Source organism: Streptomyces sp. SLBN-118 (assembly GCF_006715635.1).
Lineage (GTDB): Bacteria > Actinomycetota > Actinomycetes > Streptomycetales > Streptomycetaceae > Streptomyces.
In genome coordinates this window covers 1,200,934-1,258,604 of the sequence record NZ_VFNP01000001.1, presented here as the reverse complement: position 1 = coordinate 1,258,604, position 57,671 = coordinate 1,200,934, and the positions used below count along the sequence as shown (strand labels likewise).

Here is a 57,671-nt window from a genome sequence, read left to right as displayed (position 1 = left end):
GGAAGCTCCGGGCCTGTCGCCATCGGGCGAGGGCCAGCGGCTCGTGCTGTTGCCGTGCCCAGCGCACCATCGATTGTTCGTACAGGTGGTAGAAGGCCGGCACGAGCCTGCCCGTGCGATCGACCTCCACCTCGATCGCGGACCGCTCGGCTCGGCGCACGGCACGTCGGACGCGCCCGTGGAAGCGCCGGTCCCAGACGGTGCCGAAGCCGCCGTCCAGGTTCAGCACCTGCGTCGTGTGTTCCTCCGTATGAAAGCTCGGCGGGGCCGCCCGTGCCCACACCGGGTCGGCGCCAGGCCCCAACCGAATGGCGACCCGGAGCGTCGGGCGCCGCGCGAGGTCGTCGAAGACGACGCGAGCCTCGCTCTCGTCGGGCGCCCCGGGGGGCACCAACGGCCCGCCGATACCCCAGTCCGACGGCCAGGAACCCTCGCCCGCCAGCCTCGCGGACCAGCCTCGCCGCCGGGCCAGCGGTACGACGAGTTGACTCCCTCCGTCGAATTCGTACAGTCGGCTGGCGTCCTCGAACGGTCCCGTCGCACAGATGCAATCGAGCCACGTCGGAGTCTGGCTGACCATGGCGTTCTCGTCGGTGTCGGCCAGCTGCCGCCAGGTCTCCCGGGGGGCGGGGCTGGTCACCCGCACGGGGCCCGAGGCTGTGGTCGCCTGGAGTACGACGGCTGAGTTCATGGCCTCCTCCTGCTGACCGGGGGTAAGAGGACGGGGCGGGGGACGGGGGCCCTGCCTGCCTTTCCCGAGCCTAGGCCGAGCCCCGTCGCACGGCCTCCCGGCGGCAGTCGGCAGCCGGGCAACAGGTGCTGGGCGCTACCGCCCCGCCACCTCTTTGAGCACTGGCACCACATTGCCCGCGACCCATCGATGGCTGCGCCCGTAGCGAGCCGACTTGGCCAGGTTGCCCGCCACATGCCACAACCAGGTCAGCAGCGGCAGCACCGCCTCGTCCTCGTCCGGTGGCGGAACATCCGCTTCGGTGAGGAGGCGGCGGTCGTCGGGCAGCAGAGAGCCGCGTCGCACGACATCGGCCACGATTCGCCCGAGCTGCCGCCCACCGCGCTGATGCCGGAGCGTCAGAACGAACATGTAGGAATCGATCACGCACGGACCGTCGGGGCGGGCGCTCGACCAGTCGATCACCCCGGTGAGTGTCCCGCGCTCCTCGCTCAGCAGAATGTTTCCGGGGTGGAAGTCCCCATGGGTCCAGGCGACCGTCAGAGTACGTCCGTCCAGACCACGGACAAGGCGCTCCCGCAGTGCCTCGACGGCGGCCGCGCCGCGGCCCTTGCGGCACCAGTGGATCTCTTCGGACAGGATCGCGAGCTGGGGGTCCACCCAGCCCCCGACACGGTCCGTGACGCGCTCCGGGCGGCCGGTCGCCCGGTGCAGGTCGCCGACCGTGCGGAGCGCGGAGACAGCCACGCGCCGAGCCTGTTGTGGAGAGCGCCGCAGCAGTGTGTCGCCTTCGACGCCAGGCAGCAGGCCTTCCGCGACCAGGGGAAGCCGCTCATCGAGTCGGCATTCCTCCACACGAGGCAGCAGCAGCCTCCAGTCGTCCAGGCGGTCGTCCCGCGTCAGCTGCCGCACGGCCTCACATCCCACAGCCAGCGACACGGCAGCTCGGCTGCTGCGGGGATGCTTGACAACCAGAGGGGGCTGCATGGCCTGTCCGTCCAACTGGAACACCAGGAGATCGGAGACAGTTCGCTGCAGCCGATGCAGGTCGCGGAAGCTGACGGCTTCCCGACGCAGCCGGCTCGCCAGCCGACGGGCCATCAGCAGATCTGCGGGCCGGGTCAGCAGGCCGCGGGGCCGGATCGGGACAAGGCCGCGCACCCAGGATACCGACAGCTCGGCGCGAGGGAAGGCGACTTCCACAGACCCTCCGTCCACTGTTGCGTAAGCAGGGCTCATCACCATATATAGGCATTAGCGAGATATTGGACGACTCGCTGCGGTTGTGCCGACAGCAACGCGCGAGGCGCAGAGGTCCGGCCGCGCGCGATTCGGCATCAGGGGCAGGACGCCTTCCGGTGTCCGCCGAGCCGGAGGTTCAGGGAGCAGCCGATGCGACGCGCCACGGTGCCCGCCAGCCTGATCGCCTCGGCCGCCGCGGGCATGGGGTCGTCCCGGGCGAGCCAGGCCCGCTCCGTCCCGCGCAGCGGGGCAGGCGGCAGCCGGTGCTCCTCCCACAGCCAGGCGGCAACCGATGGCAGATCGAGCTGACCGGCGACGAACACCCGCCCTTCGACCTCCGGGCCGACCGGTACATGGCGGCCCGTCAGGTCCAGATGCATCGCCCGTACCACGTCGATTCCGTGGACATTCTCGAACAGTCGGAACTGGGCACCCGTGCGCGGGTTGAAATCCACCAGCTTGTAGCGCCCGTCGCGCCGGTCGTAACGCCAGTCGAGGTCCGCCGGTCCGCTGTAGCCGATCCGCCGGCACAGCTCCCCGGCGAGCTTCGCCAAACAGGGGTTGCGCAGGGTCACAGCCCGGGTGGTCACCCCTGCGTGCGGGGGCCACGAGCGCAGCTTCAGACCGGTGAAGACGACGCGGGGCACGCCGCCCGCCCCGCAATAGAGATGCGTGATCCAGTCCTCGGCCTGCTCCCTGGGGATGTATTCCTGCATCACGAGCGGGGGCAGCGACTCCTCCGGATACCGGGCGAGCAGAGTCTGCTCGTCGCGGACCATGGTGGTGTTGCCCACGGCCGGGGCGCGCAGTCTGGTCCATGCTTCGCGGTTCTTGAGCACCACCGGATAGCCCAGTTCACGCGCCGCGTCGACCAGTTCATCGCGGTTTGCGGGTGCCCGTGTGCGCGGGGTGGGTACGCCGAGCTCCTCGCAGAGCTTGGTTAGACTTGCCTTGCTGGCCAGCCGCCGCGGCAGGTCCGAGGGCGTCGGTGGGAGCAGGAAGCACTCCGCCAGCCGGTCCGAGTTCTCGGCCAGCAGGACGGCCGCTTCGTCGTCGGTCGGTACGGGGATGCAGGGCGAGCCGATGGCCCGGCCGATCGACAGTAGGGTTTCGACCAGCAGCCGCGGTTCCTCCAGCCCGGTAGTGGGCCAGACGAATCTCCTGGTGACATGGCGTGATACCGCCACCGGAGTGAACCGGTCCTCGACGACGGCGTGCACCGGAACACCCATGCGGCCGATCGTGCGCACCACGCCGAGGCCGCCATGGTGCTGGGGATAGCTGCCGATCTTGGTGAGCAGCGTGGGCACCTCCCGGTCCAGGGGCGATCCGGGATTCATCCGTTGTCCCGTGCACCGCGGAGATCAGTCATCGCGTCTCCAGACGTCGACCAGGAGTTGGGGGCCAGGCAGTCGGGCCGCCTCGCTCCCGGTACGCCAAGACCCGCCAACCGGGAAGGGCCTCGCGCCCTCACTCGTGGACACGCGGTTCTCCCTTCACGCGACGGGGATGCGCCTGCTGTTCTGATCGCGGCGTGACGGACCGTTACCCGGCTCCTGCTACCCATCAGCACTTATGTAGGAGGAGACAGGAATTAGTACCATATATACCCTGAATCTCATGGTTGAGTGACTTTCCTCGAGAATCGACCGCCGACAGCAGGAAGTGAACCGCTGCCCGGTTGCGCTGTCGGACCGAAGTGCCGCCGTCTGGGCCCCATCGGTTCCGCCGTTCGCGCGACGCGCATGTCGTGCCGGTGGGCACCCTGCCCCCGAAAGTTTGATCATGAATCATGCCCAGAACTTCGCGACTCCGCCCGAGACGATGACGAGGCTTCCGACCGGGCAGTGTGCGGACGCCGTGAATCCGACGGGTCACCCGAGCGGCCAGTCGCTGCGGGAGTCTGTGCTCGGGCTGCTGCCGCTCCGCTCTCCACGTGTTCTCGGAGGACTGACCGACGGCCTGAGGGCGCACTGGTTGGTGCGTGGGATGCACCCCTGCGAAGTCACCGTGGTTCGGCGAAACACCTACCCTCAGACCAACCTGCTCGTGTTCAGGCTGCAGCGAGGCACGTGGGCCGTCCTGGTCAAACACCCGAGGAACGAAAGGGCGGCCGACGGCCTCGCCCGTGAGTGGGAGGTCCTGCGGCAGCTGGCCGCGGACGACCGGCTCGAACCTTGGCGGCAGTTGCTGCCACAACCCGTCGGCTACCGGCCCGACGGGCCGGCCCGGATGCTGGCCCAGAGCTGGCTCGCGGGCGTCCCCGCCGATCACCTGGTCCCGCACCGACCGCAGGACCTGCAGCGTACGGTCACTGCCGCACTCTCCTTCCTGGCGGAACTGCGGCGTGCGAACGGACACAGGCAGCCGGCAGCCGAACGGGTCGGCGAGTGGGCCGAACCACAGCTGCAGATCCTCTCGTCGGAGATCGGATGGTGCAGGACGGCTGCCGGAGCGGAGGGACTGGAAGCGTTGCGTCGGCGCCTGGACGCGGGCCTTGCCGGAGCAGTGTTGACGCAGGCCTGGACGCATGGGGATTTTCATCCCGGCAATGTGCTGCTGAACGAGGAGCGGACCCGGGTCACTGGTGTCTACGACTGGGGGAGTGCGCGAATGGACGGTCCCTCCGAGATCGACGCCTGCACCTTCGTACTGACAGTCCGACAGGCGCTCAGCGGCCGCCCGCTGGGAAGGCTGGTCGCCGATGCTCTGCGTGGCGACGGGCTGGCGGCTGCGGACCGTGCACTGCTCTCCACTGCCGCCGTGGATCCGGACGGCGGCGACCCGGCAGTACTTCCGCTGCTGACGTGGCTGTGGCACGTGTCCAGCAATGTGCGGAAGGCGCCGCAGTTCGGGCGAAGTCGTTGGTGGGTGGCCCACACCGTCGCCCCGGTTCTCGAGGAGGTGTCCCGATGGGCGAGCGCCCGACGGTGACAGGTCGCTCGATGTCGTCTCGTACGGGGGCCGAGGCGCCGCCCGGCACGTCCACGACCGGCGAATCCAGGCCAGGGCGAGCAGCCGCGCGCCGCTGGGTGATCCGGGCAGTGCTGCCGACCGCGCTCGCCCTGTGGCTGCTGTCGCTACGCAATGTCGACCTCGACCGGATGCGCGATCTCGGTCTGCTGCAGGTGCTGCCGGTACTCTTCTGGGTCGCACTGGCCCTGCTCACCCTGGGTTTCTGCATCGCGCTGGGCGACCGGCGGACCGGCAACAGCTGGTACGCGGCCTACGTCCTGGCGCTGATCGCCGTCATCCACGCCACGCCCACGCTGCTGTATCCGACCCTGCGCTATTCCTGGGCCTGGAAGCATCTGGCGATCGTCGACGCGATGCTGCGACACGGCGGCGATGTGCCGAACTCGCAAGGGCTCTCCATCTACAACGACTGGCCGGGCTTCTTCCAGCTCAACGCGCTGTTCCTGCGGGCCACCGGTCTGGAATCCGCCGTCGGGTACGCGGCCTGGGCCCCGGCGTTCACCAACGCCCTGCTGCTCGGTCCGCTGCTGCTGCTGTACCGGGCGGTGGCCCGTGACAGAAGGCTCATCTGGGGAGCGGCATGGATCTTCTACTCCTGCTCCTGGGTGGGGCAGGACTACTTCGCGCCGCAGGCCTTCGCCTTTCTGCTGTTCGTGACCGTGATCGCCCTGATCCTGCGGCAGCTGCCATCCTCCGCGCTCCCACGGCCGGACCGTCGCAGACGAGGAGCCTGGCCGCCGGGACTGCTGCTCGTGGTGCTTGTGATCGTGGCCGCGATCGTGTCGTCACACCCACTCACCCCGCTGATGCTGATCAGCGCGCTGGTTGTGCTGTCGCTGCCGCGCCGCAACCGGCGGGTGGTGCTGCCGGTTCTGGTCGGTGCGCTCGTCCTCACGGCCGCGTGGGACGCCACCGTCGCGCGGTCGTACATCTCGCCCCACATCGGCAGCATGATTGACGCCTTGATCCAGCCCGATGCCAACATCTCCTCCGGCCTGGCCACCCTTGGCACCGCAGCGCCGGGACTGGCCCTGGTGTCCTGGATCGACCGTGGCCTGTCCGGGCTTGTGTTCCTGCTGGCCGCGATCGGCTTCGTACGCCGTCCCTGGACGCGCCGCACCGGACTGCCCCTGCTGGTGATCTCCCCCCTGCTGATCCTCGCGGCGAACGCCTACGGCGGAGAGATGATCTTCCGGGCCTACCTGTTCGCGCTGCCCGCCGCTGCCTTCCTGATCGCCGCGCTCCTCGTGCACCGCGGCACGCGGCCACGTCCGCGGATGCTCGTCATCTACCCTCTGCTGCTGGCCATGCTCGGCGGCCTCGTCTTCGGCTACTACGGCAAGGAGGCCGTGAACCACTTCACCCTCCAGGAGGTCGCAGCTGCCCGCTATGTGACATCTCACGCTCCCGAAGGCTCACGGATCGTGACACTGACGTCCGCCGTTCCCGGCCTCTTCATGCACTACGACCAGCACGAGCAAGTGCTACTGGGCCAGCAGGACATCGGGGACAGACGTCGGTTGGTACGAGATCCCGTGGAGGGCGTGAAGGGGTTCGTCTACGGGGCCACCGCGAAGGAGCCCGCGTACATCATCCTCAGCCAGGCACAGGCCAGGGACCTCTATCTGACGGGCGAGCTGCCCGCCGACACCGTGAGACGACTGGAGTCGGCGCTGTCGGGGGCAGCGGGCTTCGCTCGCGTCTATCACAACGATGACGCGGTGGTGTACCGGTACGAGGCTCCGAGGGAGACGATCCGCCGATGACGTCGCTACGTTGGGGGCTCGCAGCGTCCGGCTGGCTGGCCCTCGCGGCCACCGTGGCACCGGCGGGGTCTCCGTTGCGCGCTGTCATCACTGCCGTCTTTCTGCTCGTCTGTCCGGGACTCGCGGCCGTGGGACCCGTACGTCCCGGGGCGCGGCGAGGCGTCGGCCGAGTCGCTCTCCTGGAGACCGCTGTACTCAGCGTGGTGCTCAGCCTGTCGCTGTCGGTGCTCGTGGCGGAGGCGCTCTTCCTCAGCGGCACGTTCACCGCCAGGCGGGCTCTGCTGGCACTCGCCGTCCTCACCTCCCTCCTGGCACTCATGCCGCGACGGGGTGGCAAGCGGTTTGCGGAACGGCAGGCCACCGCACCGGCCATTGAGCCCGAGTCGAAAGCGTGACAGGAATGGCGCTGCGCGGGCAGGGTCCGCGAATGGTCGCCTTCGGGCGGCTGGTGCACCCTGGTTGAAGGACCTTTCCTCGGAGGAGGTACGGGAATGCCCCCGAATTTGCGCGTGGCTGCCCGGTACCGGGCAGCCACGAGAGCGACTGAGATCCGCCGGGAAGGCATTCCCGTCGTGGTCATCGGAGCTGGACCGTACGGGCTCGCCACCGCTGCCTGGCTGAACGCATCGGGGGTTCGTCTGAGAATTTTCGGCGAGCCGATGCAGGGCTGGGACACCCATATGCCCGAAGGCATGTTTCTCAAGTCCGTCCCGGCGGCGTCGTCCATTTCCGCCCCGGAGCCCGGGTACGGGTTCGCGGATTTCCGTGCTGCCCAGGGCAGAGAGCCGGTTGGCGACCTTTACCCGATCCCGGTCGATGAATTCATCGACTACGGGCGATGGTTCCAGGAGCGCCGGGTGCCAGAAGTGGAACGGTCGATGGTGCGCCATGTACAGGCCGTCGACGGCGGGTTCTCAATCACGCTGGACTCCGGCGAGGAGTTCCTCGCCGCGGCCGTGGTGGTGTCCACCGGCCTTGCCCCCTTTGCCCATGAGCCACCGGAGCTGCGCGGCCTCGCCGCCACGGGCCGGACCTCCCACACGTGCGAGCACCGGAACCTGACCGGCTTCGCGGGACAGCAGGTGGCCGTCCTGGGTGCGGGGCAGTCCGCGCTGGAGAGCGCAGCACTGCTGCACGAGGCGGGCGCCAGTCCCACCGTCGTCGCCCGCGCCCCGTCCGTCCTCTTCGGTGACCCTCCGCAGGCGGACCTGCCCAGCGCCCGCCCGCGGTCCACCCGACTGCACAAACCCGGCTCTCCCCTCGGCCCGGGCTGGTCACTGCTGGCTGTCAGCCGAGGCGCCGCTGCCTACCGCCATCTGCCGACTCCGGTGCGGTTCCGCCTGCTGCACACCGTGCTGGGGCCGTCCGGAGCCTGGTGGTTGCGAGAGCGCGTCGCAGGCCGTTTCCCGGTGCTGTGCGGGCGCACGGTGCGTTCCGCCGAGCCGGAGGACGGGGCGGTGCTCCTGGAGTTGACGGACCCGGGCGGCGGGAGCGAACGGTTGCGCGCCGACCATCTTCTGATGGCCACGGGGTACCGAGTGGACGTGGACCGGCTCGAGCTCCTGGAGCCCACACTCCGTCAGGCAGTACGGACCGTCGGAGGTGCACCGCGGCTTTCGGCCGGCTTCGAGTCCTCGGTGCCCGGCCTCTACTTCACTGGACTGGCCGCAGCACCCAGCTTCGGGCCGTTCCTGCGATTTGTCTGCGGCACGGATTTCGCTGCCCGGCAGCTCGCCGCCTCGGTCGCGGCCAGGAACCGGTGAGAACGGGGCCTGCCCGGCGCGCCTGGCAGGCCGTGGCCGCGGGGCTGCTTCTCCTGGCGACGGCCTGCGGCAGCGGCAGCGGCAGCGCCCCGCCGGGCCCGCCTGCCGCGGGCTCATGGCGGCTGGTATTCCACGACGACTTCAACGGTTCGCAACTCGATACCGAACGTTGGGTGACCTGCTACGACTGGAACAAGGACGGGTGCACCAACCGCGGGAACAACGAGGCGCAGTGGTACCTCCCGGGCCAGGTGTCGGTGGGCGGAGGCTCCCTGACCCTGAAGGCCGAGCGCCGAAGCACCCGGGGGAGCGACGCCAGGACCTACCCGTGGACCTCCGGCATGATCTCCACCGGGCGTGACCACTGGGACGGCCGTCCCCGGCGGACCTTCACCTACGGCTACTTCGAAGCGGCGATTCGCATTCCCCCTCAGGCCGGCATGTTCCCGGCCTTCTGGATGATGCCCGCGTCCCGCTACACCCCTCCCGAGCTGGACATTATGGAGTTCATCGGAACCACGCAGCGGGCCTTCATGTATGTGCACTGGCGTGACCGCGAGGGCGCAGAACAGCGGGCGAGAGGAACCTATGGACCGGCCGATTTCCCCGCCGGGTACCACGTGTTCGGGCTTCTCTGGGAGGCCGACGAGCTGACCTGGTACGTGGACGGCGTCAAACGGTTCCGGGTGACAGAACCCGCCAGGATCCCGCACGTCCCCATGGAAGTGCTGGTGAATCTGGCTGTCGGCGTTCCCGGCCCCCCGCCCCCCTCGGTCGATTCGGCACGTATGCGGGTGGACTGGGTGCGCGTCTGGCAGCACTGAGCCGTAACGGGCGTCAGCCTTTCCTGCCCACCGGCCCCCACCCTCGCAGGGCGTAGGGGGACCCCCAGAAGGGCACCGGTTCACCCTCGGCGCTCGGCAGCTCCAGAGGCGGCCGCAGGCGGTGGGGGGCGGAGCCGGACGACAGCGAGTGAATCCGGCCGACGACGTACCCGGCGACCGTGGCCCAGACGCCTCCGGCCAGCGCCGCAAGGGTGCGCAGGGCGCCGGGACGGCCCAGCCGCAGGGTTCGGACGAAGGCCTGGGGGATGGTCGACCGCAGATAGGTGCGCTCGCTGGCCAGCGCGGCTTTGCTGCCGCTGTGCCGGGCGACCAGCGCCTTGGAAAGCCCTTCCGCATAGCAGCGGGAACGGAAGTACGCCCAGGTGGTACGCGTCCCGGGCACATGGTGACGTACCGCGGCGGCAGGCTCGTACAGCAGCACGGCGTCGGGCCGGCGGGCCGCGATCCGCAGACACAGCTCGGTCTCCTCGCACCCCAGGGGCCTGGTTCCGACCCGTCCCAGGTCGGTGCGGAAGCCGCCGGCCGCGACCACCTCGGCCCTGCGGAAGGACATGTTGGCGCCGATGAAGTTCCGTACCGGGGTGGGCTGTTCAGGCAGTCCCCGGTACGAGCAGCCGACCACCCAGTCGAATTCCGGCGGGAACCATGCCGGCCGGTCCGTGCCCCACCATGGCCGGACGAGCCCGCCGACGCCCACGACGTGCGGGTCGTCGTAGCGTGCCAGCATGCGGTCGGTCCAGTCCGGGTCGGCCGCCGCGTCGTCGTCGAGGAAGGCCACCACCTCGCACCTGGCCGCGGCCACACCGGTGTTGCGGGCACCGGACAGACCCTTGCTCTGGTGGTTGGGAATCACCCGCACTCCGGACAGCGAGGTGGAGGCCAGTTCGTAGAGCTCCTGGCAGTGGTCGATGACCAACACGATTTCGTCCGCCGGGCGGGCTTGCGCGTGCACCGACCCGATCGCGGCGCGGAGGTCGTCCCACCGGTCGACGGTGTAGGCGCAGACGACGACCGACAGAGTCGGTGCAGCATTCATGAGGACCTCCCGGAAGCCCGGCTGCGCAGATACCCGAGCGGCCCGTAGAGCAGACCCTTCATCTCCAGGACGGCCAGTCGCCGGGACCATCCGTCGCCCGCCTCCTTCCGGCCGCGTGCCTTGGCCGCGGCGTACTGGATGCCGCCGGGGAGCCGGCGCAGCAGGGCGGGCAGCATCCGCGGTTCATTGGCGAGCGCTCCGGTCAGATAGGCCCCGAGCCCGGCGCCGTATCCGAAGGCCTGTGTCTTCAGGGCGTCCTCGGTACGGTGATGGCGATGCCAGACGATGGCGCCGGGCTGGTAGGCGAGGGTGTGGCCGCCGACCAGCACCCGGAAGAAGGCGAGCAGGTCGTCGCCGCCGCGGGCCGGGGTTCCGGTTCCGGTGGCCGGGTCGAAGCCGCCCATGGCGTGCAGCAGATCCGTACGGAAGGCCATATTGGCGCCGGAGCCGAAGCGTCCGGCGGTGAACGGGAACAGCGGGTCGGCCGGAGGGTTGTCCAGCGACCAGGTGCGGGGGGTGTATCCCTTCGCGAATCCGCCATGCCGCTCCAGGGCGGCCTGCGCTCTGGTCTGGAGTTCGGCGGGCACGATCAGGCCGGTGACACAGCCGATTCGGGGGTCGCTCGAGAAGGCCGCGGCGAGTTCGGTGAGCCACCGGGAGTCGACGAGGGTGTCGTCGTCAGTGAAGGCGGCGATCCGGCCGCGCGCTGCGGCCAGTCCCCGGTTGTGAGCGCGGGCCAGACCGGCTGCAGGCTCGCGGACGTAACGGACCCGTCGGCCGTAGACCTCGTGGACCAGTTGCTCGGTGGCCCCGTTCGCCGGGGCGTTGTCGACCACGATCACCTCGAACCGGGGGTACTCCATCTGCAGGAGCGAGTCCAGGCACTGCCGAAGCTGCTCGGGCCGGTTGTGGGTGGCGACGATCACGCTGATGTCGGTGGCCTCGCGCAGGGCGCGCAGCCGGGCGGCCTGGCAGCGTAGGCCGGCCGGTTCGTCCCACGGCAGGGAGGCATCCCGGGACGCCGTGCTCGGCCCGTCGGCTGTCAGGTGCTGGGCGACGGAGGTGGTGAGATCGCGGTGGGCCGCATTGGCCAGGGACTGCCACAGCTCGACGGGGCCGGCGCCGGTCGTGGAGACCATGCCCAGCGGGTGACCGTGGAGCCGTACCAGGGCCATCACCCGGCCCTGCGGGCGGATGAGATCGAGGCTGCCCGGCGGGCGGAAATCGCCGGGCTCGGCCAGATCGATGTCGACGATTCTTGCCGGGGTGTACGGCGGGGCGGCGGGGACGGAGACTGCCGCGTCGGGGGTCGGGATACGGGGGCCGGCGGCGTTCACCCAGTGCTCCGTCCGGTCGACGGGTGCTGTGCGCCGGGGCGCTCGGACAGCAGGGTGCGCAGCACGCGGCGGCCGTCGGATATGGCGTGCAGATTGGAGCGGCCGCTGCGGCGGGGCAGTTCGAGGCTCGGGACCTCAGCGATCCGCAGTCCGGAACGCAGCGCGTGCACGATCATCTCGGCCTCGATCTCGAAGCCGGCGGCATGCAGGTCCAGCTGGTCCAGGAAGCTGCGCCGGAAGGCGCAGAATCCGTAGCACAGGTCGGTCAGCGAGGCGTCGTAGAGCCGGTTGACGGCTGCCAGCAGTACGTGGTTGCCCATGCGCCGGAAGCGGGTGATGTCCAGGGAACCGCCGCCCGCGACGAACCGGGAGCCCTTGACGAAGTCGTAGCCGTTCTCGAGGAAGTGCAGGTAGTGCGGGATCTCGGCGGGCGACATGCTGCCGTCCGCATCCATCATCACCACGTAGTCACCGGTCGCCGCGAGGAAACCGGTGCGCAGGGCGTTTCCCTTGCCCGGGCCGTTCTGCCGGACACTTCGGACGGTGGGCAGGCAGTGGGTCGCCATGGGCACCGTGGCGTCGCTGGAGTTGCCGTCGACCAGGATGACCTCGTCGACACAGTCGGGGATCTGCTCGAAGACCCAGGGGATGTTGCGGGCCTCGTTGAGGGCAGGAACGACCAGGCTCACGGACCCGCGGGGCGGGAGGTTGTCCTCCGCGCGGCGCATCGGGTGGGCGGGAGTGTCGGTGGCCCGGCGCATGGGGTGGGCGGCGCGGGGCGACGCCTGGTCAGTGGCCGGGTACTGCGTCTGGTTCGTGGTCATGATGTCTCCGGATCGTCCGCTGTGTCCGCTGTACGTTTACAGCGTATACATACACAATACCCATATCGGACATTTGGTCAAGTCTCGGACGTGTATCCCGTCGGATTGATCTGCTGGAAGCGCCATGCGTCCCGGCACATCGCGGCAAGGTCCCTGGTCGGTTGCCAGCCCCACTCCCGTGCGGCTGCGCTCGCATCGGCGACGAGCCTGCTCGCGTCGCCCGGGCGGCGGTCCACGACCTCGTACGGGATGGACGTGCCGGTTGCCTCGCCGAACGCCGCCAGGAGTTCGAGGACCGTGGTGCCCGATCCGCCGCCGAGGTTGAAGACGCGCAGACCTCTGCGGTCGGCGAGATGCTCCAGTGCGCTGCGGTGCGCGTCGGCGAGGTCCATGACGTGGATGAAGTCCCGGATCACGGTGCCGTCGGAGGTGTCGTAGTCGCCGCCGAAGACGCTCAGGCGCACATGCCGTCCGGCAGCGACGCGGGCCATGCGGGGCATCAGGTGGTCGGGCTCGCCGCGCGAGTCCTGGCCGAGCAGACCGCTCGGATGCGCGCCGACCGGATTGAAGTGGCGCAGCGTCAGCACGGTGAACTCGGGGAGGAGCCGGCACACATCGGCGAGCATCTGCTCGCAGACCCATTTCGACGCGGCGGACGGGGTCGCCGGATCGGCCGGGGCGTTCTCGGTGAGCGGCGCGCCGTCGGCCTTGCCGTAGATGGAGCAGGACGAGGAGAAGACCAGCCGGCTGACGCCGTGCTCCTGCATCACGCTCAGTAGGGAGGTGGTGCCGCCGACGTTCACGTCGTAGTACTCGATCGGCATCTGCAGGGACTCGTCGACGGACCGCTTTCCGGCGAGGTGCACCACCGCGTCCACTCGGTGCTGGTGGAATATGGCCGAGAGCGCGCGCCGGTCGCGTATATCGACCGCGTACACGCCTGCCAGGCGTCGGCCGGCGATCCGCTGGATGCGCGTGCAGGCCAGGGGTGAGCTGTGGGAGTAGTCGTCGACCACGACGACTTCGTAGCCGTGGTCCAGGAGTTCGACACAGGTGTGGCTTCCGATGAAACCGGCGCCGCCTGTGACCAGGACAATTGACGGCTCGGGCATGGACTCTTCTCCTTCGGGCGCGATGTGCCTAGGGGGGAGGTCTCCGCCGGCCGTCCAAGGGGCGGGCCCGGGACCGGATGGGCGCCTGTTGTCTCAAACCGCGCCGACGCTATATATTTACGCCGTATACATACACTTTTGTCTCTTTTGCGTCTACGGTCAAGAGGGAAGCCACGACGACTTGCTCCGGCGACTGGAGGGAAGACATGGCGAAGAAGGGCAAGGGCGCCGAGCGCGGGGGGAAAGAGGGCGGCCGTCGCTCCGGGGATCGCGGCCACTACGGCCGGCTGAGCCGCGAACGCGTACTGGCCACCGCTCTGGAGCTCGTCGACCGCGAAGGGCTCTCGGCACTGAGCATGCGCAGGGTGGGAGCCGAGCTCGGCGTCGAGGCCATGGCCCTGTACCGGTACGCACCCAGCAAGGACGCACTCCTGGACGGACTGGTGGAGGCCCTGTTCATCGAGCTGCAGGAGTACCTGGCCGACGATGCCGCTGTCCATCAACTCGTCGGCCCGGGCGAAGCCGCGGCCGGAGGTGCGGGCGCGCCGGCCGGGGAGCCGGAATGGCGCACCGAGCTGCACCGGATCGCCGAGGCGACCTATCGGGTCGCCCTTGCCCACCCGCAGGTGGTTCCCCTCCTGGCCACCCGCATGCTGGCGGTTCCGCTGGCCCGGCGCCCGCTGGCGGTCCTCATGGACCACGAGCGGGTACTGGAGCTGCTCGAACAGGCAGGCCTGGACGAGGAAAGGGCCTCGATGGCCTTCCGGGCGTTCAACAGCTGGGTGCTCGGTTACATCTTCGTGGAACTGCGAGCCATGGTGGACAACCCCGAAGAAACCGACCCCGCCTTCCGGCTCGGGCTGCACCGCATGCCGGTCCAGGAACTTCCCCTTCTTCGCCGGACCGCGCCCGCTCTCGCCGAGCACGCCGGACCCGACGGGCTGGCCGCCGGCCTGGCGGCCCTTCTCGACCGCTTCGTACAGAACGCCGGCTGAGCGCCGACGGCCGCGGCGCGGTCGGCGGCACCACCAACTCGGCACGACGGCGGCCCCGGGGCGGCGCTCTCAAAGCGCGATCGTGCGGACCGCCTGCGATGCGCACTGGGTGCGGGCGTCGGGGGTCGATAGCAGACTCGGCACCACAGGGCAGGACAGGACAACGGGATCACCCCGAAGGAGCGCACCATGCTCAGCACCCGTTTTGTCACGGGCTCCCCGAACTGGATCGACCTGGGCACCCCCGACCTCGACGCGGCGACTGCCTTCTACGGCGGACTGTTCGGCTGGACTTTCCAGTCCGCGGGCCCAGACGCCGGCGGCTACGGCATGTACCAGGTGGACGGCAAGACCGTCGCGGGCGCCATGACAGTAACCCCCGAACAGGGCGGGCCCGGCTGGACCGTCTACTTCCAGTCGCCCGACGCCGACGGCACGGCCAAAGCGGTCCAGGCGGGCGGCGGCGCGGTCCTGTTCGAGCCGATGGACGTCTTCGAACTCGGCCGCATGGCGGTCTTCACCGACCCCGGGGGCGCGGCCTTCGCCACCTGGCAGCCGGGCCAGAACAAGGGCCTGGACGCCGTCAACGACCCCAACACGCTGTGCTGGGCAGAGCTTTACACCGAGGACCCGGGCGCGGGCCTCATCTTCTACCAGGGCGTGTTCGGCTGGGAGACCTCCATGATGCCGCTGCCCGACGGCACGGGCTCGTACACGATGATCAACCCGGCGGGCGCGGGCGCGGAAGCGATGTTCGGCGGCATCGTCCCGCTGGCCGCGGACCCGCTCGAGACGGAGGGTCCCTACTGGCTGCCCTACTTCGAGGTGACGGACTGCGACGCGGCGGTGGCCACGGCGCAGCAACTGGGCGGAAGCGTCCGGATGGCCCCGGTCGACATGGAAGGCGTCGGCCGCTTCGCGAAACTGGCGGACCCGGCGGGCGCGCGGTTCGCGCTGATGCAGGGCGTGCAGCAGGACGACTGAGCCGGCCGGATTCGTGGTGACGGGCGCCGAAACGATGGTGCACGTGGGGACGTTGATGCTTCGTTGACCCGGCGTTTATCGCGGCCGGGGAGCGTGTGCGGCATGCCGATCAACACCACCACACGCCAGGAACTCTCCTGGCAGGAGACCGCGCTGTGCGCCCAGGCGGGCCCGGAATTCTTCTTCCCGGCGCCGGGCTCGTCGACGCGGGAGGCGAAGCAGTTGTGCGGGGCGTGCGAGGGGCGAGTGCCGTGCCTGCAGTACGCGCTGGCGCACGACGAGCGATTTGGAGTGTGGGGCGGGCTGTCGGAGAAGGAGCGCTACCGCCTCAAGCGAAGCCAGGGCTGAGGCGCCCCCGCCATGCTCACCCGCACGAGCGCGGCCGGGGCTCGCCGCCCAGGGGGTCCATATGTGCAGTGTCGACACCGGCTGGATCACCGACGAGAACCCCGCGCCACGCAAGGCGCGCATCGCCGCCGGCGGGATCCGGACGCCGCTCGACATCGTGGACGGAGCGGCCCGCGTCTACGACCCGATCGTGCGCGGTGAGGCGGGCGCACCGGTCGCCGGTGTTTTTCTCAAGGACTACGAGGCGGCCGACTGGTGAGCCGGCCGCCCGTTCGACGCGGACCTCAGCCGGCCGCGCGCGCCTGCATCCGCGCCTTGCGGGCCGCGAGCTTCTCGTCGAACTTCGACGCCTCGGAGTTCAGCCCGTTCATGTAGAGGCCGAGCTCTTCCTGCGCCTTCAGGCCCTCCGGGCCCAGACCGTCCATGTCGAGCACCTTGAGGAAGCGCAGCACCGGCTGCAGTACGTCGTCGTGGTGAATGCGCATGTTGTAGATCTCGCCGATCGCCATCTGCGCGGCGGCCCGCTCGAAGCCGGGCATGCCGTGCCCGGGCATCCGGAAGTTGACGACGACGTCGCGCACAGCCTCCATGGTCAGATCCGGGGCGAGCTCGAAGGCCGCGCCCAGCAGGTTGCGGTAGAAGACCATGTGCAGGTTCTCGTCGGTCGCGATCCGCGCCAGCATCCGGTCGCAGACCGGGTCGCCGGACTGGTGGCCGGTGTTGCGGTGCGAGACGCGGGTGGCGAGCTCCTGGAAGGCGACGTACGCCACGGAGTGCAGCATCGAGTGGCGGTTGTCGGACTCGAAGCCCTCCGCCATGTGCGCCATCCGGAACTCCTCGAGCTTGTCCGGGTCGACCGCACGCGAGGTGAGCAGGTAGTCGCGCATCACGATGCCGTGCCGGCCCTCTTCCGCGGTCCAGCGGTGCACCCAGGTGCCCCAGGCGCCGTCGCGGCCGAAGAGCGAGGCGATCTCGTGGTGGTAGCTGGGGAGGTTGTCCTCGGTCAGCAGGTTCACCACCAGCGCGATCCGGCCGATGTCGGTGACCTTGGACTGCTCGGACTCCCAGGCCTGGCCGTCCTCGAAGAAGCCGGGGAAGTTGCGGCCGTCGCCGAACGGGACGTACTCGTGCGGCATCCAGTCCTTGGCGACCTTGAGATGGCGGTTGAGCTCCTTCTCCACCACCTCTTCCAGCGCGTACAGCAGTCGGGCGTCAGTCCACGCTTCCGAACTGCCGAGGTGGGGAGAGGTGATCGTCACGGGTGCTCCAGGGGGACGGGACAGTTACCTACGTATTCGTAGGTTACGAGACCGTAGGTTAAGGCCGCAGTAAGCCCCCGGCCAAGCCCGGATGACGGATGTCCGGTTACGTTCCGTTATGCGTACAGGTCGCGGACGCGTACGGAGAGGCAGGTCACGCAGCCTTCGAGCTTCTCGAACTCGCTGATGTCCACCATCACGGGCTGGTAGCCGAGATCCGTGAACAGCTCTGCCGTCTTCGGCGCGCTCGCCGCCATCAGCAGCTTCCCGCCGCCGAGGAGCACCACATGCGCCCCCGACTCCTCCGGCACGGGCAGGTGGCGCGGGAAGACAGTGGGGGTGTCCACCAGCGGCGGGTAGCCGATGACGGCCCCGTCGGGCAGCGCGGTCACCGCCGACTTCAGATGCAGCACCTTGGTCACCGGCACCGCCACGACCCGGGCGCCCAGCGGCTCGAACGTGGCGCGCAGCTGCTGCACGCCCGCCGCGTTCGTACGCCCGCCGCGCCCCACGTAGATCGTGTCGCCGACCTTGAGCACATCTCCGCCGTCGAGCGTGCCCGGCTCCCACACCCAGTTCACCGAGCAGCCCAGGCGAGCCACGGTCTCCTCGACGGCCGCCGTCTCCGGCCTGCGGGACTCGGCCCCCGGCCGGGCGATCAGCGCGACATTGCGGAACATCACCACCGTGTCCTCGATGAACACACCGTCCGGGCAGTCGTCGGCCGGTTCCGTCTCGACGGTCTCCCAACCGTGCTCACGCAAGGTCTCGGCGTACGTCTCCCACTGTTCCAGCGCCAGTTCGACGTCGACAGGGGAGCGCTCGACATGGGTGACCAGACCCTCGGCGAGACGCGGGCTGGGGCGGCGGATCAAGGCTTTCCTGCTGGGCACGAGGGGTTCTCCAGGGGGATACGGGGCTGGTGGCGCCCATCATGACCCGCCGCGCTCGGGTGATGGAATCCCTACGGACCGTGTCAGCGACCCGGCGCCCCCTCCCGTACCTCGCCCGGCGTGATGTCGCGCAGTTCGCCGTCCAGCAACAGCCGGCGCGTGATGCCGATCGAGTCCAGGAACGGCACATCGTGGCTCGCCACGATCAGCGCTCCCTCGTACGACTCCAGGGCCGCCGTCAGCTTCCGGACGCTCGCCATGTCCAGATTGTTCGTCGGCTCGTCCAGCATCACCAGCTGCGGCGCCGGTTCGGCGAGCAGCAGCGCGGCAAGTGCGGCGCGGAACCGCTCACCGCCCGACAGCGTCCCGGCAAGCTGGTCGGCCCGCGCGCCCCGGAAGAGAAAGCGGGCCAGCCGCGCCCTGATCCGGTTGTTGGTGGCGTCGGGCGCGAACCGCGCCACGTTCTCCACCACGCTCAGCTCGTCGTCCAGCACATCGAGCCGCTGCGGCAGAAAACGCACCGGGACCTGCGCCACGGCCTCACCCGCGAGCGGCTCCAGCTCGCCTGCGATGGTCCTCAGGAGCGTCGTCTTGCCCGCTCCGTTGCGCCCGAGCAGCGCGACCCTCTCGGGGCCGCGGATTTCGAACTCTCCCCTCACCTCGGCTCCGTAGCGCAGCCGCAGCTCGCTCAGGCGCAGAACGTCCCGGCCCGGATGGACCGTGGTGAACGGCAGCTCGATGCGGATCTCGTCGTCGTCGCGCACCGCGTCCACAGCCTCGTCGAGGCGTTCCCTGGCCTCGGCGAGCCTGCCTTCGTGCATGAGGCGGAGTTTGCCCGCCGAGACCTGGGCCTCGGCCTTGCGGGCATTGGCGATGATCTTGGGTACGCGCCGGTTCTCATAACTCTTCTGCCCGAACCGCTTGCGTCGCGCCAACTTCACGTGGGAATCGGCCAGTTCGCGCTTCTGCCGCTGCATGTCCGCCTCGGCGACGCGCACCATCCGCTCCGCGGCGTCCTGCTCGACGGCGAGTGCCTCCTCGTACGCGGAGAAGTTGCCGCCGTACCACCTGACCTCCCCGTCGCGCAGATCGGCGATCTGGTCGACCCGCTCCAGCAGTTCACGGTCGTGGCTGACCACGACCATCACGCCGGACCAGGAGGCGACGGCCTCGTACAGCCTTCGGCGCGCGTACAGATCGAGGTTGTTGGTCGGCTCGTCGAGCAGCAGCACGCCGGGCCGGGCCAGCAGCAGAGCAGCCAGCCGCAGCAGGACGCCCTCGCCGCCCGAGACTTCGCCGATGGTGCGCTCCAGCCCGATGCGGCCGAGCCCGAGCTGGTCGAGGGTGGCGTGAGCCCGCTCCTCGACGTCCCAATCGTCACCGACCGTCGTGAAGTGTTCCTCGCTCGGGTCGCCCGCCTCGATGGCGTGCAGGGCGGCGCGCGTGCGGGCGATGCCCAGCACTTCGTCCACCCGTAGCGCCGTGTCGAGGACGAGGTCCTGTGCCAGATAGCCGACCTCGCCCGTGGTGCGGACCGTGCCGTCCGTCGGCGTCAGTTCGGCGGCGATCAGCTTCAACAGCGTTGACTTTCCTGACCCGTTGAGACCGATCAGCCCGGTTCTGCCCGGACCGACCGCCAGCTGGAAGTCGTCGAAGACGCCGGTGCCGTCCGGCCAGGCGAAAGTGAGCGAGGAGCAGGTGATGTGGGTGGGGGCAGTAGACATACGGGTCTCCCGGTTGCGTGAAGAGGGGTGAGGGCAACGGGTGGAGACACCTGGGCGCGGGCGACGGCCGCCGGGGGACACAAAGGGGATGGAACAGGTCCCGGCAGGGGAGGACGGCTCGAATGCCGAGGTCGCACGCGGAGCGCACAGCGTGACAAGAGCAGCTGTGACGCACGGTGTCTCAAGACCTCAGACGAGCAACGTCCTTCTCCATTCGGGCGGCAACAGAACCGCTGTACACCGTAGGAGGGGGTCCGATGGCTGTCAATGAAATATCAGGGAAGGGGGAACGCCGACGTCAGCAGGCGTCGCGCAGCAGCTCGGCCAGGTTGTGGTCGAGATCGAGATAGATGTGCTCACGGCCGCGGGGGACCATGCCCTGGACGCGCTTGAGGAAACGGCGCACCTCGCTGGTGCGGATGTGCACCATCGCAACGCCTTCGGGGGCGTGGAACTCCAGGACCGTGCGGTCGAAGCCAAAGGGTCTGACGCGCACGTCGCCGACGCCGGCCGGTCCGTCGACTCCCGCCGTGAGCAGCTCGCGCGAGAAGGCCCACGACACTTCATTGCCCTCCAGGGTCGCGGGGGGCGGGAAGGCCATCCGTACGGCGAAGGGGTCCTCGCGGTCGTAACGCAGCGTGGCGGGAACAGTCTCCATCTGGGGCGCCGAGGCGACCAGGCGGGCCTGCACGGCCTGCTCGATGACGGTGGACAAGGCCTGCTCCTTCGTGCGCGGCTCGCTGACGTCTGGCTGACACCGTCAGAGACGTCGGAACGACGGAATCCGTGCATCCGAAGTAGGAGTGACCTGTGTCACCGCCGCCGTCGGACCGCACCCTGGACGGGCTCATGCCCGTGGGTTAGCTTCCAGCGCCATGACGTCCAAGGGGAAGACGCGACGAATGGTGTCGGTGGGGCTGTGCGCGGCGGCGGTCGCCGCCGCACTGGCCGCCCCGGCACAGGCGACTCAACAAGCGGAAGAGACGACGGCCGGGGAGAGGCCCGCCTGGAACCTGAAGAACACAGGCACCGACGTACGGTTCCGCGGCCTCGCGGCGGTCAGCCGGCGGACCGCCTGGGTGGCGGGATCCAAAGGCACGGTCCTGCGCACGGCGGACGGGGGGCGCAGCTGGCGAGACGTCTCTCCGCCGGGAGCGGGCGGGCTGGAGTTCCGCGACATCGAGGCCTTCGACGGCAGGCGGGCCGTGGTGCTGGCCATCGGCGAGGGCGAGGCGTCCCGGGTCTTGCGCACCGACGACGGCGGCGCGAGCTGGTCCGAGTCCTTCCGTAACACCGACCCGAAGGCCTTCTACGACTGCATCACCTTCTTCGACAACCGCCACGGCCTGGCGATGAGCGATCCGGTGGACGGCAAGTACCGCATCCTGTCGACCGGCGACGGCGGAAAGTCGTGGAAGGTGCTGCCGAGCGCCGGGATGCCCGATGCGCTGCCGGGCGAGGCGGCCTTCGCGGCCAGCGGCCAGTGCCTGGTCAGCTCAGGGCCCAAGGACGTCTGGCTGGCCACCGGCGGCGGCGCGACCGCGCGCGTGCTGCACTCCTCCGACCGCGGCCTCCACTGGAGCGCCACCCACACGACCATCCCGGCGGGGGACCCGGCCCGCGGAGTCTTCGCGCTCGCCTTCAACGACCGCGCCCACGGCATCGCCGTCGGCGGTGACTACCGCCCCGACCAGACATCCCCGAGCGCCGGAGCGGTCAGCGGCGACGGCGGCCGCAGCTGGCAGCAGGCGAAGACACCCCCGCCCGCCTACCGCTCGGGCGTGACCTGGCTGCCGCACAGCCGTTCGGCGGCGCTCGCCGTCGGCCCGACCGGGACCGACCTGACCCTGGACGGCGGCCGCAGCTGGCGCACGGTCGACACCGGTTCGTACGACACCGTCGACTGCACGGCCGACTTCGGCTGCTGGGCCTCGGGCGAGAAGGGCCGCGTGGCACGGCTGGAGTTCTGAGCCGCACGGCTGGAGTTCTGAGCCACGCCCGTCCATCGTGCTAGGAGGGCAACTGCTGGCGGTACGGGGCGAGTTCGGGCGCGGTCTTGGTCGCGATGAACTCGGTGATCCGGTACTCGCACACGCCGCCCACCGTGAAGGGGTCGGCCGCCGCGATCTTCTCGATCGTCGCGCGGTCGTCCCCCACGGCCAGGATCACCCCGCCGTCCCGGGGATTCTTGCGGCCCGACGCGATGAACACGCCCTCCTCGTACAGCGCGTCCAGCCAGGCCACATGCGCGTCGAGGAGCTCGTCGACGCGCTCGACGGGTGCGGTGTAGGTCAATTCCAGTACAAACATGATCGCCAGGCTACGCGACACGGTGCGAGGGGCACCCGCAGGCCGGGACGCCCTCGTAGGGTGCGATCCGGGTCGTAGGCTGGGCGTCACTATGAAGATCATCGAGACGCCCCCGCACTGGCCCGCCGACGAGGCCGCCGCCCTGGCCGTCCAGGACGAACTGCGCACGCGCGTCGTCTTCGACCAGCCGGGGCCGCCGCCCGCCACCGGCCTGGTGACGGGCGTCGATGTCGCCTACGACGACGACCGCGACGTCGTGGCCGCGGCGGCCGTCGTCCTGGATGCCGCGACGCTCACCGTCGTCGAAGAGGCCACGGCCCTCGGGCGGGTGGCCTTCCCGTACGTTCCCGGGCTGCTGGCCTTCCGGGAGATCCCGACCGTGCTCGCCGTCCTGGAATCCCTCACATCGGATCCCGGACTTGTCGTCTGCGACGGCTACGGCCGGGCGCATCCCCGCCGTCTCGGGCTCGCCTCACATCTGGGTGTGCTGACCGGGCTGCCCGTGATCGGCGTCGCCAAGAACCCTTTCGTCTTCAGCTACGGCGAACTGGGGCCGCGGCGCGGCGACTTCGCCGCCCTGCTGGCCGATGACGGCGAGGAGGTCGGCCGGGCGCTGCGCACCCAGGACGACGTCAAGCCGGTCTTCGTCTCGGTCGGCCACCGAACCACGCTCGACAACGCCTGCGCGCACACCCTCCACCTCGCGTCCCGATACCGGCTCCCCGAATCGACGCGCCTGGCCGACCGCCTCTGCCGGCGTGCTCTCGCGGAGAGCACCGCCCGGGTACCTCGTACTCACGTACCCGGGCGGTGATCTGAGTAGCAACGCGGATGCGGGGAGCGAGCCGTGATCGGCAAGCTCCCACGCATGACTTCACACACGACGCACAGTGCGACCGAGACCAGCCACCCCGTGGAGCGGATCGTGACGGCGGTGCTCATCCTGGGCGCGCTGGCGGGCTTCGCCTGGGTGGGATCCATGGTCTACACGGCCCTGACCGCCTGACCGCCTGACCGCCTGACCGCCCGACCGCCTGACCGCCTGACCGCCTGACCGCCCCGGCCGACGGCTCAGCGGGTGGCGGCCACCCGGAAGCGGATACCCGCCGCCTGAAGCCGCTCCAGCAGCGCATCACCCATCGCCACCGCCGTGGTCACCTGCCCGGAGGTGTCAGGCAGTTGGTCGTAGGCCAGGCACAGCATGGACTCGGCGAGCATCTTCGCCGTCTCGCCGTAGCCCGGATCGCCGCCCGACACCTCGGTGAACACCGTGCGGCCGCCGCCCTCGCCCACGAAACGCACCGAGAACCAGCTTTTCGCCCGTCGCCGCTCGTCCGGACCCTCGCCCGGCTTGATCCGCTCCGACAACCAGCGCCGTGCGGGCGGCAGTTGGGCCAGCGCGAAGAGCGTACCCACGGCCGCGGCACCGCCCGCTGCCATCGGCAGTGTGCGGACCGCCGCGTAGTGCCGGTAGCGGAAGTCCGGGCCGTACCGCTTCAGCGACCGAGCCGAGCGCGCGATGATCTGCGCGTCGACCGTCGGCAGCGGCAGCGCCCAGGCCCCGGTCTCGCGGCTGAACCGTGGCCCGCCGAGCGGCGCCCGCGCACGTCGTCCCACCAGTCGCGGCTCGTGCAGCCGCCGCTCGTGCGCGGCCCGCAGCATCTGCCGGCCCCGGCCCATGGCGTTCAGCGCGGAGGCGAGAGTCCCGCCGGAGAAGGAGGCGTTGGAGCGTACGAACCCGTCGACGCGCAGCGGCACGTCCTCGGGCAGCTGCTGGACGGTGAAGTACGCGCCCAGGTCGTGCGGTACCGAGTCGAAGCCACAGGCGTGGATCAGCCGGGCCCCGGTCTCCCTGGCCCGCGCGTCATGACGTAGGTACATCAGGTCCACGAACTCGGGCTCGCCAGTCAGGTCGACGTAGTCGGTCCCGGCCTCCGCGCACGCGGCGACCAGTGCCTCGCCGTACAGCAGGTAGGGGCCCACGGTCGTGGCCACCACACGGGCGGACTCGGCGAGTTGGCGAAGCGCCTCGGGATCGTTCACGTCCGCCTCGATCAGCGGCAGCCCGGCGCAGCCGGGGTGCTTGGCGGCAAGACGCTCACGCAGCTGCTCCAGCTTCTCCCGGCTGCGGCCCGCGACGGCCCAGCGGCAGCCGTCGGGCGCGTGTGCCGCGAGGTACTCCGCGGTGAGCACGCCGACGAAACCCGTCGCCCCAAAGAGCACGATGTCGTACGGGCGCTGTGCGCGATCGGTCCCGTTCTGCCTGTTCAATGGCTCCTCCGCCGTTGCCCCCGCGGTCATGTCGGTGGCTGAGGCTAGCGTGCGAACGGTCCTGGGAAGAAGATGCGTTTCCCATCGGTAACATGCCCGGCCCCGGGGCCGGATCTAGCGTGAAGACATGCGTACATGGCGTCCCCACCGCCTGTTGCGGTGGTTCCACACCGCGCTCGCGGTGTGCGGGCTCGTCGCGGGCGCCGCACTGCTGGCACTCGCCGCGACCGCCGACGAGGGGGTGGGCCAGCTCTACGGCATGGCGGGGGTGCTGATCGTCTTCTCCGGCTATCTGCTGCTGCTCGCCTTCAACCGCCGGGTGTCCCTGACCGACGACGAGGTCGTTGTCCGCAATCTGGTCGCCGACCGGCACATTTCCCTGACGGAGGTCGCATCCGCCGCTCCGGGCCACGGCGCGGTGGACATCCGGCTGACGGACGGTTCGCGGGCCAGGGTCATGGCCGTGGGCACCTACCACTGGCTGGCCCCCGGACTCTCGCGTGCCGACGAGGTGTCCAGAGCCGTCAAGACGGCGGCGGGCCAGGTGAGGGCGGGAGGCGCTCCGGCGCGGTGAACACCGGCTTACCTCGACGACATCCGCCGGAAAGGCATGATTTCGGTCAGAAGGCGCGTGTAGGCTACGGCCAATTCTAAGCGCTTGCTCGGCCCAGACCCTTGTGCCGGGTGGAACGTGTTCTTACCATCGCTGGTGTTACATCAGTTGTGTCACAAGCAGTGCTGGGGGCTCGATGGCAGCGATGGGGAACGGCCCGCTCGCCGGGGTGCGGGTGGTCGAACTGGCGGGCATCGGGCCCGGTCCGTTCGCCGCCATGCTCCTGGCCGATCTGGGCGCCGATGTCGTACGGGTCGACCGGCCCGGCGGTTCGGGGCTCGCGATTGATCCGGCGTACGACCTCACCAACCGCAACAAGCGCTCCGTCCTCCTCGATCTCAAGGCCGCCGACGGCCCGGCCAGGGTCCTCGACATGGTCGAGCGGGCCGACGTACTGATCGAGGGCTACCGTCCCGGCGTCGCGGAGCGGCTCGGCGTCGGGCCGCAGGAATGCCTGGAGCGCAATCCGAAGCTGGTCTACGGGCGGATGACCGGCTGGGGCCAGGGGGGACCGCTCGCCCAGCGTGCCGGCCACGACATCGCGTACATCGCCGTCAGCGGCACGCTCGGCATGATCGGCAAGCCCGACGAGCCGCCCGCCGTCCCGGCCAATCTCGTCGGCGACTACGCGGGCGGCTCGCTCTATCTCGTCGTCGGAGTCCTCGCGGCCCTGCACTACGCGCGGACCGAGGGGGGATCCGGCCAGGTCGTGGACGCGGCCATCGTCGACGGAGCCGCCCATCTCGCCACGATGATCCACGGAATGATGGCGGCCGGCGGCTGGCAGGACCGGCGCGGGGCGAACCTCCTCGACGGAGGCTGCCCCTTCTACGGGAACTACGAGACCTCGGACGGCCAGTACATGGCCGTCGGGGCGCTGGAGCAGCAGTTCTACAACGAGTTCATCGAACTGCTCGGCATCAAGGACGAGGCTCCGGCCCGTAAGGACTTCGCCCGCTGGGGCGAACTGCGTGCCGCCGTCGCCGCCCGCTTCAGAACCAGGACCCGCGAGGAATGGACGGCGGTCTTCGAGGGCTCGGACGCCTGCGTCGCACCCGTGCTCTCCCTGAGTGAAGCCCCCTCGCACCCCCATCTCGCAGCCCGCGGAACCTTCGTCGACCACGGCGGAATCACCCAGCCCGCGCCCGCACCCCGCTTCTCGGCCACGCCCGGCTCCGTGGACCGGGGGCCCGCCCAGCCGGGCGCCGACACCGCCGATGTGGCCCGCGACTGGCAACTGCCCGACCTCACCGGGACAGAGTCCGAGGAGGACTGTTGAAGCGTCAGATCTTCACCGCCGAGCACGACGCCTTTCGCGAAACCGTGCGCACCTTCCTCGCGAAGGAGGTCCTTCCGCACTACGAGCAGTGGGAGAAAAACGGCATCGTCAGCCGCGACGCCTGGCTGGCGGCAGGGAGGCAGGGCCTGCTCGGTCTGGCCGTGCCCGAAGAGTACGGAGGCGGCGGGAACGCCGACTTCCGCTACAGCGCCGTCCTGGCCGAGGAGTTCACGCGCGCAGGCGTGGCCGGACTCGCACTCGGACTGCACAACGACATCATCGGCCCGTACCTCACCGGCCTCGCCACCGAGGAGCAGAAGCGGCGCTGGCTGCCCGGCTTCTGCAGTGGCGAGATCATCACCGCCATCGCGATGACCGAGCCGGGTGCCGGTTCCGACCTCCAGGGCATCCGCACCAGCGCCGAGGACCGCGGAGACCACTGGGTCCTGGGCGGCTCCAAGACCTTCATCTCCAACGGAATCCTCGCCGACCTGGTGATCGTCGTCGCAAAGACCACCCCGGAGGGCGGGGCCAAGGGCCTCTCGCTGCTGGTCGTCGAGCGCGGAGCGGAAGGGTTCGAGCGCGGCCGCAATCTCGACAAGATCGGCCAGAAGTCCCAGGACACCGCGGAGCTGTTCTTCAACGACGTACGCGTCCCCAAAGAGAACCTGCTCGGCGAACTCAACGGCGCTTTCATCCATCTGATGACCAATCTCGCGCAGGAGCGGATGGGCATCGCGGTCGCCGGGATCGCCGGCGCCGAACATCTCCTCGAGATCACCACGCAGTACGTCAAGGAGCGGGAGGCCTTCGGGCGGTCGCTCTCCAAGCTCCAGCACATTCGCTTCGAGATCGCCGAAATGGCCACGGAATGCGCCGTGACCCGCAGCTTCCTCGACCGCTGCATCGTGGATCACTCGAACGGGGAACTCGACGCGGTCCATGCCTCGATGGCCAAGTGGTGGGCCACCGAACTCCACAAGCGGGTCGCCGACCGCTGTCTCCAACTGCACGGCGGCTACGGCTATATGACGGAATACCGCGTCGCCAGGGCATTCACGGACGGCCGTATCCAGACGATCTACGGCGGCACGACCGAGATCATGAAGGAAATCATCGGCCGTTCCCTTCTCGGCTGACACCTGCTGACACTTATTGAAAGGCTGCTGTCTTGAGTACCGAAGCGTATGTGTACGACGCGATCCGCACTCCGCGTGGGCGCGGCAAGGCCAATGGCGCCCTGCACGGCACCAAGCCGATCGATCTCGTCGTCGGCCTGATCCATGAACTTCGCAGTCGCTTCCCGGGCCTCGACCCGGCGGCCGTCGACGACATCGTGCTCGGCGTCGTCGGACCGGTCGGCGACCAGGGCTCCGACATCGCCCGTATCGCGGCCATCGCCGCCGGACTGCCCGACACCGTCGCCGGCGTACAGGAGAACCGCTTCTGTGCGTCGGGTCTCGAAGCCGTCAACATGGCCGCGATGAAGGTCCGTTCGGGCTGGGAGGACCTGGTGCTCGCCGGTGGCGTCGAGTCGATGTCGCGCGTGCCGATGGCCTCCGACGGTGGCGCCTGGTTCGCCGATCCGATGACCAACTACGAGACCGGATTCGTCCCGCAGGGCATCGGAGCCGACCTCATCGCCACCATCGAGGGCTTCTCCCGGCGCGATGTCGACGAGTACGCCGCGCTCTCCCAGGAGCGTGCCGCCGCGGCCTGGAAGGACGGCCGCTTCGACCGGTCCGTCGTTGCGGTGCGCGACCGCAACGGCCTCGTCGTCCTCGACCACGACGAGCACATGCGCCCCGGCACCACCGCCGACAGCCTCGCCGCGCTCAAGCCCTCCTTCGCGGGCATCGGCGACATGGGCGGCTTCGACGCGGTGGCGCTGCAGAAGTACCACTGGGTGGAGAAGATCGACCACGTCCACCACGCGGGCAACTCCTCCGGCATCGTCGACGGAGCGGCGCTCGTCGCGATCGGTACGAAGGAGGTCGGCGAGCGCTACGGCCTGACCCCGCGCGCCCGCATCGTCTCGGCCGCTGTCTCCGGCTCCGAGCCGACCATCATGCTCACCGGTCCCGCGCCCGCCACCCGCAAGGCGCTCGCCAAGGCCGGACTGACGATCGACGACATCGATCTCGTCGAGATCAACGAGGCGTTCGCCGGTGTCGTGCTGCGCTTCGCCCGGGATCTGAACCTCCCGCTGGACAAGATCAACGTCAACGGCGGCGCGATCGCGATGGGCCACCCGCTCGGTGCGACGGGCGCGATGATCCTCGGCACCGTCATCGACGAACTGGAACGCCAGGACAAGCGGTACGGCCTTGTCACGCTCTGCGTGGGCGGCGGCATGGGCATCGCCACGATCGTCGAGCGCCTGTAGCGCTGCGCGCACACGCCCGGGGCACGCGTACGCCCGGTGCGCGAGCCCGCCGGCCGCTACGGCGCAGCCGCGCGGACGTGTGCGTGACCGTCGCAGCGCGACGGGTCCGTGCGCGTCCTCACCACACCCTCAGGAGACTTCGCAATGACCGAGAGCACCACCATCCGCTGGGAGCAGGACGAGACGGGGATCGTCACCCTCGTCCTCGACGACCCCAACCAGTCCGCGAACACCATGAACCAGGCCTTCAGGGCCTCGATCGCGGCGATCGCCGACCGGGCCGAGGCCGAGAAGGACTCGATCCGCGGCATCATCTACACCTCCGCCAAGAAGACCTTCTTCGCCGGCGGTGACCTCAAGGACATGATCAAGGTCGGTCCCGAGCAGGCCCAGCAGGCATTCGACACCGGTACGGCCATCAAGAACTCCCTGCGCCGGATCGAGACCCTCGGCAAGCCGGTCGTCGCGGCGATCAACGGCGCGGCGCTGGGCGGCGGTTACGAGATCGCGCTCGCCAGCCACCACCGCGTCGCGCTCGACGCACCCGGCTCCAAGATCGGCCTGCCCGAGGTCACGCTCGGACTGCTCCCGGCGGGCGGCGGAGTCACCCGTACCGTGCGGCTGATGGGCATCGCCGACGCCCTGCTGAAGGTGCTCCTGCAGGGCACGCAGTACTCGCCGCAGCGCGCCCTGGAAAACGGGCTCGTCCACGAAGTCGCCGCCACGACCGAGGAGATGCTCGCCAAGGCGCGCGCCTTCATCGACGCCAACCCCGAATCCCAGCAGCCCTGGGACGTCAAGGGCTACAAGATCCCCGGCGGAACCCCCTCCAACCCCCGCTTCGCGGCGAACCTCCCGGCCTTCCCGGCCAACCTCAAGAAGCAGACGGCGGGCGCCCCGTACCCGGCGCCGCGCAACATCCTCGCCGCGGCCGTCGAGGGCTCCCAGGTCGACTTCGAGACCGCGCTGACCATCGAGGCCCGGTACTTCACCGAGCTGGTCACCGGGCAGATCTCCAAGAACATGATCCAGGCCTTCTTCTTCGACCTCCAGGCCGTCAACTCCGGCGCCAACCGCCCGGGGGGCATCGAGCCGCGGCCGGTTCGCAAGGTCGCCGTCCTCGGCGCCGGGATGATGGGCGCGGGCATCGCGTACAGCTGCGCCCGTGCGGGCATCGACGTGGTCCTCAAGGACGTGACGGGCGAGGCGGCTCAGAAGGGCAAGGCGTACTCCGAGAAGCTGCTCGACAAGGCGCTATCCCGGGGCCGTACCACGGAGGCCAAGCGGGACGCCCTGCTCGCCCGGATCACGCCGACGGCCGACCCCGCCGATCTCGCGGGCTGCGACGCCGTGATCGAGGCGGTGTTCGAGGACACCGCACTCAAGCACAAGGTGTTCCAGGAGATCCAGGACGTCATCGAGCCGGACGCGCTGCTCTGCTCCAACACCTCGACGCTGCCCATCACCGTGCTCGCCGAGGGTGTCTCGCGGCCCGCCGACTTCATCGGTCTGCACTTTTTCTCGCCCGTCGACAAGATGCCGCTGGTCGAGATCATCAAGGGCGAGCGCACCGGCGACGAGGCGCTTGCCCGCGCCTTCGACCTGGTCCGCCAGATCAACAAGACCCCGATCGTGGTCAACGACTCACGCGGCTTCTTCACCTCGCGTGTGATCGGCCAGTTCATCAACGAAGGCGTTGCGATGGTCGGCGAGGGCGTCGACCCCGTGTCGGTCGAGCAGGCCGCGGCACAGGCCGGTTACCCCGCCAAGGTGCTCTCGCTGATGGACGAGCTGACGCTGACCCTGCCACGCAAGATCCGCAACGAGACCAGGCGCGCGGTCGAGGAGACGGGCGGCACGTGGGCCGGGCACCCGGCGGACGCGGTGATCGACCGGATGGTCGACGAGTTCGGGCGTACCGGCCGCAGCGGCGGGGCGGGCTTCTACGAGTACGGGCAGGACGGCAAGCGGGCCGGACTGTGGCCGGGCCTGCGCGAGCACTTCGCGAAGCCGGACGTCGATGTCCCCTTCACCGACATGAAGGAGCGGATGCTGTTCTCCGAAGCGCTGGACTCGGTCCGCTGCCTGGAGGAGGACGTGCTGACGTCGGTCGCCGACGCCAACATCGGCTCGATCATGGGCATCGGCTTCCCGGCGTGGACGGGCGGTGTGCTGCAGTACATCAACGGCTACGAGGGCGGGCTGCCCGGCTTCGTGGCGCGCGCCCGTGAACTCGCCGAGCGCTACGGCGAGCGGTTCGAGCCGCCCGCGCTGCTCGTCGAGAAGGCGGAGCGCGGCGAGGTCTTCACCGACGCGTGACGCCTGACGCCCGACGCGTGACGCCTGGTGTCCGGGCCGCGTTCAGCCCTCCTGACGGAACGCGGCCCGCAACTCCTCCTTCAACGACCGCTGGAAGGCGGTGACCAGCGCCTGCACGACCATCGGCTGCATATGGGCGGACAGCGACTTCATCGCGGCCACATGCTCGGGGTCCGACTCCCGCTCCCGGTAAGGGTTCCACACCTCGTCGCGGAACAGCCGGGTGAGCTCGTGCGCGGCCGAGCGGGTGTGCTCCAGCAGGACGGTACGGGCGGCGAGGATCGTCTCGTGCGCGATGGGCACGTCGAGCAACTGCACCCCGAGCCGCAACAGCCCCGGGTCGAGCCGGTAGCCGCCCCCGGCGGCCTCGCGCTCCAGGACGCCCATCGCAGCGAGCCGGTCGATGTCCTCCTCGCCGAGCGACCGCCCCGCGCGGCGCTCCAGCTCGCCGCGGCTGGCCTCCTCGGCCGAGTCCGGCGCCCAGGAGGCCACCAGGGCACGGTGGATGGCGAGATCGTGCGCGCTCAGATCCGGCGGCAGCTGCTCCAGATAGCGCTCGATCGCGGCGAGCGTCATGCCCTGGTGCTGAAGCTCCTCGATCAGGGCGAGCCGGGACAGATGCCCGGGCCCGTAGTGCCCGACGCGCCGCGCCCCGATGACCGGCGGCGGCAGCAGTCCGCGCGTGCTGTAGAAGCGAATGGTCCGCACCGTCACCCCGGCCCGCGCGGCCAGCTCGTCGACGGTGAGCGTCGGCTCCTCGGTCTCGGTCGCCATGGTCTGCCTCGCCTCTCCTGGGCATCCGTCCGGTGCAACAGTATTGCTGTCTCACCATTGTTGTGAAAGGCGCCGTACAGCGAAGACCGATTGTCATTGGCCGTCAACCGGATGCCGTATCGGACGCAGGGCTCCCAGGTACACACCCGTAAGGATCAGCGGCGCGCCCAGCAGGAGTCCCGCGGTCAGGGGTTCGTCGTCGAGCCAGGCCGACAGGACGATCGTGATCAACGGGATGATCACGAACACATACGCGGCCCGCGACGCGCTCCAGCGCTGGATCACGACCAGGTAGAGGACAAAGGTCAGCACTGAGCCACCGATCACCAGATAGCCCAGCGCCCACCAGGTAGTGGCGCGCTCCGGCAGGGTCCAGTGGTCGCGGGCGACGAGAGATCCGGCGAAGAGCACCACCGCGGCCGCCGTCATGCCCAAGGCGTTCATGGTCACCGGGTGGACCGCCGGGAGGCGGCGCACCAGGACCGCCGCCTGGGCGAGGCAGAGAACACTGCCGAGCAGCGCCAGCAGATAGCCCGGCGGTACCGAGTTCTGCAGGGGCGCGCGGGAGGCCAGTGCGACTCCCGCGACCGCGAAGAGGGTGCCCACCACGGCCGAGGTCCGGAACCGCTCCTGGTGCTGGGCCACGGCCAGCAGAAGGGTCACGAGCGGCACCAGGGCCAGGATCGTCTGGCCGAGACCGGCGTGGATACGGACGAGCGCGTGGTAGGCCAGCCCGAAGGTCACCGCGAAGTTCAGCACGCCGAAGAGCAGGGTTCCGGCCAGCGCCCGCCCGCGTGGCAGGGGCAGCCGGCGCAGAACCATGATCGCGAGCAGCACCACCGCGGCGGCGCCGAAGCGCACCGCCGCTCCCCACAGCGGGTCCAGCTCGCGGTTGCTGAACCTGACGCCGACGGCGTTGCCACCCGCGAGGAGGGAGCATCCGGCGAAGGAGGCGAGAGCCACACGGTCCTGGGGGCGGCGCATCGGACCACCGTAGGCCGGGGTGGCGCGCCCGCCCCCGCGGCGCGGCGGCACGACGGCGTGCCCACGCCCGTGGGCACGCCGTCGCCGCGCGTCGTGCGTCAGTACACGTGCACTCCGTACGCGCTGAGCGCTTCCCGCACCGGCTGGAAGATCGCCGAGCCGTTGGTGCCGGAGCAGCCGGCGCTGCCCGAGTGGATGCCCAGGGCCACGTTGCCGGCGAAGTGCGCGCCGCCGCTGTCGCCGGCGGCCGAACACGCCGTGGTGCGGACCATTTGGTAGACGGTCCCCTCGGGGTAGTGCACCGTGACGTTCACCGCGGTGACCCGCCCGGTGGTCACATGGGTGGTCGAGCCGCTCTTCCTGATGTACTGGCCGACGATGGCATCGGCCGAGGACGCGATGTCCTGGTACGAGCCGTTGTACAGGTCGACCCTCCCGTAGGGCTGCCCGCTGGCCGAGTAGCGGACGATGCCGTAGTCGTTGGTCGGGAAGCTCGTGCCTACGCGGGTGCCGATGGACGGTCCGCCGGGCCACGCCGCCCACCTGTAGGCCTGGTTGGTGCAGTGGCCTGCCGTCAGGAAGTAGCGGGCCGTGCCGCCGCCGGCCACGTTGAAGGCGGCCGAGCAGCGGTAGCCCCCGCCGTAGATCGCGTCGCCGCCGTCCACCTCCTTCTTGAAGACGCCCGGCACGCGCTGGACGCGCACGGCCTCGCCGAGTCCCGCGGCCACCTTCCGCAGCTGGGTCATGGAGGCCACGGAGACGGACGCGTCGGCCTCGACGGCGACCTGGTTCCTGGAGGGGTCGATGCCCCACGAGGTGCCGGTGATGTTCGCCTGGGTGTCGAGGGTGTTCATGACGGTCTTGAGCTGTGCGGTGCTGCGCTCGACGAGCTTGGGGCGGGCGCCGGCGGCTGTCACCGCTTCGGCCGCGGCCGAATCGGTGACGGTGACGACCAGTTCGCCTGTCGCGGGGTCGAGATACGACCCGGCGCTGTTGTCGTCGTCGAGTTCGCGTTCGAGGTTGGTGTTGACGGCGTACTGGCTGGCGGAGGCTGTGACGCCCGGTGTGGGTTCCGAGGCGGCGCCGGCGGTGCCCGAGCCCAGGCCGACGGCGGGCAGGGAGATAAGGACGGAAAGGAAGATGCGCGCGCGGAGCGTGCGTCTCATGGGGGCTTCTCCTTCGTACGAGTCCGCTGTGGGGGAGTGCCCAGGAGTGATGCGGAGTGGAGCAGTCCGGAGCCCGATTTGGCATGGCCCTGTCATGCGCGCACGGGTGTGGGAATGCTGGAGCACCCTCCTGGCAAGACGGTCAGGGATGGATCTGCACGGTGGCCGTGCTCAGCCGCCGGACCCCGTTGATCAGGGCGTGCTCGGCGGCCAACGCCACTTTATGCGCCTGCATCACCGTCAGCGCGGGGTCGACAACGATCGAGGTCTCCGCCCGCAGCCCGTGCCCGAGCCAGCGCATACGCACGTCCCCCACGGCCAGTACGCCCTCGACATGGGACAACGCGTGCTCGGCCGCGTCGATCAGCGCCGGGTCGACCGCGTCCATCAGCCGGTGCCAGACCTCACGGGCCGCACCCCGCAGCACCAGGGCGATTGCCCCGGTGATCGCCAGCCCGGTCACCGGATCGGCCCACCGCCATCCGAGTGCAGATCCGCCCGCGCCCAGCAGTACGGCCAGAGAGGTGAACCCGTCGCTGCGGGCGTGCAGTCCGTCGGCCACGAGCGCGGCCGAACCGATCCTGCGGCCGGTCCGGATGCGGGCCCGCGCCACCCACTCGTTGCCGGCGAAGCCGACCAGCGCGCCCCCGGCCACCGCGGTCAGATGACTGACCTCCTGCGGCTCGAACAGCCGTCGCAGCGCCTCGTATCCGGCGAAGAGGGCGGACGCGGCGATCACCAGCACGACGAAGACGCCCGCCAGATCCTCGGCTCGCCCGAAGCCGTAGGTGTAGCGGCGCGTGGCCGCCCGCCTGCCGAGGAGAAAGGCCAGGGCGAGCGGCAGCGCGGTGAGTGCGTCGGCCGCGTTGTGGACGGTGTCGCCCAGCAGTGCCACCGAGCCGGAAGCGGCCGCGATCACCGCCTGGACGGCGGTCGTCGCGGCCAGCACACCGAAGGAGAAGCAGAGCGTGCGCAGCCCCAGCGCCGACCCTTCGAGGGCCGCGTCGATCCGGTCGTGCGCAGAGTGATGGTGGTGACCATGGACGTGTCCGTACCCCGTCATGGTCACCACCGTGACACATCAACTACCTTGCAGCCACTGTCGAAAAGCGGCCTCTGACCAGCTGCGAAGGGCTCGCGACTACTGGCCGGACGCGATCACGGGGTAATGGTCGCTGAGATTGGTGTACGTGTACGTCCTGCCCCAGCTGGAGACCGACCATGGCGCGCTCTGCTCCTTGATCACCTCATTGGACCAGCCGGCGGGCTTCGCGTGCCCGGCGCGGTGCAGGACGTAGTCGAGGTCCTCGCGCGGGTCGTCCGGGTACCGGTAGTTCGCGATCGAGTTCTGCTCGGTGTCGAAGGAGTACGGGTGCCCGGTGCGGGCGTCCGCTGCCGTGAGCCCGGCGTCGGCGAGCATCGTGCTGTACTCCGGCGTCCGCGAGTCGACATTGAAGTCGCCCGCGACCATGACCTGTTCGGACGCGGGGATGTTCTTGCCGTCGAGGAAGGCGTCGATCGCCCTGAACTGGCGGCTGCGCATCTGCGCCGCCTCGCCCGCGCCGCAGCCCGGGTCGGTGGACTGCGCGTGCGTGCCAACGACATGGACCTTCGTGCCGTTCACATTCAGCACGACATACACGAAGCCCTTGTTGGACCACCAGTCGGCACCGCAGGCGTCCTTGTAGACGTACTGCTCCTTGCGGACGACGGGCCACTTGCTGAGGATCGCGACACCGCCGTCCTCGGGCGTGACAGCCGAGTACGAACCGCCCGTCGCGTCCCAGCCGTCCTTGCTCCGCCCCATCACCGGCGTCTGGTACGGGTACTGGTCTGCGGCCTTCTGCTTGAGCGCGTCCGACGAGGAGTTGTCGAAGGCCTCCTGGACCACGACGACGTCCTTGCCCTGGAAGAACGGGGCCGCGGTTATCGCGGCGGCCCGGTGGTCCTGGCCCCAGTTGGGGTACAGCGTCTTGCTGAAGAGGAAGGTGTTGTACGTCAGCACCTTCAGCGGCGGGGTCACCGCCGTCTCGGCGGCGGAAGCCGCCGGAGCCGTCCCGGTCAGGACGGCGGCGGCGAGTGCGGTGGACAGCGCTGCGCCAGGGATACGGCGGAGCATGGAGTGTGGCACAGGAACTCCCGATTCAGGTGGGGGGTAGGACCGGCGCCGCACATCAAATCAGCCAGAGTTACCTCCTGGTAATGACCAGGTGCCCACTTTCTTTCCGCAGCCGCACGATCACACCAACTCCAGCACGCCCGACCCCCTAAAAGTTACGATGGTGGACATGACCGGGGCCGTGGCAGATCCCCTCCCGCCGCCGCCCGGCGGAGTGCTGTGGTCCGTCGTCGGCGACATCCGCGAGCTGCTCATGCTGCCCGCCGCCCTGGCTCTACAGGTCGCCCACCCGGCCGTCGCCGCGGGCGTCGACGAGTACTCCGTCTTCCGCAGCGACCCCTGGGGCCGCGGCGAGCGCTCCCTGCGCTCGCTCCAGCTGTGGGTGTACGGAGGCGAGGCGGCGGCCGAAGAGGGGCGCAGGCTCCGCGAGCTCCACCGGCCGATCCGGGGCACCGACTCCCGCGGTCGCCCGTATCAGGCGCTGGATCCCGAGTGCTACTCCTGGGTCCACGCCACCGGCTTCCCCGTCTTCCAGCACGCGCTGCGCCATCTGGCGCGCCCGCTCACCGAGGCGCAGGAGCGGCAGCTGTACGCCGAGTGGCTCCAGGTCGGTCGGATCCTCGGCATCGAGGAGCGGGAGATGCCGCGGACGGTCGAGGAGTTCTGGCCGTACTTCCGGGGGAGGCTCACCGAGGAGGTGGAGGAGACGGCCGTCGTCCGCGAACTGACAGCCCTCGACGTGACCTTGCCGCCGCCCGACCGCGGGCCGCTGCCCGTCAGGGCGCTGCTCGCGATGCTCTGGCCGATGCTGCTCCCCTCCTTCGTCCGCTTCCGCCGCTTCCTCACCATCGGGCTGATGCCGCCCGAGGCGCGCGACGCGATCGGTCTGCAGTGGACCGTGGAGCAGGAGCGGGCCCTGCGCAGATTCGCCCGGGTCGTACGGGTGGTGGTTCCCGTACTCCCCGAGCGACTGCGCTACCTCCCGTTCGCGCGCCAGGCGCGGCGGTCCGCCGGGCTCAGCCGGTCAGTCCGCCGCGTGCGATCACATCCGCGTACCAGCGGGCGCTGTCCTTGAACGTACGGCGCTGGGTCGCGAAGTCGACATGCACGATGCCGAACCGCTTGCTGTAGCCGTACGCCCACTCGAAGTTGTCGAGCAGCGACCACAGGAAGTAGCCGCGCACATCCGCGCCGTCGGCGATCGCCCGGTGCGCGGCGGCGAGATGGGTGCGCACATACTCCACCCGCTCCGGGTCGTGGACGTCGCCGGACGGGTCGGCGTAATCGTCGTACGCGGCGCCGTTCTCGGTGATCAAGAGCGGCACACCCGGCAGATCGTCCCGCAGGCGGATCAGAAGCTCGTACAGACCCTCGGCGTCCACCGGCCAGTCCATCGCCGTGCGCGGGCCCGGCGCCGGGAGGAAGCGCACATGCTCCTCGGCGCCGGCCCACGGCGAGGGAGCCTCCGAGGTGCCGGCGCCCACGACCGTGGGGGAGTAGTAGTTGATGCCCAGGGAGTCGATCGGCGTGGAGACGACCTCAAGATCGCCGTCCTGGACGAAGGACCAGTCGGTCACCGCGGCCGTGTCGCGGACCAGATCCTCCGGAAGGCGGCCATGGAACACCGGGTCGAGGAAGATCCGGTTGGCGACGGCGTCGATACGGCGGGCGGCGTCCTGGTCGGCCTCCGAGCCGGTGAGCGGACGTACCGCGTGCAGGTTGAGCGTCAGCGAGATCTCGGAGCCGGAGGGTGACGCGCGCAGCGCCTGCGCCGCCCAGCCGTGCGCGAGATTGAAGTGGTGGGCGGCTCGCAGCGAGGCGCTCGCGCTGGTGCGCCCGGGTGCGTGGACCCCGGAGCCGTAGCCGAGAAAGGCCGCACACCACGGCTCGTTCAGTGTGGTCCAGGTCGCCACACGGTCGCCGATCGCCTCTGCCACGATCCTGGCGTAGTCGCCGAACCGCTGCGCGGTCTCGCGCTGCGGCCAGCCGCCCGCGTCCTCCAACTCCTGCGGCAGATCCCAGTGGTAGAGGGTGGCGACCGGGCGGATGCCCGCGTCCCGCAGCTCGTCGGTGAGCCGCCGGTAGAAGTCCAGGCCCTTCTGGACGGCGGGACCGTGCCCGGTCGGCTGGACCCGTGGCCAGGCGACGGAGAACCGGTAGTCGGTGACGCCGAGTTGCTTCATCAGCGCGACGTCCTCGCGCATGCGGTGGTAGTGGTCGGCGGCGATGTCGCCGGTGTCACCGTTGCGCACCCTGCCGGGCGTGCGGCTGAAGGTGTCCCAGATCGAGGCGGTACGGCCGTCCTCCGCGGCGGCGCCCTCGATCTGGTAGGCGGCGGTGGCGGTGCCCCAGCGGAAACCCGCCGGGAAGCGGAGCTCCGTCGTCGTGCCGGGGCGTGCGTCGAGTGCGGTCATGAGGAAAGAACTCCCGGAAAGTGAGATGGCGGTGGAGCAAGAGAGTGGTCAGCCCTTGACGGCGCCCTGCATGATGCCGCCGACGATCTGCCGGCCGAGCAGGCCGAAGACGAGCAGCACGGGGAGCGTGCCCAGCAGGGTGCCGGCCATGATCACGGACTGGTCGTGGACATAGCCGCCGCCGAGCTGGCGCAGCGCGACCTGTACGGTCGGCTCCTGCGAGGAGAGCGCCACGATCGGCCAGAAGAAGTCGTTCCACGCGGCCATGAAGGTCAGCATCCCCAGCACCGCCATACCAGGCCTGGCGATGGGCACCACGATCGACCAGAAGATCCGGGCGGTCGACGCGCCGTCGACCCGGGCCGCTTCGATCAGCTCGTCCGGCAGCGACTGCACCAGGTACTGCCGCATGAAGAACACCCCGAATGCGGAGACAAGGCCCGGCAGGATCACGGCCTGCAACTGGTTCACCCACTGCAGCTTGGCGATGAGCATGAACAGCGGGATCACACCGAGCTGCGGCGGAATCATCATCGTGCCGACCGTGACAGCGAGCAGTGCGCCGCGGCCGCGGAAGCGCAGTTTGGCGAAGGCGAATCCGGCGAGCGTGCAGCACAGCACCGTGCCCACGGTGATCGAGCCGGCGACGATGAAGGAGTTCAGCAGCGCCTTGCCGATATCGGCCTCCTCCGTCACCGCCTCGAAGTTGCGGAACAGATTCGACCCCGGCAGCAGCGTCGGAGGCACCTTCGCGAGATCGGCGTTGGAGCGGCTGGCGGCGACAATCGTCCAGTAGAACGGGAACGCCGAGATCAGCACGGCGAGGATCAGCATCGCGTACGCGAGCCTGCCGCCCTGCATCGTGCGCCCTGCCCGGTTCCTCCTGCCGCGCGGGGACCGCGCGGGCCGGGCGCCCCCGGCGGGCGGCTTTGCCGGCGGGGCGGCGAGCGCGGTCATCGGCCGGCCTCCTTGATCGAACGGCGGCGCGCGATCAGGGCGTTGACCCCCACGAGCACCAGGATCAGCAGGAACATCACCCACGCGATGGCGGCGGCGCGGCCCAGATGGAAGAAGCCCCAGCCCTGCTCGTACATGTACAGACCGAGCGTCTGGTACTGGTGCGAGATACCGCCGGAGATGGAGCCCTCGAACAGCAGCGGCTCACCGAACAGCTGGGTCGCGCCGATCGTCGAGACGACGACCGTGAACAGGATCGTGGGACGCAGGCCCGGCAGGGTCACATGGAAGAACTGCCGCCAGCGCGAGGCGCCGTCCATCGCGGCGGCCTCGTACAGCTCGCTCGGGATGGACTGCATGCCCGCCAGATAGATCAGCGCGTTGTAGCCGGTCCAGCGCCAGATCACGATGGTCGAGACGGCGATCTGCGAGGAGACCGTGCCCGCCTGCCAGTCCACCGGGTCGAAGCCGACCAGGGACAGGACGTAGTTGATGAGCCCGAAGTCGCGGCCGAAGAGCTGCGCGAAGACCAGGGTCGCGGCGGCGACGCTCGTCGCGTACGGCAGCAGCATGGCCGTGCGCAGAAAAGTCCGGCCGCGCAGCCGGTAGTTGAGCAGATGGGCCAGACCCAGTGCCATCACCAGCTGCGGGACGGTGGAGAGCACTCCGATGGTGAAGGTGTTGCGCAGCGCGGTCCAGAAGATCTCGTCGCCGAAGAGCGCGGTGTAGTTGCCGAGGCCCCGCCACTCCATCCGGCCGGGCGTCTGCAGCTCGACCCGGTAGAGCGAGACGAAGGCCGTGTAGATCAGCGGGAAGAGACCGAAGGCGGCGAAGAGCGTGAAGAACGGGGCGATATAGGCGTACGGCGAGAGCGTGCGCCAGGTCCTGAGCGCGGCCGACGGCCGGGCCCCGGGACTGGGGGTCACCGGATGTGCGGTGGCGGTGAGGGTCACGGTGCGGCCCTTCAATGAGTAGTTGCAGACGTGGAACCGAAAGGCCGGCCCGGCCGGGTGCCGAGGACCGGCCTTTCGGAGTCGGGGCACCAGGAGGTCAGCCGGTCGCGTTCTCCACGTTCTTCTTCGCGGTTGACCAGGCCTTGTCGGGCGACGTGCCCTTGCGCTCGACCTCGCTCAGCGCGTTGGTGATCTGGTCGGCGACGTTCTTGTCGTGGACCCCGAGGACCTGGACCGGTGCGGCCTTGGCGGCGTCGCCGAAGATCTGGCCGATCGGTGCGTTCGAGAAGTACGGGTCCCTGGCGGCCGCGACCTTGGCGATGGCACCGGTCGAGGAGGGGAAGTTGCCCTGCTTGGTGAAGAGCCTGGCCTGCTGCTCGGCTGCGGTGAGCCATTGGATCAGCTCGTACGCCTCCTTCTTGTGCTCGGCCGCGCGCGGGATCGAGAGATACGAGCCGCCCCAGTTGCCCGCCCCGGCGGGCAGCTTGGCGACGTCCCACTTGCCCTTGCCGGCGTCGCCGGCCTGGCCTCTGATGTAGCCGAGCATCCAGGCGGGGCAGGGCATGGTGGCGAAGGAGCCCGCGGAGAAGGCCTGGTTCCACTGGGGTGACCACTGGTCGAGCTTGGCGCTCAGTCCTGCCTGCGCGGCCTCGGTGGAAGCATCCCAGGCGGCCTTGATCGCCGGGTTGTTCTCGTAGATCAGCTTTCCGGAGGCGTCGTAGTACCGCTCCTTCTGCTGGCCGACCATGATCGCGTACAGGCTGCCGACGCTGTCCACCCAGGCACTCTTGGCCGGGGCCTTCTTCTTGTACTCCTTGCCGAGCGCCAGATAGCCGTCCCAGGTGGACCATTTTGCAGCCAGCTGCGTGCGGTCGGTGGGCAGTCCGGCCTGCTTGAAGAGGTCGGTGCGGTAGCACATGGCCTCGGGGCCGACATCGGTGCCCAGCCCCAGGATCTGGCCCTCCTTGCCGGTCGCCGCGGACCACTTGGCCTCGGCGAACTGGTCCTTGAGCTTGTCGGCGCCGTACTTCTTCAGATCCTCGAACTTGTCGGCCTGCTGCTGGGTGACGGCGGCGATCCGGCCCACCTCGATGCCCTGCACATCTGCGAGGCCGCCACCGCCCGCGAGCCGGGTCTGCAGCGACTTCCAGTAGTCCTGCTCGTCCTCGGTGTCGCTCTGCTTGATCTTGATGTTCGGGTGGAGCTTCTCGTACTCCGCGTACAGCCCGGCCTCCTTGTAACCGAAGGATCCGAACAGGTCGACGGTGAGCGTGACCTTGCCGCCCGCGCTGTCGGAGGATCCACCGGTCGAGCCGGATCCACACGCGGTGAGCAGTGCCCCGGCGAGCGCGACCGCACCCAGGCGGACGGTGGCCCTTTTGGCGGCTCGGGCGATGGGCATGGGAAGCCTCCCTTGGCTTCGGTGGAGCGAGAACGCGTTGAGAGCGCTCTCAAAGTTGCGCCTGGAGCGTGCCCCGGAGGCGGTGGCCCCGTCAAGTCCCGAACGCATAACGGATTGGGCCCTCTGTCAACTCCCGCCTGTGTCCTGCCTATTGACAGCTCTGTTTCAGGAGTTTTACGTTCCTGACATCTGAGAGCGCTCTCAGTCACCCTCCCCTTGATGACTTCGAGGTGCCGTCCATGCCAGCCATCCGCACCGGACCAGCTGCCGCGCTGGTCCTGGTCACCGCCCTGGCCGCCTTCGGTCTGGGCCCGGCCGCCTCCCCGGCGGCGGCCGCAACCGTCCCCGTAGGCTCAGGCAGCTACTCCGACACCCGCCCCGCCGGTACGTCAGGACCGACCACCAACACCGGTGCGCCGGTCACCCCCAAGGTCACCCCCGCAGCCAAGGACAAGCCGGTACCCACCAACGACTGGTGGTCCTCGCTCGCCTTCCAGCGCTACGGCGACAACCCGTACTCCACCCCCATGTACGGCCACCCGCTCACCTACCAGGCCACCGCCGGCGGACTCGACATCGGCTATCCGACAACCCCGGCGATCGTCGGCGGCGGCCGCCAGTACGAGTACGCACACACGCGGGACCTCACGCTCGGTCTCACCGGCCTCAACTCGCCCGACACCAGGGCCGACGACTGGTCCGACTGGACCGTGACCCCCTACTGGTCGGACGGCACTCGCACCCTGCGCACGACCATCGGCCACGGCCTGCCGTTCGTATACGCCAAGGGCACCGGCGCCAACGCCCAGATCACCACCGCCGCCGCACCCGCGGTCTTCGCCGACCAGGGCAATGTCCTCGGCATCACCGTCGCCGGCCACCACTACGCGCTGTTCGCCCCCACGGGCAGCGACTGGACCGTCTCCGGCTCCACGATCACCGCGGGCCTCGGCGACAAGGACTACTTCTCGCTCGCCGTGCTGCCCTCCACCGACGCGCTCGCGACGTACAAGAAGTACGCCTACAGCTTCGTCACCGGATCCAAGGCCACCTGGAGCTACACCGGCGGCACCGTCCAGGCAACCTACAGCCTGACCACCGAGGCCAAGGAGGGCACCGAGCGCGGAACGCTCCAGGCCCTCTACCGCCACCAGTGGCTGCACACGGCCGACCCGCTCACCCCGTACACCTACGTCTCGCCGCGCGGCACCATGAAGGTCCGCGAAGCGGACTCCTTCACCACCAGCCAGAAGGCGTCGGCGGTCCTGCCCGGCCTGCCGAAGACCAGCGCCGTCGACCAGGCCCGGCTGAAGGGCTATCTGGACCAGGTCGCGAACGACCCCAACCCGTTCAAGAACTACACCGACACCTACTGGACCGGAAAGGTGCTCGGGCAGCTCGCCCAGCTTGTGCCGCTCGCCGACCAGATCGGTGAGACCGCGACCCGCGACAAGCTCATCGGCCTGATGAAGGGCAAGCTCCAGGACTGGTTCACCGCCGGGGGCGCGAACGAGTTCTCGTACGACAAGGAATGGAAGACGCTCACCGGCTACCCGGCCTCGTACGGCAGCGACACCGAGCTCAACGACCACCACTTCCACTACGGCTACTACGTCCACTCGGCCGCGGTCGTCGCCCAGTACGACCCGGCCTGGGCCGCCGACTCCGCCTGGGGCGGCATGGTGAAGACCCTGGTTCGGGACGCGGTCAACCCCAGCCGCACCGACGCTGCCTTCCCCTTCCTGCGCGGCTTCGATGTGTACGCGGGCCACAGCTGGGCCTCCGGGCACCAGGGCTTCGCCGCGGGCAACAACCAGGAGTCGTCATCGGAGTCAACCAACCTCAGCGCGGGCCTTGTGCTGTGGGGATCGGCAACCGGCGACGACACGCTGCGCGACCTCGGCACGTATCTCCTCACCACCGAGTCCGAAGCGATCGCCCAGTACTGGTTCGACGCCGACGAGCAGGTCTTCCCGTCCTCCTTCGGCCATGACACGGCCGGCATGGTGTGGGGCAGCGGCGCGGCGTACGCCACCTGGTGGACCGCCAACCCCGAGGAGATCCACGGCATCAACGCCCTTCCGGTGACGGGTGGTTCACTCCATCTGGGCGGCGACAAGACCGCGATCCGCCGCAATATCGCCGAAATGGAACGGGAGAACGGCGGCCCGGCCGTCGAATGGCGCGACATCCTCTGGGAGTTCCAGTCGTTCGCCGACCCGGCGACCGCCAAGGCCAAGTGGGATGCGGACAACGCCGGTTACACCCCCGAGCAGGGCGAGTCCAAGGCGCACACCTACCACTGGATCACGACACTGGACACGCTCGGCGCACCCGACGCGACGGTGACCGGGGACATCCCGAGCTCCGCCGTGTTCACCAAGGGCACCGTGCGGACCTACGCCGCGCACAACTACGGCGCCACGGCCCTCACGGTGACCTTCTCCGACGGCAAGACGCTCTCCGTCCCTGCGCGCTCGACCGCGACGGGCACGGGCACCGGGGGAGGCGACCCGGACCCGGACCCGGACCCGGATCCCGACCCCGAGCCGCCGACGGGCAATACCTTCCAGCTCCGTACGGGAGGAGTGCTCACGACCGCGACGGACGGCACGGCGGGCAGTGACACGATCGCCTCGGCGGGCGGCGCAAACTACGACGGCACTCCGCACCAGCCGCTCGTCTACGAGATCAGGAACGTCAACGGCACCCTCACCCCGGGTGCGGCGACCGCGTTCCGCCTCCAGCTGGACGCGGACAGCACGGTCGGCCTCGGCCAGCAGGCCCGTATCAGCTACGACTTCACGGGCGACGGCAGCTTCGACCGGGCGGAGACCTATCAGTACTTCGCGACTGATCCGGTCACCGGCTGGGAGGAGTACGCGCAGTCACGGGGGCTGAAGGCGGCGACTGGAAGCCTCGGCAACCTGAGCGGCGGCACCGTACGTCTTGAGGTGTGGAGCGCCATCGGCAACGGCCCGTCCAGGCTCCAGACCGGTACGGGCACGTCCGTATTGGTGATCCCCTACAGCTGACCATACTGTGTGCGGCGGGTCCCAGGTCGCTCAGGCCGAGGCCCGCCGCACCAGTGTCGTCGGGGTGATCACGGAAGTGGGGGCGCCGGAGCCCGGCTCGCCCTCGTTCAGCAGGCGCATCAGCAGCCGGACCATCAACCGGCCCATTCCCTCAATGTCCTGACGGATCGTCGTCAGCGGAGGATCGGTCGACTCGACTACCGAGGCCATGTCGTCGAAACCGACCAGCGCCACATCCTCCGGCACGCGCCGTCCCCGCTCACGCAGCGTCCGCAGGGCACCCGACGCCATCAGATCGTTGGCGGCGAAGACGGCGTCCAGCTCGGGCCGACGGTCGAGGAGCTCGGCCATCGCCCGGGCGCCGCTCTCCGCGGTGAAGTCGCCCTGGCAGACAAGGCCGGGATCCGCGTCCAGCAGAACGTCGCGGTAGCCGTCGATCCGGTCCGTCGCGGAGGTCTGGTCGCGCGGGCCCGCGATGTGCGCGATCCGCTCGCGGCCGAGGGAGACGAGATACCGCACGGCCTCACGTGCGCCCCCGCGGTTGTCGCAGTCCACATACGGGACGGCGGACTCGGCGGCAGCGCCCGGCCAGCCCGGGCGGCCGCCGAACACGGTCGGGACCTTCACCCGGCTGATGATGGAGGGCAGTTCGTCGTCGTTGTGCAGCGAGAAGGCCAGCGCGCCGTCGACGTGGCCTCCGCCGAGATAGCGGTCGATCCGGTCGTAGTCCCCGGGACCTTCCACCCACAGCAGCACCAGCTGGGAGTCGTGCGCCGCCAGCTCACGGCTGATTCCGCGCACCTGCTGCTCGAAAAAGGGGTCCGAGAAGATGCGGAACTCCGGCTCGGCGATGATCACCGCGACCGCGCCGTTGCGCCGGGTGACCAGGGTGCGGGCCGCGTGATTCGGTACGTAACCGAGCTCCTCGACCGCCTGGCGCACCTTGTCGACCAGCGGCGGCCTGACTCCCGCTCCGCCGTTGACGACCCGCGATGCCGTGGCCCGTGAGACACCCGCGCGGGCGGCGACGGCTTCAAGAGTGGGGCGTGACCCAGTGGTCTGCTCGGGCAAGGCGGGCGCTCCTCGTCTGCGTCATTTCAGCCGCGTGGGACATTCAGGATATCGGGTCCCGGCGGCGGCTGAGAGCGCTCCCACCCTAGCCGAGCAGCGCCGCCGCCCCGGCTCGGGACAGCGGCGCCGCAGGTGGGCACCTCAGTGGTGGTCGTGATCGTGGACCGAGTTCGTCGCGGCGATCTTCCTCCACGACGCGGGCCGGGTGGGCTTCACGTCCGCCCGCGCGATGCGCGCCCCGGCCGCGGCCGGGGCGCCCGGCTTCGACGGCTGGTAGAGCCAGGTGTCGAAGAACCCGGCCAGCGGCTTGCCGGAGATCTTCTCGGCGAACTTCACGAAGTCGCCGACCTTGGCGTTGCCGTAGGCGTGCTCGGCCGGCCAGCCCTTGAGGATCGCGAAGAAGTCCTTGTCGCCGACCTCGCTGCGCAGCGCCTGCAGCGCCAGCGCACCCCGGTCGTACACGGCGATGTCGAACTGCTTGTCCGCGCCCGGGTCGCCCGGCCTGACCGTCCAGAAGGCATCGTCGGCCGGGTGCTGTGCGTAGACCCAGTCCGCGAGCTGCTGCGCGGTGCCCTCGCCTTCCTTCTCCGACCACAGCCACTGGCTGTACCGGGCAAAGCCCTCGTTGACCCAGATGTCCTTCCAGCCGTCGACGGAGACGCTGTCGCCGTACCACTGGTGGGCCAGCTCATGGACGACGACGGAGGCATTGGCGCCGTTCGCGAACTGTCGCGGGCTGTAGAACGGGCGGGTCTGCGTCTCCAGCGCGTAGCCGCTCTTCACGTTCGGGACATAGCCGCCGAGCGCATTGAAGAGGTACGGACCGAAAACCCCGGTCAGCCACTCGGCGACCTCCCCGGTCCGCTCGACGCTCGCACGTGCCGCCCCCGCGTTGTCGCCCAGATCCTTGCTGTACGCGTTGAGGATCGGCAGTCCGTCGGCCGTCTTGTCGGTCGTGATGTCGAACTTCCCGACGGCGAGCGTGGCCAGATACGACGCCTGCGGCTTGTTGGAGCGCCAGTTGTAGCGGGTCCACCCGAGCTTAGAACTCTGCGACTGCAGCACGCCGTTGCTGATGGCCTGGGTGCCGTCCGGCACCGAGACGGAGACGTCGTACGTGGCCTTGTCCAGAGGATGGTCATTGCTCGGGAACCACCACACGGCCGAGTCCGGCTCCTGAGCCGCGACGCCGCCGTCCGGGGCGCGGTGCCATGCGGTGTATCCGCCGATGCTCAGCTCGGAGGGCTTGCCCGCGTAACGGACCACCACTGAGACATGACTGTCCTTCTCCAGCGGGGCGGCGGGGGTGATGACCAGCTCCGACTCGCCCTCCTTGGAGAAGGCAGCCTTCTTGCCGTTGACCCTGACCTCGTTCACCTTCAGACCGAAGTCGAGGTTGAAGCGGCTCAGATTCTGCTTCGTCGTGGCGAGGATCGTCGCCGTACCCTTCAGCAGATCGGTCGTGGGCTGGTACGTGAGCCTCAGGTCGTAGTGGGATACGTCGTATCCGCCGTTTCCGCTGGCCGGGTAGTAGGGGTCGCCGATGCCCGGTGCGCCCGGCTCGAAGTCGGCGGCCGATGCCGGGATCGCCAGCACAAGAGAGGCCGCGAGCGCGCTCGGGACGATGAGTCTGCGGTGCACGGATGCTCCAAGTCGTGGGGGGTGGTGATCGATTGGAGCCTATGCAGACCCGAGCCCGCAGTCAGGAGCGAAGCTCGGCCTTTCATGCGACCGCCATTCGGCCGACATGAACCCGGGTGTCCCAGTCGCCACTTTGATGCCGTGATTGCCCTCTGTCGCAGGAGAGTCGGCCGGAGTACCTTCCGCCCATGCCGATACGCGCGCGGGGCACCCGCTTGACGTGCAGATCGCTGGTGGTGGCGGCTTCGGCCGCCCTGATGGTCATGACCCTGGCCCCGACGGGCGCCCAGAGCGCGTCCTTACAGGAGAGCAGGCCCGTCTACTCGTACGAGAATGCGGTCCGCGAGTCCGTGTGGGTGGACACCAGGCTCGACGGTGACGGAGACGGAAAGACCGACCGTGTCGCCGTGGACGTCGTCCGGCCGCGTGAGCCCGCGCAGCAGGGCCGGAAAATCCCCGTGATCATGGACGCGAGTCCGTACTACTCCTGCTGCGGACGCGGCAACGAGAGCCAGAAGAAGACCTACGACGCGAACGGCAACGTCGTCCAGTTCCCGCTCTACTACGACAACTTCTTCGTCCCGCGCGGCTACGCCTTCGTCGCCGTCGACCTGGCAGGCACCAACCGGTCCGACGGCTGCGTGGATGTCGGCGGGCGCTCCGACATCCAGTCCGCGAAGGCCGTCGTCGACTGGCTGAACGGCAGGGCCCGCGGCTACACCACCCGCACCGGCGGCGAACGCGCCCGGGCCGGCTGGACCAACGGCGACACCGGGATGATCGGCAAGAGCTACGACGGCACCATCGCCAACGGCGTCGCCGCGACGGGAGTCGAGGGGCTGAAGACGATCGTCCCGATCGCCGCCATCTCCTCCTGGTACGACTACTACTTCGCCAAGGGCGCCCCGCTCTACGACTCCGGCCCCGAGTGGCTCTCCGGCTATGTCGAGAGCCCCGAGGCCCGCGCCCACTGCCAGGCCGTCCAGAAGCGGCTGGTGGACGAGGCCCCGCGCACCGGTGACCTGACCCGGCTGTGGAGCGAGCGCGACTACGTCCGCACCGCCGACCACGTCCGCGCCAGCGTCTTCGCGGTGCACGGCATGCAGGACCTCAACGTCCGCACCAAGAACTTCGGCCAGTGGTGGGACGCCCTCGCCGACCGGGGCGTGGAGCGCAAGGTGTGGCTCTCGCAGACCGGGCACGTCGACCCGTTCGACTTCCGACGGGCCGAGTGGACCAAGACCCTGCACCGCTGGTTCGACCACTACCTCCTCGGCTACGACAACGGCATCGACCGCGAGCCGATGGCGGACATCGAGCGCGCCCCCGACCAGTGGTCCACCGACCGGGTCTGGCCGCCACGGGCCACCGCCACCACCAGCCTCCGGCCGGGTAAGGGCGCAGCCGCGGGCGTCGGCACCCTCGCGCTGTCCCCGGCACGCCCGGGCGCGACCGAGACGTTCACCGACGACCGGACGCTGGACGAGACCGACTGGGCCGCGGCGATCGACACCTCGACCCCCGGCAAGGCCGGTTTCCTCACCAAGCCGCTCGGCCGCGATCTGCGGATCTCCGGCTCCTCCAAGGTGACAATCACCGCGACCCCGTCCACCACCAGCGCCCATCTCTCCGCGGTCCTCGTCGACCTGGGGCCCGACACCATCCGCGACTACGCGGCGGCGGGCGAGGGGATCACCACTCTCACCGAACGCAGCTGCTGGGGAGCGAGCACGGCGGGCGACAGCTCCTGCTTCAAGGAGACCAAGCCGCGCACGGCCGCCGTCGACTACACGGTCTTCAGCCGCGGCTGGGCCGATCTCGGCAACTACGCCTCCGACGGCAAGGGCCGCCCGCTGACGCCCGGAACGGCCTACATCATCACGCTCGATCTGCATGCCAGTGACCATGTCGTCCCGGCCGGGCACCGGCTCGCGCTGATCGTCGGCGGCACGGACAGGGATCTGATCGACCCGCCCGCGAGCACCCCGGCGCTCACCCTCGATCTGGCACGTACCGCGGCGAAGCTGCCGATCGTCGGCGGCGCTCCCGCCTTCGTACGTGCCACCGCGGGCGCCACGGCGTCCGCCGCCCCGAGCGAGTCGCGCCCGCGCGGCGTCGCCGAGCCTCGCAGGGTCCGCCCGATCCCGGGAGGCAGCGGCCGATGATCCCCCGTATCCGCGCCCTGGCGCTCCCGGTCACGGCCGCTGCGCTCGCGCTGCCGTTCGTCTCCGCTCCGGCTCAGGCGGCGCACAGTGTGCCGCGGACCGGCTTCGAGACCAGCAAGGGCGCACGCTGGACCGGCGAGCCGGAGGAGCAGACCTTCCTCGCCGCCGTCGACCGGGGAAGCGACCGGGTCTCGGTCGTCCGGGTCGGTACGACGAAGCAGGGCCGGCCGCTCCAGCTCGTACGGATCGGTTCCCGGCACGCGCCGAACACCGTGCTGCTGGTCTGCACGCAGCACGGAGACGAGCCCTCGGGCCGGGAAGCCTGTCTGACCACGATCCGCGATCTCGCGTACGCGAGGGACGGCGGCACCCGCAGACTGCTGTCCCGTACGAGGATCCTCGTCGTCCCCACCGCCAACCCGGACGGACGGGCCGCCGGCACCCGCGAGAATTCCGACGGCGTGGACATCAACCGCGACCACATCGCCCTGAAAACCGCCGAGGCGCGGGCGACGGCCGCGGTGATCCGGGACCAACGCCCGGACGTGGTCTACGACTTGCACGAGTACGGTGCGACCCCTCCGTACTACGACAAGGATCTGTTCGACCTCTGGCCGCGCAACCTGAACACGGACGCCAAGGTCCACGAGGAGTCGCAGACGCTCTCGCGGGACTATGTCCGCCCGGCCGCACATGAAGGCGGCCTCAGTACGGGCACCTACGGAATCTGGACCGACCCGGTCACCGGCGATCCGATCAAGCAGACCACGGGCGACGGCCAGGAGCGCATCCTGCGCAATGCCTCGGGCATCAAGAACGCGCTGGGACTGCTCATCGAGAGCCGTGTCGACCCCAGGACACCCGAGGAGAAGGCCGATCCCGCGCTGAACAACCGCCGTCGGGTGGGCAGCCAACTGGACGCTCTGAGCGGACTGTTGGCCTTCGCCGACGAACGACGCGGCCGGATCGAGGCGGTGACCGCCGCGGCCCGGCTGGCCGGATGGAGAGACCGTGGCCCGGTGTATCTGGGTGGCGCCGACAATGATCCGGCAACCCCGGAGGAGACCCTGAAGGACCCGCCCTGCGGCTACCGCCTCGACGCCGCCCAGTACGCGGGCGTCAAGGACGAACTGGCCCTGCACGGCGTCGCGTCGAGACCGGACGGCGAGGGGGCGTTCGTACCACTGCGGCAGTCCCAGCGCGAACTGATCCCGCTGCTGCTCGATTCCCGTGCGACATATCACCTCACCTCAGGGGATCCGGTGGCCGCTTGCTGAGGCCGGTTGGGCCCGCCGTAGGGGCTCGGCTGCTACGGCGGTAACGGGGCGAACAGTCATGCCGGACCTGGGGGCCAGGAGCCCCATTGCGGGGCCACGAAAAAGGTAACGGGGTACGAACCCTCGGGCTGCTGTGGAGGCAATTCGACGCCCCAGGCGGGGGGCATCGAACCTCAAGCGTGAAGTGAAAGATCAAGTAGATTGACGGAGCCTCAACTTCCATGCCTGTGAGGTGCCGTGGCCGTGGTCGGTGTACCGGTGGCCGGCGGGGGGAGAACCCCGAGGCGGGGGCGAGCGAGCCCGTGCTGCTGGCCGAGTATCGGGCCGAGTTCGGGGCGGCGGTGCGGAGCATCACTGGTGCCTGGGGCGCTGGACGACCCGAGCTGATCGAGGGCGTCCTCGCCGAGACCGGACCGACCCTGGACATAACCAAGATCGCCGAAACGGCAACCATGAGTCCAACCTGAGTAGATCACTGATCTTGGAACGGCCGTGCGGACTACGTACCCGGCGAACGCGTATCCAAACAGGTACTTTTCCGGCCCCTGAACGTACCCCCCAAGACCATCCTTCTTCCAGACATCCCTGCTGCAAAGCACGGTTATGGAGGGTCGCCATGTCCGTACGTCACGCCACACCGCCGATCGGTCGCCGGTGGTCCCAGCGGCATCCGAACAGCGTCCGGCATGTAACCACGCATCGGCTACTCGAGAAGCGTGTACTTGGCGGCCTGCTCAATGAGTACAGACACGCGGCCTGACCGGCCGCGACGAGTTTCTGAACGGCACACCTCTTGACAATCTACCTCCGCAGTGAGGTACTTCACCCCTCTGACATCGTTGTCATCACGTTATGGCAACGACGTCATCTTCGTGCTGGTTGAGCTCGCTCCCCTGCATCCCACTCGTCGGCCCAGCGGCGATGCGGTCCGCCCGCCCCTCTTGATGGCAGGTTCCTGAAATGTCCATAAATGCGAAACCTCGCCTGGTTTCTGTCTGGTTGGCGGTGGTGGCTCTGCTGGCCGCCGCCTTGACTGTTGTGACGGCGACGCCCGCCGTCGCCGGCTCCGGCGATTTCTCCTCCGGTTTCGAATCCGGAGATCCGCAACCGACCTGGCTGGACACCGTCGCGATAAGCCAAAATATCGGCGGCTTCTGCTGCGGCCTGACCGCGATGCAGAGCAGTCCGCGCACGGAACAAGCGCACACCGGGTCGTCGGCACTGATGTATTCCGGCAACGACCAGAGTGACGACTCGTCGTACTCCTACAACAAGGTCTTCGACGTGGACATCCCCGTCGGCGCCACCAGCACCCTCTCGTACTGGGTCTACCCGCAGGGCAAGCACCTCGACGTTGCTGTCGACATGGCCTTCACCGACGGCACCTGGTTGCGTGACTCCGGCGCGGTCGACCAGTACGGCGTGCCGCTGCATCCTCGATACCAAGGACAGGGCGGGAAACTTCAGTTCGACCAGTGGAATCACATCACTTCGGCCATCGGGGACAAGAATGCGGGGAAGACCATCGACCGCATTCTGATCGGCTACGATCACCCGGCGCAGACGGGCACCTTCCGCGGCTTCTTCGACGACATCGAGATCAAGGCGGCCGGCGCCGTTCCCGCGAAGCGGCTCTCGGACTACGTCGACACCCGGCGGGGTTCCAACTCCACCCCCGATTTCTCGCGTGGCAACACCTTCCCCGGCAGCACGGTACCGAACGGCTTCAACTTCTGGACCCCCATCACCGAGGGCAACAGCGACAGCTGGCTCTACAAGTACGGCAGTTCGACCGTGCAGGGCTTCGGGATCAGTCACGAGCCGAGCCCATGGATCGGTGACTACGGGCAGCTGCAGGTGATGCCGATGACCGGCTCGGTGGACTCGGCGAAGTCGACGCCGGACGCGCGCAAATCGACATTCAGCCACGCCAACGAGGTCGCAAAAGCGCATTACTACAAGACGCGCCTCGACACCTCCGACATCATGGCTGAAATGACGCCGACCGACCACGCCGGGGTGATGCGGTTCTGGTATCCCGGGGGGACGGACAAGGCTTCGGCCATCCTCTTCGACACCGTCGACAGCGCCACCGGCTCGATCAACATCGATACCGCGGCGCGCACCATCTCCGGCGATATCGTTCAGCACGGACAGAAGGTCTACTTCTACGCGACGGTAGACAGGGCGATCGCCGCGTCCGGCAGCATCAGCGGGCAGGGCGTGACCTCCTGGATCCGGTTCACGGACCCCGGCGAGGTGGTGACGCTCAAAATGGCCACCTCCTTCATCAGCGTCGCCCAGGCGACGGCCAATCTGAACCAGGAGGTCGGCACCAACTCCTTCGACACAGTGAAGGAGTCGGCGGCGAACCTTTGGGACAGGGAGCTCGGCCGCGTGCAGATCGAGGGCGCCTCGGACGACCGGCTCACCACCTTCTACTCCTGCATGTACCGCGCGTTCATGTACCCGAACAACAGGTCTGAGATGGTCAACGGGGTCCGCAAGTACATGAGCCCCTACGACAGCACCGTCCACAGTGGGCAGATGTATGTGAACAACGGCTTCTGGGACACCGCGCGAGCGGTCTGGCCGCTGTACACACTGCTCACGCCGACGAAGACCGGCCAGATGCTCGACGGCATGGCCAACGCCTACCTGAACAGTGGCTGGACGCCTCGGTGGACCGGCCCCGGTTACATCGACATCATGGTCGGCACCAACCAGGACCTGGCCTTCGCCGACGCCTACATGAAGGGCGTGCGCAACTTCGACTACCAGATGGCGTACGCCTCCATGGTGAGGAACGCCAGCACCTACTCCGGCTCGGTTTCGAAGGGCCGCAAGGGTATCGAGGTCTCCACCTTCAAGCACTACGTGCCCACGGACGTGGTGCCAGAGTCGGCGTCATGGACGCTGGAGGACGCCAACAACAACTTCGGCATCGCGCAGATGGGCGGCGCGCTGGGCTTCACGGAGGATGCCGCCTACTTCAAGAACCGGAGCCTCGACTACGCCAATCTCTTCGACATAAATGCCAACACCGACTCGACCGGCACGCCCGGGTTCTTCCACGGCAAGGACAAGGCCGGCAACTGGCGCAAAACCGGCTCGGACTTCAAGCCCAACGAGTGGGGCTATGAGTTCACCGAAGGTGCGCCGTGGCACTACGCGATGGCGGCGCCGCAGGATCCGCAGGGCATGGCCAACCTCTACGGCGGCCGGGACAAGCTCAGCGACAAGATCGATGCGGTGTTCTCGGCGTCGCGCGACTACCTGACCGGCTCGTACGGCGGGACGATCCACGAGATGCGGGAGGCCTACGAGACCAATATGGGCCAGTACGCCCACTCCAACGAGCCCATCCACCACATGCTTTACATGTACAACTACGCCGGCAAACCGGCCAAGACGCAGGACAAGGTCCGTGACGTCCTCACGAAGCTCTACAACTCGGGGGCCGGCACCGGGAACGGCTACCTCGGAGACGAGGACAACGGCCAGATGTCCGCCTGGTACATCTTCAGTGCCCTCGGCTTCTACCCGGCGCGGATGGGCAGCCTCGACTACACGATCGGCGCGCCCCTCCACCCGAAGGCCACCATCACCCTGGAGAGCGGCCAGAAGTTCACCGTCGAGGCACCCGGTGTCAGCGACACCAACCGCTACATACAGAGCGCCACGCTCGACGGCGTGCCCTACACAAAGAACTTCATCACTCACGGCCAAATCGCCGGAGGCGGCAAACTGACCTTGACCATGGGGCCCACGCCGTCGTCATGGGGCACGGGGGCCTCCGACATCCCGCCCTCCATCACCGCGAGCAACGCCAAACCTCAACCGCTGGTGGACAAGACCACCGGGAGCACGATCACCGTAAGCGGAGAGAACGCGCCCAATGAGACCAAGGACAAATTGGTCGACGACACCTCGCTCACCAAGTGGCTGGCCTTCCAGAACACCGCCACGCTGACGTCCCAGCTCTCCAGTAACACCGTCGTCAAGCAGTACACACTGACCTCGGCGAACGACTACCCCGGCCGAGACCCCAAGAGCTGGACGCTGCAGGGATTCGACGGGATCAATTGGGTCACGCTGGACACCCGGACCAACATCGATTTCTCCGACCGGCGGCAGACCCGGGCGTTCGTCATCAATAACAGCAACGCCTATTCGGGATACCGACTTCAGGTGACGGCCAACCACGGCGCAGCGGAAACGCAGCTCGCCGAATGGGAGTTGCTTGGATGAGCCGCACCTGACCAGCGACGAAAGTTGACGTCACCGGCCCTCTCGATCACACCGTCCGGCTGGAACAGGGACGCCGAGCGGGCTGGTGACGACAACAACGAATCGCACGCCTCCGGGCGGCGTGGCCGCTGAGTTCTGAATCGATACACGCGAATTGGCTGGGCCCGCAAAAGAGTCAGGCTGAAGCCGCCATCAATTGAGTTCCCCGCAACAATCACCCCCTGAACCATTGGAGGACCGATGCGTCTCAGCACCCGTGCAGCCATCGCCGCGGCCGGCCTGGCCCTGACCCTGACAGCCACCGGTTGTGGCGCCGATGACGGCGACGGCGGCACCAGCAATGACGGTAACGGCAGCAAGAAGGTCGAGGTCTTCACCTGGTGGGCCGATGGCGGCGAGAAAGCCGGCCTGGACGGCCTGGTCTCGCAGTTCAAGACGGACTGCGGGCAATACCAGTTCGAGAACGGCGCGATCGCCGGCGGTGCCGGCGCCAACGCCAAGCAAGTGCTGGCCTCGCGGCTGCAGCAGAACGATCCACCGGACACCTTCCAGGCGCACGCCGGTGCCGAACTGTCGGACTACATCAAGAACGGGCAGATCGAGGACCTCAGCTCCGAATACAAGGAGTGGGGCCTGACCTCGGCCTTCCCGAAGGGCCTCATCGACAGCCTGACCGTGGACGGAAAGATCTACTCGGTCCCGGCGAACATCCACCGCGCGAACGTGCTGTGGGGGAACAAGACCGTCCTGTCCAAGGCCGGGATCACCAATCCGGCCACGACGCTGCAGGAGTTCTTCACCCAGCTCGACACCCTCAAGTCCAAGGGCACAGCGGCTCCTCTCGCTCTGGGCAAGGACTGGACCCAGCAGATGCTGTTCGAGGCTGTCCTGATCTCCGACCTGGGGCCGGACAAGTTCATCGGTCTGTGGAACAACAAGACCGACTGGGCCGGCTCCGCTGTCACCGACGCGATCAACGACTACAAGAAGCTGCTGTCCTACACCAACAAGGACCGCGACACCTTCGACTGGACCGACGCCGAGAAGCTCGTCATGGAAGGCAAGGCCGCCTACATGCTGATGGGCGACTGGGCGGCCGCCGACCTCGACACCAAGGGCTTCACGGACTACAACTACTCGTCGTTCCCGGGTAACGGCAACGCCTACCAGTGGCTCGCCGATTCCTTCGTCCTGCCGAAGGGTGCCAAGAACCCTTCGGGCACCAAGTGCTGGTTGAAGACGCTCGGCAGCGCGGCAGGGCAGAAGGCGTTCAACACCAAGAAGGGCTCCATCCCGGCCCGCACGGACGCTGTCGCCTCCGACTACCCGCCGTATCAGCAGTCTGCGATCGGCGACTGGGTCATGGGCGTCCCCGTACCGTCCTGCCCGCACGGCTCGGCGTGCTCGCAGGGCTGGCAGGGCGCGGTCAACTCGGCGCAGGGCAAGTTCTCCGGCGACGGAGACGTCGCCAACCTGCAAAGTGCACTCGTCGCCGCGGCGAAGCAGTTCGCGGCTCAGTGATGTGATCGGCGTGGCGGGGCATACAGGCTTGGCCCGTGTGCCCCGCTCACTCCGATCTGGAGCAGCTCGGCTCGCCGGGCGACCCACACAGAGGATCACCACCCGATGAAAACAAACGGGAAGCGGGCCAAGCCCCGCCCGAGGCGCGCACCGTACCCCTGGTGGGGGTCGGGGCTCGTCCTGCTCTCACCGTCGCTCGTCCTGCTTGCGATCTTCGTCTACGGGCTGATCGGCTGGACCGCCAAGCTGGCCGTCAGCGATGAGCACGACGCGATGGGAAGCAAAGGCTTCGCGGGCCTGGACAACTTCACGGCCCTGTTCACCGATGACATCAACGACCGGTTCGTCCACTCACTCGGGAATCTGCTGACGTTCACCGTCGTGTTCATGGGTGGTGCACTGCTCATGGGGCTGCTGTGGGCGTTCCTCCTCGACCGCGGTGTGCGCGGTGAGGGTCTCTTCCGCGCCATATATCTCTTTCCCATGGCGGTCTCCTTCGTGGCGTCCGGTGTCGTGTGGCGCTGGCTGATGAACTCCGGTACCGGCGACGCCGCAGGCGGCCTCAACCGCGTCTTTTCGGGCCTCCACCTCGGCTTCCTCGAGAACCCCTGGTGGACCGACCCCGACTGGGGCATGGCCGCCATGGCCCTGCCCGCCATCTGGCAGCTCTCCGGATACGTCATGGCGCTGTTCCTGTCCGGCTTCCGCGGCATCCCCTCCGAACTGCGCGAAGCAGCGGCGGTCGACGGCGCCACCGGCTACCAGCTCTACAGGTACGTACTGTTCCCGCAGCTCACGCCTACCGCTCTGTCGGCCCTGATCATCCTCGGCCATATGTCGATGAAGATGTTCGACCTCATCATGTCGGTCTCCGGCGCCCAGTGGATCACCGAGGTCCCCGCCGTCTACGTGTGGCAGACCCTGCTTACCAGCGACTACGCCAAGGCTGCCGCGATCTCGATCATCCT

The 57,671-nt window shown here is 69.0% G+C and carries 48 protein-coding genes and 1 pseudogene (2 of these 49 only partly in view); 25 read left to right on the top strand and 24 right to left on the bottom strand.

Annotation, left to right across the window (positions count from 1 at the left end; translation table 11 throughout):
- The 3 genes from FBY35_RS05785 to FBY35_RS05775 form a co-directional block, all read right to left on the bottom strand.
- Positions 1 to 691 carry the 5' portion of a GNAT family N-acetyltransferase gene (locus tag FBY35_RS05785; protein ID WP_142212747.1) on the bottom strand. The gene continues 398 nt to the left of window position 1, outside the view, so only the first 691 of its 1,089 coding nucleotides appear in the window; the start codon lies at positions 689 to 691; the stop codon falls past the left edge of the window.
- Positions 692 to 826: 135 nt separating this feature from the next.
- Positions 827 to 1,894, bottom strand: coding sequence for an aminoglycoside phosphotransferase family protein (locus FBY35_RS05780; protein ID WP_160159239.1), 1,068 nt, complete (start codon positions 1,892 to 1,894; stop codon positions 827 to 829).
- 134 nt (positions 1,895 to 2,028) lie between these two features.
- Positions 2,029 to 3,273 (bottom strand): ATP-grasp domain-containing protein, encoded by a 1,245-nt coding sequence (locus tag FBY35_RS05775; RefSeq protein ID WP_186356866.1) that lies wholly within the window; start codon positions 3,271 to 3,273, stop codon positions 2,029 to 2,031.
- Between the two features lie 445 nt (positions 3,274 to 3,718).
- Between FBY35_RS05775 and FBY35_RS05770 the strand changes: the two genes are divergently transcribed.
- From FBY35_RS05770 to FBY35_RS05750, 5 genes are all read left to right on the top strand, one after another.
- On the top strand, positions 3,719 to 4,867 hold the full coding sequence (locus tag FBY35_RS05770; RefSeq protein WP_142212745.1) for a phosphotransferase family protein: 1,149 nt from the start codon (positions 3,719 to 3,721) through the stop codon (positions 4,865 to 4,867).
- On the top strand, positions 4,846 to 6,675 hold the full coding sequence (locus tag FBY35_RS05765) for a glycosyltransferase (RefSeq protein WP_142212744.1): 1,830 nt from the start codon (positions 4,846 to 4,848) through the stop codon (positions 6,673 to 6,675). Before FBY35_RS05770 ends, FBY35_RS05765 begins: the two co-directional genes overlap by 22 nt.
- A complete protein-coding gene (locus FBY35_RS05760) occupies positions 6,672 to 7,070 on the top strand; it encodes a hypothetical protein (protein WP_186356865.1) in 399 nt (132 codons plus the stop codon). Before FBY35_RS05765 ends, FBY35_RS05760 begins: the two co-directional genes overlap by 4 nt.
- Positions 7,071 to 7,166: 96 nt before the next feature.
- A complete protein-coding gene (locus FBY35_RS05755; RefSeq protein WP_142212743.1) occupies positions 7,167 to 8,438 on the top strand; it encodes an FAD-dependent oxidoreductase in 1,272 nt (423 codons plus the stop codon).
- Entirely contained in the window at positions 8,435 to 9,262 is an 828-nt protein-coding gene (locus FBY35_RS05750; protein ID WP_160159238.1) for a family 16 glycosylhydrolase, read from the top strand. The genes FBY35_RS05755 and FBY35_RS05750 overlap by 4 nt, the downstream gene beginning before the upstream one ends.
- Before the next feature lie 13 nt (positions 9,263 to 9,275).
- On the opposite strand, the gene FBY35_RS05745 is transcribed toward FBY35_RS05750, so the two are convergent.
- The 4 genes from FBY35_RS05745 to galE all read right to left on the bottom strand — a co-directional run bounded on the left by FBY35_RS05745 (position 9,276) and on the right by galE (position 13,592).
- The gene (locus tag FBY35_RS05745) at positions 9,276 to 10,319 is read right to left on the bottom strand and encodes a glycosyltransferase family 2 protein (protein ID WP_142212741.1); all 1,044 of its coding nucleotides are present in this window, start codon (positions 10,317 to 10,319) and stop codon (positions 9,276 to 9,278) included.
- Positions 10,316 to 11,656, bottom strand: a complete 1,341-nt coding sequence (locus FBY35_RS05740; RefSeq protein WP_260848527.1) for a glycosyltransferase family 2 protein — start codon at positions 11,654 to 11,656, stop codon at positions 10,316 to 10,318. The genes FBY35_RS05745 and FBY35_RS05740 overlap by 4 nt, the downstream gene beginning before the upstream one ends.
- Positions 11,653 to 12,480 carry a glycosyltransferase family 2 protein gene (locus FBY35_RS05735; RefSeq protein WP_142212740.1) on the bottom strand — a complete coding sequence of 276 codons (828 nt, stop codon included), beginning with the start codon at positions 12,478 to 12,480 and terminating at the stop codon, positions 11,653 to 11,655. Before FBY35_RS05735 ends, FBY35_RS05740 begins: the two co-directional genes overlap by 4 nt.
- 77 nt (positions 12,481 to 12,557) lie before the next feature.
- Positions 12,558 to 13,592, bottom strand: a complete 1,035-nt coding sequence (gene galE / locus FBY35_RS05730) for a UDP-glucose 4-epimerase GalE (protein WP_142212739.1) — start codon at positions 13,590 to 13,592, stop codon at positions 12,558 to 12,560.
- A 206-nt stretch (positions 13,593 to 13,798) separates the two neighbouring features.
- On the opposite strand from galE, the gene FBY35_RS05725 reads away from it, so the two are divergent.
- From FBY35_RS05725 to FBY35_RS05710, 4 genes and pseudogenes are all read left to right on the top strand, one after another.
- On the top strand, positions 13,799 to 14,587 hold the full coding sequence (locus FBY35_RS05725) for a TetR/AcrR family transcriptional regulator (protein WP_142212738.1): 789 nt from the start codon (positions 13,799 to 13,801) through the stop codon (positions 14,585 to 14,587).
- 189 nt (positions 14,588 to 14,776) lie between these two features.
- The gene (locus FBY35_RS05720; RefSeq protein ID WP_142212737.1) at positions 14,777 to 15,571 is read left to right on the top strand and encodes a VOC family protein; all 795 of its coding nucleotides are present in this window, start codon (positions 14,777 to 14,779) and stop codon (positions 15,569 to 15,571) included.
- Between the two features lie 102 nt (positions 15,572 to 15,673).
- A complete protein-coding gene (locus tag FBY35_RS05715; protein WP_142212736.1) occupies positions 15,674 to 15,919 on the top strand; it encodes a WhiB family transcriptional regulator in 246 nt (81 codons plus the stop codon).
- A 12-nt stretch (positions 15,920 to 15,931) separates the two neighbouring features.
- A pseudogene (locus tag FBY35_RS05710) lies at positions 15,932 to 16,178 on the top strand (short-chain dehydrogenase); the annotation flags it as partial.
- Between the two features lie 25 nt (positions 16,179 to 16,203).
- Here FBY35_RS05710 and FBY35_RS05705 read toward each other — a convergent pair.
- The 4 genes from FBY35_RS05705 to FBY35_RS05690 form a co-directional block, all read right to left on the bottom strand.
- Complete coding sequence (locus tag FBY35_RS05705) at positions 16,204 to 17,178, bottom strand: acyl-ACP desaturase (RefSeq protein ID WP_142212735.1); 975 nt, start codon at positions 17,176 to 17,178, stop codon at positions 16,204 to 16,206.
- Positions 17,179 to 17,294: 116 nt separating this feature from the next.
- The gene (gene ddaH / locus FBY35_RS05700; RefSeq protein ID WP_142212734.1) at positions 17,295 to 18,071 is read right to left on the bottom strand and encodes a dimethylargininase; all 777 of its coding nucleotides are present in this window, start codon (positions 18,069 to 18,071) and stop codon (positions 17,295 to 17,297) included.
- An 83-nt stretch (positions 18,072 to 18,154) separates the two neighbouring features.
- Entirely contained in the window at positions 18,155 to 19,795 is a 1,641-nt protein-coding gene (locus FBY35_RS05695; protein WP_142212733.1) for an ABC-F family ATP-binding cassette domain-containing protein, read from the bottom strand.
- Positions 19,796 to 20,093: 298 nt separating this feature from the next.
- The gene (locus FBY35_RS05690; protein WP_142212732.1) at positions 20,094 to 20,510 is read right to left on the bottom strand and encodes an SsgA family sporulation/cell division regulator; all 417 of its coding nucleotides are present in this window, start codon (positions 20,508 to 20,510) and stop codon (positions 20,094 to 20,096) included.
- Positions 20,511 to 20,670: 160 nt separating this feature from the next.
- Between FBY35_RS05690 and FBY35_RS05685 the strand changes: the two genes are divergently transcribed.
- The gene (locus FBY35_RS05685; RefSeq protein WP_260848526.1) at positions 20,671 to 21,765 is read left to right on the top strand and encodes an oxidoreductase; all 1,095 of its coding nucleotides are present in this window, start codon (positions 20,671 to 20,673) and stop codon (positions 21,763 to 21,765) included.
- Positions 21,766 to 21,805: 40 nt separating this feature from the next.
- Here FBY35_RS05685 and FBY35_RS05680 read toward each other — a convergent pair whose 3' ends face one another.
- Positions 21,806 to 22,105 (bottom strand): YciI family protein, encoded by a 300-nt coding sequence (locus FBY35_RS05680; protein ID WP_142212731.1) that lies wholly within the window; start codon positions 22,103 to 22,105, stop codon positions 21,806 to 21,808.
- 91 nt (positions 22,106 to 22,196) lie between these two features.
- Here FBY35_RS05680 and FBY35_RS05675 point away from each other — a divergent pair, with 91 nt between their 5' ends.
- On the top strand, positions 22,197 to 22,919 hold the full coding sequence (locus FBY35_RS05675; RefSeq protein WP_142212730.1) for an endonuclease V: 723 nt from the start codon (positions 22,197 to 22,199) through the stop codon (positions 22,917 to 22,919).
- 54 nt (positions 22,920 to 22,973) lie between these two features.
- Entirely contained in the window at positions 22,974 to 23,111 is a 138-nt protein-coding gene (gene mmpA, locus FBY35_RS36365; RefSeq protein WP_186356864.1) for a morphogenic membrane protein MmpA, read from the top strand.
- A gap of 65 nt (positions 23,112 to 23,176) precedes the next feature.
- Here the strand turns inward: mmpA and FBY35_RS05670 are convergent, their stop codons facing one another.
- A complete protein-coding gene (locus FBY35_RS05670) occupies positions 23,177 to 24,376 on the bottom strand; it encodes a trans-acting enoyl reductase family protein (protein WP_142212729.1) in 1,200 nt (399 codons plus the stop codon).
- A gap of 127 nt (positions 24,377 to 24,503) precedes the next feature.
- Here FBY35_RS05670 and FBY35_RS05665 point away from each other — a divergent pair, with 127 nt between their 5' ends.
- The 5 genes from FBY35_RS05665 (at position 24,504) to FBY35_RS05645 (ending at position 30,973) form a co-directional block, all read left to right on the top strand.
- Positions 24,504 to 24,950, top strand: a complete 447-nt coding sequence (locus tag FBY35_RS05665; RefSeq protein ID WP_142212728.1) for a hypothetical protein — start codon at positions 24,504 to 24,506, stop codon at positions 24,948 to 24,950.
- A gap of 175 nt (positions 24,951 to 25,125) precedes the next feature.
- A complete protein-coding gene (locus FBY35_RS05660) occupies positions 25,126 to 26,268 on the top strand; it encodes a CaiB/BaiF CoA-transferase family protein (RefSeq protein ID WP_186356863.1) in 1,143 nt (380 codons plus the stop codon).
- Entirely contained in the window at positions 26,265 to 27,407 is a 1,143-nt protein-coding gene (locus tag FBY35_RS05655; RefSeq protein WP_142212727.1) for an acyl-CoA dehydrogenase family protein, read from the top strand. Before FBY35_RS05660 ends, FBY35_RS05655 begins: the two co-directional genes overlap by 4 nt.
- A 32-nt stretch (positions 27,408 to 27,439) precedes the next feature.
- The gene (locus FBY35_RS05650; RefSeq protein WP_142212726.1) at positions 27,440 to 28,654 is read left to right on the top strand and encodes an acetyl-CoA C-acetyltransferase; all 1,215 of its coding nucleotides are present in this window, start codon (positions 27,440 to 27,442) and stop codon (positions 28,652 to 28,654) included.
- A 144-nt stretch (positions 28,655 to 28,798) separates the two neighbouring features.
- Entirely contained in the window at positions 28,799 to 30,973 is a 2,175-nt protein-coding gene (locus FBY35_RS05645) for a 3-hydroxyacyl-CoA dehydrogenase NAD-binding domain-containing protein (protein ID WP_142212725.1), read from the top strand.
- Between the two features lie 42 nt (positions 30,974 to 31,015).
- Here the strand turns inward: FBY35_RS05645 and FBY35_RS05640 are convergent, their stop codons facing one another.
- From FBY35_RS05640 to sph, 5 genes are all read right to left on the bottom strand, one after another.
- Entirely contained in the window at positions 31,016 to 31,747 is a 732-nt protein-coding gene (locus FBY35_RS05640; RefSeq protein ID WP_142212724.1) for a MerR family transcriptional regulator, read from the bottom strand.
- A gap of 93 nt (positions 31,748 to 31,840) precedes the next feature.
- Positions 31,841 to 32,731, bottom strand: a complete 891-nt coding sequence (locus FBY35_RS05635) for a DMT family transporter (RefSeq protein WP_142212723.1) — start codon at positions 32,729 to 32,731, stop codon at positions 31,841 to 31,843.
- Between the two features lie 98 nt (positions 32,732 to 32,829).
- Positions 32,830 to 33,897 carry a S1 family peptidase gene (locus FBY35_RS05630; protein ID WP_142212722.1) on the bottom strand — a complete coding sequence of 356 codons (1,068 nt, stop codon included), beginning with the start codon at positions 33,895 to 33,897 and terminating at the stop codon, positions 32,830 to 32,832.
- A 142-nt stretch (positions 33,898 to 34,039) separates the two neighbouring features.
- Positions 34,040 to 34,960, bottom strand: coding sequence for a cation diffusion facilitator family transporter (locus FBY35_RS05625; protein ID WP_142212721.1), 921 nt, complete (start codon positions 34,958 to 34,960; stop codon positions 34,040 to 34,042).
- A gap of 78 nt (positions 34,961 to 35,038) precedes the next feature.
- A complete protein-coding gene (sph, locus tag FBY35_RS05620) occupies positions 35,039 to 36,016 on the bottom strand; it encodes a sphingomyelin phosphodiesterase (RefSeq protein WP_399208235.1) in 978 nt (325 codons plus the stop codon).
- Between the two features lie 169 nt (positions 36,017 to 36,185).
- On the opposite strand from sph, the gene FBY35_RS05615 reads away from it, so the two are divergent.
- The gene (locus FBY35_RS05615; protein ID WP_142212719.1) at positions 36,186 to 37,091 is read left to right on the top strand and encodes an oxygenase MpaB family protein; all 906 of its coding nucleotides are present in this window, start codon (positions 36,186 to 36,188) and stop codon (positions 37,089 to 37,091) included.
- Here FBY35_RS05615 and FBY35_RS05610 read toward each other — a convergent pair.
- The 4 genes from FBY35_RS05610 to FBY35_RS05595 all read right to left on the bottom strand — a co-directional run bounded on the left by FBY35_RS05610 (position 37,033) and on the right by FBY35_RS05595 (position 41,742).
- On the bottom strand, positions 37,033 to 38,430 hold the full coding sequence (locus FBY35_RS05610) for a GH1 family beta-glucosidase (RefSeq protein WP_142212718.1): 1,398 nt from the start codon (positions 38,428 to 38,430) through the stop codon (positions 37,033 to 37,035). The genes FBY35_RS05615 and FBY35_RS05610 overlap by 59 nt on opposite strands.
- Before the next feature lie 48 nt (positions 38,431 to 38,478).
- A complete protein-coding gene (locus FBY35_RS05605; protein ID WP_142212717.1) occupies positions 38,479 to 39,387 on the bottom strand; it encodes a carbohydrate ABC transporter permease in 909 nt (302 codons plus the stop codon).
- On the bottom strand, positions 39,384 to 40,340 hold the full coding sequence (locus FBY35_RS05600; RefSeq protein WP_142212716.1) for a carbohydrate ABC transporter permease: 957 nt from the start codon (positions 40,338 to 40,340) through the stop codon (positions 39,384 to 39,386). The genes FBY35_RS05605 and FBY35_RS05600 overlap by 4 nt, the downstream gene beginning before the upstream one ends.
- A gap of 97 nt (positions 40,341 to 40,437) precedes the next feature.
- Entirely contained in the window at positions 40,438 to 41,742 is a 1,305-nt protein-coding gene (locus tag FBY35_RS05595; protein ID WP_142212715.1) for an ABC transporter substrate-binding protein, read from the bottom strand.
- A gap of 239 nt (positions 41,743 to 41,981) precedes the next feature.
- On the opposite strand from FBY35_RS05595, the gene FBY35_RS05590 reads away from it, so the two are divergent.
- Positions 41,982 to 44,777, top strand: a complete 2,796-nt coding sequence (locus FBY35_RS05590; RefSeq protein ID WP_142212714.1) for a glycosyl hydrolase — start codon at positions 41,982 to 41,984, stop codon at positions 44,775 to 44,777.
- 30 nt (positions 44,778 to 44,807) lie between these two features.
- On the opposite strand, the gene FBY35_RS05585 is transcribed toward FBY35_RS05590, so the two are convergent.
- Complete coding sequence (locus tag FBY35_RS05585) at positions 44,808 to 45,848, bottom strand: LacI family DNA-binding transcriptional regulator (protein WP_142212713.1); 1,041 nt, start codon at positions 45,846 to 45,848, stop codon at positions 44,808 to 44,810.
- A 141-nt stretch (positions 45,849 to 45,989) separates the two neighbouring features.
- Complete coding sequence (locus FBY35_RS05580) at positions 45,990 to 47,489, bottom strand: M1 family metallopeptidase (protein ID WP_142212712.1); 1,500 nt, start codon at positions 47,487 to 47,489, stop codon at positions 45,990 to 45,992.
- A 188-nt stretch (positions 47,490 to 47,677) separates the two neighbouring features.
- Here FBY35_RS05580 and FBY35_RS05575 point away from each other — a divergent pair, with 188 nt between their 5' ends.
- From FBY35_RS05575 to FBY35_RS05555, 6 genes are all read left to right on the top strand, one after another.
- A complete protein-coding gene (locus FBY35_RS05575; RefSeq protein WP_142212711.1) occupies positions 47,678 to 49,654 on the top strand; it encodes a Xaa-Pro dipeptidyl-peptidase in 1,977 nt (658 codons plus the stop codon).
- On the top strand, positions 49,651 to 50,931 hold the full coding sequence (locus FBY35_RS05570) for a M14 family metallocarboxypeptidase (protein WP_142212710.1): 1,281 nt from the start codon (positions 49,651 to 49,653) through the stop codon (positions 50,929 to 50,931). The genes FBY35_RS05575 and FBY35_RS05570 overlap by 4 nt, the downstream gene beginning before the upstream one ends.
- A 302-nt stretch (positions 50,932 to 51,233) precedes the next feature.
- Positions 51,234 to 51,398, top strand: coding sequence for a hypothetical protein (locus FBY35_RS36045; protein WP_222123109.1), 165 nt, complete (start codon positions 51,234 to 51,236; stop codon positions 51,396 to 51,398).
- A gap of 541 nt (positions 51,399 to 51,939) precedes the next feature.
- The gene (locus tag FBY35_RS05565; protein WP_222123108.1) at positions 51,940 to 55,182 is read left to right on the top strand and encodes a GH92 family glycosyl hydrolase; all 3,243 of its coding nucleotides are present in this window, start codon (positions 51,940 to 51,942) and stop codon (positions 55,180 to 55,182) included.
- 240 nt (positions 55,183 to 55,422) lie between these two features.
- Positions 55,423 to 56,703, top strand: coding sequence for an ABC transporter substrate-binding protein (locus tag FBY35_RS05560; protein ID WP_142212708.1), 1,281 nt, complete (start codon positions 55,423 to 55,425; stop codon positions 56,701 to 56,703).
- Positions 56,704 to 56,808: 105 nt separating this feature from the next.
- A protein-coding gene (locus FBY35_RS05555; protein WP_142212707.1) for a carbohydrate ABC transporter permease crosses the window boundary here: on the top strand, positions 56,809 to 57,671 show its 5' portion. Its footprint extends 73 nt past the window's final position; 863 of the gene's 936 nt are visible here — the first part of the coding sequence; it begins with the start codon at positions 56,809 to 56,811; the stop codon falls past the right edge of the window.

Bases quoted from the DNA above. Each gene is read 5' to 3' on its own strand.
- FBY35_RS05775 (WP_186356866.1), bottom strand. From the start codon at position 3,273: ATGAATCCCGGATCGCCCCTGGACCGGGAGGTGCCCACGCTGCTCACC.
- FBY35_RS05770 (WP_142212745.1), top strand. From the start codon at position 3,719: ATGAATCATGCCCAGAACTTCGCGACTCCGCCCGAGACGATGACGAGG.
- FBY35_RS05765 (WP_142212744.1), top strand. From the start codon at position 4,846: ATGGGCGAGCGCCCGACGGTGACAGGTCGCTCGATGTCGTCTCGTACG.
- FBY35_RS05760 (WP_186356865.1), top strand. From the start codon at position 6,672: ATGACGTCGCTACGTTGGGGGCTCGCAGCGTCCGGCTGGCTGGCCCTC.
- FBY35_RS05755 (WP_142212743.1), top strand. From the start codon at position 7,167: ATGCCCCCGAATTTGCGCGTGGCTGCCCGGTACCGGGCAGCCACGAGA.
- FBY35_RS05745 (WP_142212741.1), bottom strand. From the start codon at position 10,319: ATGAATGCTGCACCGACTCTGTCGGTCGTCGTCTGCGCCTACACCGTC.
- FBY35_RS05735 (WP_142212740.1), bottom strand. From the start codon at position 12,480: ATGACCACGAACCAGACGCAGTACCCGGCCACTGACCAGGCGTCGCCC.
- galE (WP_142212739.1), bottom strand. From the start codon at position 13,592: ATGCCCGAGCCGTCAATTGTCCTGGTCACAGGCGGCGCCGGTTTCATC.
- FBY35_RS05725 (WP_142212738.1), top strand. From the start codon at position 13,799: ATGGCGAAGAAGGGCAAGGGCGCCGAGCGCGGGGGGAAAGAGGGCGGC.
- FBY35_RS05720 (WP_142212737.1), top strand. From the start codon at position 14,777: ATGCTCAGCACCCGTTTTGTCACGGGCTCCCCGAACTGGATCGACCTG.
- FBY35_RS05715 (WP_142212736.1), top strand. From the start codon at position 15,674: ATGCCGATCAACACCACCACACGCCAGGAACTCTCCTGGCAGGAGACC.
- FBY35_RS05695 (WP_142212733.1), bottom strand. From the start codon at position 19,795: ATGTCTACTGCCCCCACCCACATCACCTGCTCCTCGCTCACTTTCGCC.
- FBY35_RS05685 (WP_260848526.1), top strand. From the start codon at position 20,671: ATGACGTCCAAGGGGAAGACGCGACGAATGGTGTCGGTGGGGCTGTGC.
- FBY35_RS05680 (WP_142212731.1), bottom strand. From the start codon at position 22,105: ATGTTTGTACTGGAATTGACCTACACCGCACCCGTCGAGCGCGTCGAC.
- FBY35_RS05675 (WP_142212730.1), top strand. From the start codon at position 22,197: ATGAAGATCATCGAGACGCCCCCGCACTGGCCCGCCGACGAGGCCGCC.
- mmpA (WP_186356864.1), top strand. From the start codon at position 22,974: ATGACTTCACACACGACGCACAGTGCGACCGAGACCAGCCACCCCGTG.
- FBY35_RS05665 (WP_142212728.1), top strand. From the start codon at position 24,504: ATGCGTACATGGCGTCCCCACCGCCTGTTGCGGTGGTTCCACACCGCG.
- FBY35_RS05660 (WP_186356863.1), top strand. From the start codon at position 25,126: ATGGCAGCGATGGGGAACGGCCCGCTCGCCGGGGTGCGGGTGGTCGAA.
- FBY35_RS05645 (WP_142212725.1), top strand. From the start codon at position 28,799: ATGACCGAGAGCACCACCATCCGCTGGGAGCAGGACGAGACGGGGATC.
- FBY35_RS05640 (WP_142212724.1), bottom strand. From the start codon at position 31,747: ATGGCGACCGAGACCGAGGAGCCGACGCTCACCGTCGACGAGCTGGCC.
- FBY35_RS05635 (WP_142212723.1), bottom strand. From the start codon at position 32,731: ATGCGCCGCCCCCAGGACCGTGTGGCTCTCGCCTCCTTCGCCGGATGC.
- FBY35_RS05630 (WP_142212722.1), bottom strand. From the start codon at position 33,897: ATGAGACGCACGCTCCGCGCGCGCATCTTCCTTTCCGTCCTTATCTCC.
- FBY35_RS05625 (WP_142212721.1), bottom strand. From the start codon at position 34,960: ATGACGGGGTACGGACACGTCCATGGTCACCACCATCACTCTGCGCAC.
- sph (WP_399208235.1), bottom strand. From the start codon at position 36,016: ATGCTCCGCCGTATCCCTGGCGCAGCGCTGTCCACCGCACTCGCCGCC.
- FBY35_RS05615 (WP_142212719.1), top strand. From the start codon at position 36,186: ATGACCGGGGCCGTGGCAGATCCCCTCCCGCCGCCGCCCGGCGGAGTG.
- FBY35_RS05610 (WP_142212718.1), bottom strand. From the start codon at position 38,430: ATGACCGCACTCGACGCACGCCCCGGCACGACGACGGAGCTCCGCTTC.
- FBY35_RS05605 (WP_142212717.1), bottom strand. From the start codon at position 39,387: ATGACCGCGCTCGCCGCCCCGCCGGCAAAGCCGCCCGCCGGGGGCGCC.
- FBY35_RS05595 (WP_142212715.1), bottom strand. From the start codon at position 41,742: ATGCCCATCGCCCGAGCCGCCAAAAGGGCCACCGTCCGCCTGGGTGCG.
- FBY35_RS05590 (WP_142212714.1), top strand. From the start codon at position 41,982: ATGCCAGCCATCCGCACCGGACCAGCTGCCGCGCTGGTCCTGGTCACC.
- FBY35_RS05575 (WP_142212711.1), top strand. From the start codon at position 47,678: ATGCCGATACGCGCGCGGGGCACCCGCTTGACGTGCAGATCGCTGGTG.
- FBY35_RS05570 (WP_142212710.1), top strand. From the start codon at position 49,651: ATGATCCCCCGTATCCGCGCCCTGGCGCTCCCGGTCACGGCCGCTGCG.
- FBY35_RS05560 (WP_142212708.1), top strand. From the start codon at position 55,423: ATGCGTCTCAGCACCCGTGCAGCCATCGCCGCGGCCGGCCTGGCCCTG.